Annotated in this window: 58 protein-coding genes and 1 tRNA gene (1 of these 59 only partly in view); 25 read left to right on the forward strand and 34 right to left on the reverse strand. The window is 64.7% G+C overall.

Features of this window, described 5'->3' with window-relative positions; translation table 11 throughout:
- Positions 1-173 precede the first annotated feature (173 nt).
- The 5 genes from AC5P68_RS04630 to AC5P68_RS04650 form a co-directional block, all read right to left on the reverse strand.
- Entirely contained in the window at positions 174-1,289 is a 1,116-nt protein-coding gene (locus tag AC5P68_RS04630) for an alkene reductase (protein ID WP_111172470.1), read from the reverse strand.
- Between the two features lie 142 nt (positions 1,290-1,431).
- On the reverse strand, positions 1,432-2,307 hold the full coding sequence (locus tag AC5P68_RS04635) for an EcsC family protein (protein ID WP_033833153.1): 876 nt from the start codon (positions 2,305-2,307) through the stop codon (positions 1,432-1,434).
- A 170-nt stretch (positions 2,308-2,477) separates the two neighbouring features.
- Complete coding sequence (gene orn / locus AC5P68_RS04640; protein ID WP_033833154.1) at positions 2,478-3,050, reverse strand: oligoribonuclease; 573 nt, start codon at positions 3,048-3,050, stop codon at positions 2,478-2,480.
- A 75-nt stretch (positions 3,051-3,125) separates the two neighbouring features.
- Complete coding sequence (gene tadA, locus AC5P68_RS04645) at positions 3,126-3,650, reverse strand: tRNA adenosine(34) deaminase TadA (RefSeq protein WP_005410103.1); 525 nt, start codon at positions 3,648-3,650, stop codon at positions 3,126-3,128.
- Between the two features lie 75 nt (positions 3,651-3,725).
- Positions 3,726-4,085, reverse strand: coding sequence for a winged helix-turn-helix transcriptional regulator (locus tag AC5P68_RS04650; protein ID WP_005410104.1), 360 nt, complete (start codon positions 4,083-4,085; stop codon positions 3,726-3,728).
- Between the two features lie 78 nt (positions 4,086-4,163).
- Here AC5P68_RS04650 and AC5P68_RS04655 point away from each other — a divergent pair, with 78 nt between their 5' ends.
- From AC5P68_RS04655 to AC5P68_RS04665, 3 genes are all read left to right on the forward strand, one after another.
- Positions 4,164-4,931 (forward strand): NAD(P)H-dependent oxidoreductase, encoded by a 768-nt coding sequence (locus AC5P68_RS04655; RefSeq protein WP_033833155.1) that lies wholly within the window; start codon positions 4,164-4,166, stop codon positions 4,929-4,931.
- A 68-nt stretch (positions 4,932-4,999) separates the two neighbouring features.
- On the forward strand, positions 5,000-5,437 hold the full coding sequence (locus tag AC5P68_RS04660) for an acetyltransferase (protein WP_005410106.1): 438 nt from the start codon (positions 5,000-5,002) through the stop codon (positions 5,435-5,437).
- A gap of 56 nt (positions 5,438-5,493) precedes the next feature.
- Positions 5,494-5,700 carry a hypothetical protein gene (locus tag AC5P68_RS04665; protein ID WP_005410107.1) on the forward strand — a complete coding sequence of 69 codons (207 nt, stop codon included), beginning with the start codon at positions 5,494-5,496 and terminating at the stop codon, positions 5,698-5,700.
- A gap of 22 nt (positions 5,701-5,722) precedes the next feature.
- On the opposite strand, the gene AC5P68_RS04670 is transcribed toward AC5P68_RS04665, so the two are convergent.
- Complete coding sequence (locus tag AC5P68_RS04670) at positions 5,723-6,229, reverse strand: GNAT family N-acetyltransferase (protein WP_033833156.1); 507 nt, start codon at positions 6,227-6,229, stop codon at positions 5,723-5,725.
- A 274-nt stretch (positions 6,230-6,503) separates the two neighbouring features.
- Here AC5P68_RS04670 and AC5P68_RS04675 point away from each other — a divergent pair, with 274 nt between their 5' ends.
- From AC5P68_RS04675 to AC5P68_RS04685, 3 genes are read left to right on the forward strand one after another with little or no spacing between them, the layout of a single operon-like run.
- Positions 6,504-7,160, forward strand: coding sequence for a hypothetical protein (locus tag AC5P68_RS04675; protein ID WP_033833188.1), 657 nt, complete (start codon positions 6,504-6,506; stop codon positions 7,158-7,160).
- A gap of 43 nt (positions 7,161-7,203) precedes the next feature.
- Positions 7,204-7,857 carry a hypothetical protein gene (locus tag AC5P68_RS04680; RefSeq protein ID WP_033833157.1) on the forward strand — a complete coding sequence of 218 codons (654 nt, stop codon included), beginning with the start codon at positions 7,204-7,206 and terminating at the stop codon, positions 7,855-7,857.
- Complete coding sequence (locus AC5P68_RS04685; RefSeq protein WP_005410111.1) at positions 7,854-9,182, forward strand: XVIPCD domain-containing protein; 1,329 nt, start codon at positions 7,854-7,856, stop codon at positions 9,180-9,182. Before AC5P68_RS04680 ends, AC5P68_RS04685 begins: the two co-directional genes overlap by 4 nt.
- Positions 9,183-9,231: 49 nt before the next feature.
- Here AC5P68_RS04685 and AC5P68_RS04690 read toward each other — a convergent pair whose 3' ends face one another.
- From AC5P68_RS04690 to AC5P68_RS04775, 18 genes are all read right to left on the reverse strand, one after another.
- Positions 9,232-10,332, reverse strand: coding sequence for a hypothetical protein (locus AC5P68_RS04690; protein ID WP_033833158.1), 1,101 nt, complete (start codon positions 10,330-10,332; stop codon positions 9,232-9,234).
- Positions 10,333-10,429: 97 nt separating this feature from the next.
- On the reverse strand, positions 10,430-11,434 hold the full coding sequence (locus AC5P68_RS04695; protein ID WP_231522405.1) for an XVIPCD domain-containing protein: 1,005 nt from the start codon (positions 11,432-11,434) through the stop codon (positions 10,430-10,432).
- A gap of 57 nt (positions 11,435-11,491) precedes the next feature.
- Positions 11,492-12,028: a hypothetical protein gene (locus tag AC5P68_RS04700; RefSeq protein ID WP_005410114.1), complete on the reverse strand. Its 537-nt coding sequence runs from the start codon at positions 12,026-12,028 to the stop codon at positions 11,492-11,494.
- A 317-nt stretch (positions 12,029-12,345) separates the two neighbouring features.
- Positions 12,346-12,897 (reverse strand): DUF4189 domain-containing protein, encoded by a 552-nt coding sequence (locus AC5P68_RS04705; RefSeq protein WP_229295628.1) that lies wholly within the window; start codon positions 12,895-12,897, stop codon positions 12,346-12,348.
- 387 nt (positions 12,898-13,284) lie between these two features.
- Positions 13,285-13,827: a DUF4189 domain-containing protein gene (locus tag AC5P68_RS04710; protein WP_080240965.1), complete on the reverse strand. Its 543-nt coding sequence runs from the start codon at positions 13,825-13,827 to the stop codon at positions 13,285-13,287.
- Between the two features lie 43 nt (positions 13,828-13,870).
- Positions 13,871-15,010, reverse strand: coding sequence for a TrbL/VirB6 family protein (locus tag AC5P68_RS04715; RefSeq protein ID WP_049402204.1), 1,140 nt, complete (start codon positions 15,008-15,010; stop codon positions 13,871-13,873).
- 74 nt (positions 15,011-15,084) lie between these two features.
- On the reverse strand, positions 15,085-15,912 hold the full coding sequence (locus AC5P68_RS04720) for a hypothetical protein (protein ID WP_024958425.1): 828 nt from the start codon (positions 15,910-15,912) through the stop codon (positions 15,085-15,087).
- Positions 15,913-15,936: 24 nt separating this feature from the next.
- Positions 15,937-18,384 carry a VirB4 family type IV secretion/conjugal transfer ATPase gene (locus AC5P68_RS04725; RefSeq protein ID WP_033833162.1) on the reverse strand — a complete coding sequence of 816 codons (2,448 nt, stop codon included), beginning with the start codon at positions 18,382-18,384 and terminating at the stop codon, positions 15,937-15,939.
- A gap of 84 nt (positions 18,385-18,468) precedes the next feature.
- Entirely contained in the window at positions 18,469-18,777 is a 309-nt protein-coding gene (locus AC5P68_RS04730) for a VirB3 family type IV secretion system protein (RefSeq protein ID WP_012480639.1), read from the reverse strand.
- Positions 18,770-19,192: a TrbC/VirB2 family protein gene (locus AC5P68_RS04735; RefSeq protein ID WP_033833163.1), complete on the reverse strand. Its 423-nt coding sequence runs from the start codon at positions 19,190-19,192 to the stop codon at positions 18,770-18,772. The genes AC5P68_RS04730 and AC5P68_RS04735 overlap by 8 nt, the downstream gene beginning before the upstream one ends.
- 73 nt (positions 19,193-19,265) lie before the next feature.
- On the reverse strand, positions 19,266-20,231 hold the full coding sequence (locus AC5P68_RS04740; RefSeq protein WP_288418321.1) for a lytic transglycosylase domain-containing protein: 966 nt from the start codon (positions 20,229-20,231) through the stop codon (positions 19,266-19,268).
- 3 nt (positions 20,232-20,234) lie between these two features.
- Positions 20,235-21,278 (reverse strand): P-type DNA transfer ATPase VirB11, encoded by a 1,044-nt coding sequence (virB11, locus tag AC5P68_RS04745; protein WP_033833165.1) that lies wholly within the window; start codon positions 21,276-21,278, stop codon positions 20,235-20,237.
- A gap of 14 nt (positions 21,279-21,292) precedes the next feature.
- Positions 21,293-22,546: a TrbI/VirB10 family protein gene (locus tag AC5P68_RS04750; protein ID WP_049402207.1), complete on the reverse strand. Its 1,254-nt coding sequence runs from the start codon at positions 22,544-22,546 to the stop codon at positions 21,293-21,295.
- A complete protein-coding gene (locus AC5P68_RS04755) occupies positions 22,543-23,322 on the reverse strand; it encodes a TrbG/VirB9 family P-type conjugative transfer protein (protein WP_033833167.1) in 780 nt (259 codons plus the stop codon). The genes AC5P68_RS04750 and AC5P68_RS04755 overlap by 4 nt, the downstream gene beginning before the upstream one ends.
- Positions 23,319-24,365 carry a VirB8 family type IV secretion system protein gene (locus AC5P68_RS04760; RefSeq protein ID WP_012480645.1) on the reverse strand — a complete coding sequence of 349 codons (1,047 nt, stop codon included), beginning with the start codon at positions 24,363-24,365 and terminating at the stop codon, positions 23,319-23,321. Before AC5P68_RS04760 ends, AC5P68_RS04755 begins: the two co-directional genes overlap by 4 nt.
- 89 nt (positions 24,366-24,454) lie before the next feature.
- Positions 24,455-24,901: a hypothetical protein gene (locus AC5P68_RS04765; RefSeq protein WP_012480646.1), complete on the reverse strand. Its 447-nt coding sequence runs from the start codon at positions 24,899-24,901 to the stop codon at positions 24,455-24,457.
- Positions 24,902-25,325: 424 nt separating this feature from the next.
- On the reverse strand, positions 25,326-27,005 hold the full coding sequence (locus AC5P68_RS04770; RefSeq protein ID WP_005410127.1) for a type IV secretory system conjugative DNA transfer family protein: 1,680 nt from the start codon (positions 27,003-27,005) through the stop codon (positions 25,326-25,328).
- Positions 27,006-27,041: 36 nt separating this feature from the next.
- A complete protein-coding gene (locus tag AC5P68_RS04775; protein ID WP_288418316.1) occupies positions 27,042-27,299 on the reverse strand; it encodes a hypothetical protein in 258 nt (85 codons plus the stop codon).
- 130 nt (positions 27,300-27,429) lie between these two features.
- Here AC5P68_RS04775 and AC5P68_RS04780 point away from each other — a divergent pair, with 130 nt between their 5' ends.
- Positions 27,430-27,849, forward strand: coding sequence for an HD domain-containing protein (locus tag AC5P68_RS04780; RefSeq protein WP_033833169.1), 420 nt, complete (start codon positions 27,430-27,432; stop codon positions 27,847-27,849).
- A 125-nt stretch (positions 27,850-27,974) separates the two neighbouring features.
- Complete coding sequence (locus tag AC5P68_RS04785; RefSeq protein WP_049402211.1) at positions 27,975-29,186, forward strand: MFS transporter; 1,212 nt, start codon at positions 27,975-27,977, stop codon at positions 29,184-29,186.
- Positions 29,187-29,202: 16 nt separating this feature from the next.
- Here the strand turns inward: AC5P68_RS04785 and AC5P68_RS04790 are convergent, their stop codons facing one another.
- Positions 29,203-29,682 (reverse strand): MerR family transcriptional regulator, encoded by a 480-nt coding sequence (locus tag AC5P68_RS04790; protein WP_049430645.1) that lies wholly within the window; start codon positions 29,680-29,682, stop codon positions 29,203-29,205.
- A gap of 89 nt (positions 29,683-29,771) precedes the next feature.
- Here AC5P68_RS04790 and AC5P68_RS04795 point away from each other — a divergent pair, with 89 nt between their 5' ends.
- The 6 genes from AC5P68_RS04795 (at position 29,772) to AC5P68_RS04820 (ending at position 34,550) form a co-directional block, all read left to right on the forward strand.
- Entirely contained in the window at positions 29,772-31,010 is a 1,239-nt protein-coding gene (locus AC5P68_RS04795; protein ID WP_288418313.1) for an NADH:flavin oxidoreductase/NADH oxidase family protein, read from the forward strand.
- Positions 31,011-31,104: 94 nt separating this feature from the next.
- A complete protein-coding gene (locus AC5P68_RS04800; RefSeq protein WP_005413845.1) occupies positions 31,105-31,581 on the forward strand; it encodes a hypothetical protein in 477 nt (158 codons plus the stop codon).
- Positions 31,582-31,677: 96 nt separating this feature from the next.
- Positions 31,678-31,947, forward strand: a complete 270-nt coding sequence (locus AC5P68_RS04805; RefSeq protein ID WP_033833174.1) for a hypothetical protein — start codon at positions 31,678-31,680, stop codon at positions 31,945-31,947.
- A 125-nt stretch (positions 31,948-32,072) separates the two neighbouring features.
- On the forward strand, positions 32,073-32,318 hold the full coding sequence (locus tag AC5P68_RS04810; protein ID WP_005413847.1) for a hypothetical protein: 246 nt from the start codon (positions 32,073-32,075) through the stop codon (positions 32,316-32,318).
- Positions 32,319-32,415: 97 nt separating this feature from the next.
- Positions 32,416-32,664, forward strand: coding sequence for a hypothetical protein (locus AC5P68_RS04815; RefSeq protein ID WP_005410137.1), 249 nt, complete (start codon positions 32,416-32,418; stop codon positions 32,662-32,664).
- Positions 32,665-32,846: 182 nt separating this feature from the next.
- Positions 32,847-34,550, forward strand: coding sequence for an ATP-binding protein (locus AC5P68_RS04820; protein ID WP_049430649.1), 1,704 nt, complete (start codon positions 32,847-32,849; stop codon positions 34,548-34,550).
- Here AC5P68_RS04820 and AC5P68_RS04825 read toward each other — a convergent pair.
- The gene (locus tag AC5P68_RS04825; protein WP_231522408.1) at positions 34,547-36,082 is read right to left on the reverse strand and encodes an FAD-dependent monooxygenase; all 1,536 of its coding nucleotides are present in this window, start codon (positions 36,080-36,082) and stop codon (positions 34,547-34,549) included. The two genes, AC5P68_RS04820 and AC5P68_RS04825, sit on opposite strands and share 4 nt — an antisense overlap.
- A gap of 82 nt (positions 36,083-36,164) precedes the next feature.
- Between AC5P68_RS04825 and AC5P68_RS04830 the strand changes: the two genes are divergently transcribed.
- From AC5P68_RS04830 to AC5P68_RS04840, 3 genes are all read left to right on the forward strand, one after another.
- Entirely contained in the window at positions 36,165-36,809 is a 645-nt protein-coding gene (locus tag AC5P68_RS04830) for a TetR/AcrR family transcriptional regulator (RefSeq protein WP_231522409.1), read from the forward strand.
- 73 nt (positions 36,810-36,882) lie between these two features.
- Entirely contained in the window at positions 36,883-39,024 is a 2,142-nt protein-coding gene (locus AC5P68_RS04835) for a TonB-dependent siderophore receptor (RefSeq protein WP_231522410.1), read from the forward strand.
- A 161-nt stretch (positions 39,025-39,185) separates the two neighbouring features.
- Positions 39,186-39,383 carry a hypothetical protein gene (locus AC5P68_RS04840; protein ID WP_231522411.1) on the forward strand — a complete coding sequence of 66 codons (198 nt, stop codon included), beginning with the start codon at positions 39,186-39,188 and terminating at the stop codon, positions 39,381-39,383.
- A gap of 110 nt (positions 39,384-39,493) precedes the next feature.
- Here AC5P68_RS04840 and AC5P68_RS04845 read toward each other — a convergent pair whose 3' ends face one another.
- The 3 genes from AC5P68_RS04845 to AC5P68_RS04855 all read right to left on the reverse strand — a co-directional run bounded on the left by AC5P68_RS04845 (position 39,494) and on the right by AC5P68_RS04855 (position 42,210).
- Positions 39,494-40,816, reverse strand: a complete 1,323-nt coding sequence (locus AC5P68_RS04845; RefSeq protein ID WP_049402218.1) for a Smlt3024 family type IV secretion system effector — start codon at positions 40,814-40,816, stop codon at positions 39,494-39,496.
- 31 nt (positions 40,817-40,847) lie between these two features.
- Positions 40,848-41,711, reverse strand: a complete 864-nt coding sequence (locus tag AC5P68_RS04850; protein WP_231522412.1) for a Smlt3025 familytype IV secretion system inhibitor — start codon at positions 41,709-41,711, stop codon at positions 40,848-40,850.
- Between the two features lie 151 nt (positions 41,712-41,862).
- A complete protein-coding gene (locus tag AC5P68_RS04855; protein ID WP_231522413.1) occupies positions 41,863-42,210 on the reverse strand; it encodes a winged helix-turn-helix transcriptional regulator in 348 nt (115 codons plus the stop codon).
- 101 nt (positions 42,211-42,311) lie between these two features.
- Here AC5P68_RS04855 and acuI point away from each other — a divergent pair, with 101 nt between their 5' ends.
- From acuI to AC5P68_RS04870, 3 genes are all read left to right on the forward strand, one after another.
- Positions 42,312-43,301: an acrylyl-CoA reductase (NADPH) gene (gene acuI, locus AC5P68_RS04860; protein WP_012480659.1), complete on the forward strand. Its 990-nt coding sequence runs from the start codon at positions 42,312-42,314 to the stop codon at positions 43,299-43,301.
- Between the two features lie 146 nt (positions 43,302-43,447).
- The gene (locus tag AC5P68_RS04865; protein ID WP_005410147.1) at positions 43,448-43,768 is read left to right on the forward strand and encodes a hypothetical protein; all 321 of its coding nucleotides are present in this window, start codon (positions 43,448-43,450) and stop codon (positions 43,766-43,768) included.
- Positions 43,769-43,875: 107 nt separating this feature from the next.
- Positions 43,876-46,623 carry a UvrD-helicase domain-containing protein gene (locus AC5P68_RS04870; RefSeq protein ID WP_288418331.1) on the forward strand — a complete coding sequence of 916 codons (2,748 nt, stop codon included), beginning with the start codon at positions 43,876-43,878 and terminating at the stop codon, positions 46,621-46,623.
- Positions 46,624-46,718: 95 nt separating this feature from the next.
- On the opposite strand, the gene AC5P68_RS04875 is transcribed toward AC5P68_RS04870, so the two are convergent.
- Positions 46,719-46,808 (reverse strand) — tRNA-Ser (locus AC5P68_RS04875).
- Between the two features lie 123 nt (positions 46,809-46,931).
- Here AC5P68_RS04875 and AC5P68_RS04880 point away from each other — a divergent pair.
- Positions 46,932-48,002 carry a DUF4241 domain-containing protein gene (locus AC5P68_RS04880; RefSeq protein WP_231522414.1) on the forward strand — a complete coding sequence of 357 codons (1,071 nt, stop codon included), beginning with the start codon at positions 46,932-46,934 and terminating at the stop codon, positions 48,000-48,002.
- An 81-nt stretch (positions 48,003-48,083) separates the two neighbouring features.
- On the opposite strand, the gene AC5P68_RS04885 is transcribed toward AC5P68_RS04880, so the two are convergent.
- A complete protein-coding gene (locus AC5P68_RS04885) occupies positions 48,084-49,076 on the reverse strand; it encodes a LysR family transcriptional regulator (RefSeq protein WP_005410175.1) in 993 nt (330 codons plus the stop codon).
- Between the two features lie 127 nt (positions 49,077-49,203).
- Between AC5P68_RS04885 and AC5P68_RS04890 the strand changes: the two genes are divergently transcribed.
- Positions 49,204-49,791: an FMN-dependent NADH-azoreductase gene (locus AC5P68_RS04890; RefSeq protein ID WP_495216832.1), complete on the forward strand. Its 588-nt coding sequence runs from the start codon at positions 49,204-49,206 to the stop codon at positions 49,789-49,791.
- A 187-nt stretch (positions 49,792-49,978) separates the two neighbouring features.
- On the forward strand, positions 49,979-50,329 hold the full coding sequence (locus AC5P68_RS04895) for a ligand-binding protein SH3 (RefSeq protein ID WP_231522415.1): 351 nt from the start codon (positions 49,979-49,981) through the stop codon (positions 50,327-50,329).
- 106 nt (positions 50,330-50,435) lie between these two features.
- Here AC5P68_RS04895 and serS read toward each other — a convergent pair whose 3' ends face one another.
- A complete protein-coding gene (gene serS, locus AC5P68_RS04900) occupies positions 50,436-51,716 on the reverse strand; it encodes a serine--tRNA ligase (RefSeq protein WP_049452198.1) in 1,281 nt (426 codons plus the stop codon).
- 113 nt (positions 51,717-51,829) lie between these two features.
- Between serS and AC5P68_RS04905 the strand changes: the two genes are divergently transcribed.
- Entirely contained in the window at positions 51,830-52,468 is a 639-nt protein-coding gene (locus tag AC5P68_RS04905; RefSeq protein WP_005410179.1) for an energy transducer TonB, read from the forward strand.
- A gap of 119 nt (positions 52,469-52,587) precedes the next feature.
- Positions 52,588-53,160, forward strand: a complete 573-nt coding sequence (locus tag AC5P68_RS04910; protein WP_111108327.1) for an energy transducer TonB — start codon at positions 52,588-52,590, stop codon at positions 53,158-53,160.
- A gap of 174 nt (positions 53,161-53,334) precedes the next feature.
- On the opposite strand, the gene aroA is transcribed toward AC5P68_RS04910, so the two are convergent.
- Positions 53,335-54,642: a 3-phosphoshikimate 1-carboxyvinyltransferase gene (aroA, locus tag AC5P68_RS04915; protein ID WP_099529901.1), complete on the reverse strand. Its 1,308-nt coding sequence runs from the start codon at positions 54,640-54,642 to the stop codon at positions 53,335-53,337.
- Between the two features lie 76 nt (positions 54,643-54,718).
- A protein-coding gene (gene pheA, locus AC5P68_RS04920) for a prephenate dehydratase (protein ID WP_231522416.1) crosses the window boundary here: on the reverse strand, positions 54,719-55,308 show its 3' portion. It continues 616 nt past the right edge of the window; the window shows 590 of its 1,206 coding nt (coding positions 617-1,206); the start codon falls outside the window, past its right edge — the gene reads right to left on this strand; it ends in the stop codon at positions 54,719-54,721.

Consider the following 55,308-nt stretch of genomic DNA (forward strand, 5'->3'; position numbering starts at 1 on the left):
CCTCGCCGCCTGACTGAAATGCCGGCCAGCGGCCGGCACTACCCCTCGCCGCCTGACTGAAATGCCGGCCAGCGGCCGGCACTACCCCTCGCCGCCTGACTGAAATGCCGGCCAGCGGCCGGCACTACCCCTCGCCACTGGTAGTGCCGGCCGCTGGCCGGCAGCGCCCAGGATCAGGCCGCGACACTCTCTTCCAGCGTCGGGTAATCGGTGAAGCCGACCGCGCCACCGCCAAAGAACGTCGCGCGATCCGGCGGATTCAGCGTCGCACCCGTACGCAGGCGCTCGGGCAGATCCGGGTTGGCGATGAACGGCCGGCCGAAGCCGATCAGGTCAGCCCAGCCTTCGGCCAGTGCCTGCTCGGCGCGCTCGGCGGTGTACTTGCCGGCGTAGATCAGCGTGCCCGGGTAGACCATGCGCAGCGCCTGCTTGAACGCCACCGGCATCGGCGGTGCATCGTCCCAGTCGGCCTCGGCAATGTGCAGGTAGCCCACCCCCATCTCACCGAGCAGGTGTGCGGCAGCCAGATAGGTCGCCTGCGGCGTATCGTCCACCGCCCCCTGCAGCGTAGTCAGCGGCGCCAGGCGCACGCCCACACGCTCGCCACCGGCAACCTCGACCACCGCCTGCACCACCTCGCGCAGGAAGCGCAGGCGATTCTGCAGTGAGCCGCCGTAGGCATCGGTGCGCTGGTTGGCCTGCGAATCGATGAACTGGTTGATCAGGTAGCCGTTGGCGCCGTGCAGTTCCACACCATCAAATCCCGCGGCCAGCGCATTGCGCGCAGCCTGCGCGTAATCGGCGACGATGCCCGGAATCTCGTCCTCGCGCAGCGCGCGCGGCATCGAGTGCTGGATCATCTCGCCCACACCGGCTTCGGGACCCGCCCCAGTCGGGCCGACGAACACTTTCACGCCTTCGGCGAGCAATGCCGAGGAAGACACCGGCGCCGCGCCATCGGGCTGCAGGGCCACATGCGAGACACGGCCGACGTGCCACAGCTGGGCGTAGATGCGGCCACCGGCGGCGTGCACCGCATCGGTCACCTGCCGCCAGCCCTGCACCTGCTCGACGCTGTGGATGCCCGGGGTCCAGGCATAGCCCTGGCCCTGCTGGCTGATCTGGGTACCTTCGCTGACGATCAGGCCGGCGCTGGCGCGTTGCGCATAGTAGGCGGCCATTTCCGCGGTGGCGACGTTGCCATCGGCGGCGCGCGAGCGGGTCATCGGCGGCATCACGATGCGGTTGGGCAGCGTCAACGCGCCCAGGCGGTGGGAGGTGAACATCATGGCGGCAATCTCTTGCGGGGGGAGTGCCGCAAAGGATGGGGATGCCGGCTGCCAGGCAACAGGCATGCACTGGCAAAACAATTGTTCCCTCGAGGCAAGGATCACCCGCCACGAGGGCTCATCCACGCATGGCGTGGCTCTTCTACTCCAGCCTTGGCTCGATCTTTACCGCACCATGCGCCACGCGGTCATAGCAGGCGCGCACCACGTCTTCCCCGTACTTGCGCTCCAGCCGGCGCACGATGAAGTGGCCGCGCGCCATGTCCTGGTAGTAGTCGGTGAACATGGTATTCAGCGTTGCACCGGCGGCAGCACCGACGATCGGCACCGCCTGTGCGGCGAATTTCTCGGTGACCACCACGCCGAAGCGCGCCGCCACCTTCTCCACCATCTTCGCCAGCAGCTTTCCAGCTTCTTTCGGTGCCACGCCCAGGGTCAGGTCGCGGCCGGTCACCACACGCCCAGCCAGTTCGGCCGAAAGATGCCGCATCACGTCGGTGGTGAAGCCTCGGGCCAGGTAGTAGCCGGTCTCGCTGGCGTCGTCGCGCGGCGAGTTGCCACCGAGCGCGAACACCTCCAGGCACGCCTGCCGGGTGCTGAACTCGGACAGGTCGAAGCCCTCGCTGCGGGCCACGTCGGCCACCGCGCGCATCATGATGGTGGTCGACACCGGCAGCTCGATGAACAAGGCCGCAAAGCCGAACGCGCCGCCGACCGCGCCGGAGGTGGCAGCCGCCAGTTTGTGCCAACGGGTGGAGGCGCCTTTGCCTGGGGTGTTGTCCATGCTCCACAGCGCCGCCTGTGCGGACTTGGACAGCGCCGCCTGCACCGCTCCGTGTATGCGACCGGAGACCGCCTTGGGCAGCGCTTTCACCGCGAACTCCAGCGGCGTGCCGACCAGGTTGGCCATGCGCGCGGTGAGGGTCGGCGCTTCCAGCAGGGCCACCGCCCGCTGCAGGTCGGACCAGTCGCGGGCGTCGTGGGCAATGTCGCGGGGAAGCAGGATGGGCTCGTTCATGGCGCCGATCTTAGCGCCGGGGAGTTGAACGGTTCGTCGCGAGGCACGACAGAGGGGTCGGAGCCCTTGCCGCGGGAAAGGGATCCGACCCCGACGCCTTGCCGGCCAGCGGCCGGCACTACCAGTTCGCGTGTCACCCGGTCGCGCCGGGCCATGCCCGGCGTTGTTGTTCAGGCCGTGGGCAAGCCCGACAGCGTGCCCATGAACTGGCGGTAATGGCGCAGCTCGGCGATCGAGTCGTGCACGTCGCTCAGTGCGGTGTGGTTGCTGTTCTTGCCGACGCCGGCGGCCACGCTCGGCGCCCAGCGCTTGGCCAGTTCCTTCACCGTGGACACGTCCAGGTTGCGGTAATGGAAGTACTTCTCCAGGCGCGGCATCTGGCGGTGCAGGAAGCGGCGATCCTGGCAGATCGAGTTGCCGCACATCGGCGAAAGACCGGCCGGGATCCACTGCGCCAGGAAGTTCACCGTCTGCGCCTCGGCCTGGCCGAGGGTGGTGGTGCTGTCCACCACGCGCTGCCACAGGCCCGAACGACGATGCTGGTTGCGGTTCCACTCGTCCATCGCCTCCAGCGTTTCCAGCGGATGATGGATGGCGAATTCCGGACCTTCGGCCAGTACGTTCAGCTGGGCGTCGGTGACCACGGTGGCGATCTCGATGATCGAATCGTTGTCGGTGTCCAACCCGGTCATTTCCAGGTCGATCCAGATCAGTCGTTCGTTGGCCGCGCCGGTGTCCGCCATTGTGTCGCCTCGTTGCTGGGCAGGCGCGCGGCCTACCGGTGAAGGAAAGAGGCGCCCATCATACCCGTTCGCCCCTCAGCCCTCGCCGACGTGGTCTTCCAGCAGCAGCGGCGGCTTGCCACGCTTGGCGCGGAAATAATTGGTCAGGCGCGTACTGGCTTCCTTGGCCAGCACCCCGCCGTGGATCTCGACCCGGTGGTTGTGGCGGGCATCGCCGAGCAGGTCGAACACGCTGCCGCACGCACCGGTCTTGGGGTCGCTGGCGCCGTAGACCAGGCGCGAAACGCGCGCATGCACGATCGCCATCGCGCACATCGCGCACGGCTCCAAGGTCACGTACAGCGTGCTGCCAAGCAGGCGATGGTTGGCCAGCAGCTTTCCACCGGCCCGCATGGCCACGATCTCGGCATGCGCACTGGGGTCATGCGAGGCAATGTTGAGGTTCCAGCCCTCGCCCAGCAGCTGGCCGTCGGCGCCCACCAGCACCGCCCCGACCGGAATCTCGTCGAACTCACGCTGCGCGCGCTCGGCCAGGGCCAGTGCATGGCGCATCCAGTGTTCATCGGCGTCGTGCACCGGTACACCCAGGACATCGGTCATGGCGGTTCTCGCTTTTCAACTGGGCCAGGATGGCCGCCGGGGGCGCATTGTACGCCCGGGACCGTGCAGGCGCCGCTAGCGCGCGTCGAAGCGCTCGCGGGCCGCATCGAGCGCCGGGAAGTTGTGCTCGGCCCAGCGATCCAGGGCGGACAGCGTCTCGACCAGGCCGCGCGCGACCTCGGTCAGGCGGTACTCCACATGCAGTGGTTTGCTGCCCCGGTCACACCGCTCGACCAGCCCATTGCGCTCCAGCTGGCGCAGGGTCTGGGTCAGCACCTTCTGCGAGATGCCTTCGATCTTCCGCAGCAACGCGCCGTTGCGAAGCGGGCCCTGCGCCAATGCCGGCAGCAGCAGCATCACCCACTTGCCTGAAATCAGCGCAAGCGCATCGCGTGCCGAACAGTCGGCGGCATAGACATCCCCGGGAAAGGCCATGGTTACCTCAAGGTGCGTAATTGCCGGCGCATGCCGGCACCGCGAGGATGGTCGCACACTCGTCGAACACCTCGCCCCATGCGCGCCCTGATCCTGCTTGCCCATCCCGAGCCCCGCTCCTTCAATGCACATCTGGCCGCTCAGGCCGCCGAGCAACTGCGGCATGACGCGCTGCAGGTGGACGTGGTCGACCTGTATGCGGAGGGCTTCGATCCGCTGGAAGCGGCTGAACACCATCCGCATCGCCTGCATCCCGGCCACTTCGACGCCCAACGCGAACAGCGGCACAGCGCCGAGCAGGGCCAGCTGCCCGTCGATGTGCAACGTCACCTGCAACTGCTGCGGGCCGCAGACCTGCTGATCCTGCAGTTCCCGCTGTGGTGGTTCGCGGCACCGGCCATCCTGAAGGGCTGGCTGGATCGCGTACTGGTGTACGGGCCGATGTACAACAGCCGCCTGCGTCACGAGCACGGAGCGATGCGCGGCAAGCGTGCGTTGCTGAGCGTCACCACCGGCTCATCGGCACGGGCCTGCGCAGTCGACGGCCGCGAGGGAGATACCCGGTTGCTGCTGTGGCCCTTGATGTACAGCCTGCGCTACGTCGGCTTCGACGTGATGGAACCGCACGTGGTGCACGGCGTGCGTTCCGGGCTGGCACCGGAGCGTGTGCAGGCCCACGACGAGGCACTCGCTGCAGCAACCCACCACTACCGCGAACGCCTGGCGCAATGGCCGCAGTGGCCCACAGTGCCCTTCAACGACAGCAGCGATTTCGAGGACGGCATTGCGCTGCGCGCGGAGGCCACTGCCTACAGCCCCTTCATCCGCCATCGCAACGCCGGATGAATCCACATCTGCGCGCTGGATCGGGACGCGCCATACTACGCACTCTTTGCAAGCACCTTGGCGAACCCATGACCACCCTCCGCCCCTCCCGCGCCGACGACGGCGCCGCTCTTGTCGACCTCTGGCGCCGCGCCGTCGACGCCACCCACGACTTCCTCAGTGCCGAAGACCGCCAGGCCATCGATGCCGAAGTCGCCGGTTTCCTGCCGCAGGCGCCGATGACCGTTGCTGTCGATGCGCAGGATCGGCCGCTGGGCTTCATGCTGATCGATGGCACGCACATGGAAGCGCTGTTCATCGATCCGGACGTACGTGGCACCGGCATCGGCCGGCAACTGCTGCAGCACGCACTGGCCCAGCATCCGCAGCTGAGTACCGACGTCAACGAACAGAACGCACAGGCCGTCGGCTTCTACCTGCGCATGGGCTTCGTCGAAACCGGACGTTCACCGCTGGATTCGCAAGGCCGTCCGTATCCGCTGATCCACCTTCGGCACAACGGCTGACATCCGTCGGCAGCAGCCACGTGCTAGCGTGGTTGCTTTCGACCAAGGAATGCCGCATGGATGGTGCAAAAGCCCTGTTGACCCTGTTTGCGCTGGGCATCAGCCTGGTCTGGATCCTGGTGCCGTTCGCCATCTTCGCCGTGCGCAACCTGCTGCGTGAAGTACTGGTCGAGCAGCGCCGTACCAATGAACTGCTTGAACACATCGGCGGTTACCGCATTCCGAAGCCGCAACCCGAACCGACCGTCTGGCGCGCGCCCTGAGCAGAAACGTGCCAGGCCCGGATCAGGCCGTCGCCTCGAAGGCCGGTGAGTACTGCACCTCGCCCTGTGCCAACGGGGGCTGCAGGCAAAGTGCCTGGAAGTACTCCGGCGGCACACCCGGCAGCACCAGGCCCGGCTCGGCACAGAAGCCGAAGCGACCGTAATAGGCGGGCTCGCCCAGCAATACACAGCCATGTGCGCCCTGCTGACGCAGTGCTTCAAGTGCGGCATGCATCAGGGCCGCACCGATGCCCTGCCGCTGCCAGGCGGGCAATACCGAGATCGGCCCCAGGCCAAACCAGCCCGTGCTGCCATCGCTGATCGTCACCGGCGACACCGCCACATGGCCGATCACCTTCCCGTCCATCTCGGCCACCAGAGAAACGCTCAGCTCCCCGCGCGCGCGAAGGGCGTCGACGATGAACTGCTCGGTATGGCTGCTGTGCGCAGCGTTCCGGAATGCGGCCTCGGTGAGCGCATGGAGGGTGGCGTGATCATCAATGGCTTCGGCACGGATGGTGTAGTTCATGGCGTAATGCTCGCTTGCGTGAGAGTCGCGTGAATTGGCGACCGTTGTCACAAATTGGCGGCGAAATGTCGAACGCGAAGCGCAATAGCCTGGCCAACCCCGAATCGCCTGTGCCGCAATCGATTCGGTGACGCTCCCGAACGCTGAATGCGTCAAAATTCCGTCACCCACGCCTTGCCGCAGCTGGCGCCAGGTTTCCAGAACACTCCATAATCGATAGACCTGTCACCAGGGAAGGATATATGGACACGGACGCACGATGCAGGATGCCGCCATGGATGTAGCCACGCCGACACGCGATGGACGCCATCTGGTACCGATGGGCCTCTTGCTGGCGCTGACGGCCTGCTCGCCTTACGCGGACGCAGAGCGTGACGTCGCCGCAGGTGGACGCGGCCTGGCCAAGCTCAACCCGTCACCGCAGCAGGGCTACGAGCTGGTACTGACCCTGAAGGATGCCCCCGGTCCCTTCGCGGTGGTCGAGGGCGTTGCCCAGTACGACGTCAGCAACCACAGGGACTGCGGCCGGGTCCTGAGGGCGACCGGTACCGCCAGCCGCATCACCAGCCAGGAGTTGGTGGAACTACACAAGGTCGACGAGAACGAATACCGCGGCATGTTCTACCTCGACCGCATGCAGGACGAGGATTACTACGGGCGTGGCGTCTGCCATTGGACGTTGACGGGTGTCGGTGCGATGTTGCGCGCTACGACCGGCGAGGCGGATACGCGATTCCTTACGTTCGTCGACAAGGAGCGCATGGAGAGCGACTCACCTCTTACGCTTTATTACCCAAACCTTATCTATCCGCGCGCCGACACTGTCGCCAACTTTGGCGCCAGTGGCAAGGAAGATCCGTCGGGGTACAGCGAAGAGCTGCGCGACGCGCTGTTCTCAACCACAACCACTGTGCGGCAGCTCTCGCCGTGAGCTGCCAGTGCCACATTTCCCCCTACACACCAGGAGGCCGACATTGCGCCACAAGATGATCCCGTGCCTTGCTCTGCTTCTACTGACCGCCTGCAACCCGGAGACCGCCATGAACCAGGAACGTGCCGCTGCCGAAGCCGATGTCGCCCAGGGTGGGCGCGGCCTCGCCAAGCTCAACCCCAACCCGCGCAAGGCCTATGAACTGGTATTGCGCCTGAAGGATGCACCCGGCGACTTCGCACTGGTCAAGGGCGTAGCGCAGTACGACGTCACCAACGAGGATCAGTGCGGCCACATCGAGCCGGCCACCGGCACAGCTGCACGTATCACCAGCCAGGAACCGGTGGAGCTGCGCAAGGTCGCTGAGGGCGAGTACCGCGGCACGCTATATGTGGACCGCATGCTGGATGAGGACTACTACGGTCGTGGCGTCTGCAAGTGGGAGTTCACCGGTGCCGGGGCAATGCTGAAGGCGACGGGTGCCGAAGAAGAGACCCGCTTCCTCACCTTCGTCGACGCCAAGCCGCTGACCGAAGGTGGCGCCCATACGCTCTACTATCCGGATCTGGTCTATCCGAAGGCAGATCGCGTTCCCAACTTCCCAGCCAGTGGCGAGCCCGATCGCAGCAACTACGCCGCTGATCTGCAGGACAAGCTGTTTACGATCACCCTCTCCGCAAGTGAGGTCGCGCCGTGACCATCACCTCTCAGGACTACGCCGCGTTATCCAATGACGCCTACAAGGATCGGGCCGTCGGCCGACGTGAACCCGGCCAAGAAGAAAAAGTCACGTTAAACGGCCATGAGTACAAGATACTTGAGCATGTCAACAATCGTCTCAACGGCTATCAGGGCACCGTCTATCAGCGCGTAGACACCAAAGAGATCGTCATTGCGCATCGTGGCACCGAGCAGATCGCTCGCGATGCGATTCTGACCGACGGCGGCATGGTGGTTGCGCGCACCAACGTGCAGGCGCCTGACGCGATTGCTTTGACACAGAGGACACTCGAAGGCGCTGCGCTTCAATCCCGCTTGAACGGTGTGCCCGCGCCCCAGGTCACCGTCACCGGTCATTCCCTCGGCGGCGCTCTTGCCCAGATCACCTCGCACCACTTCAACGTCAAGGGCGAGACATTCAATGCCTACGGCGCGGTCAGCCTCAGCTACCGCATTCCGGAAGGCGGCAACACCATGATCAACCACGTCATGGCCTCCGATCCGGTCAGCGCCGCGTCACCGCATTTCGGCCAGGTACGCATCTATGCCAAGCCCGACGAGATCAAGACGCTCGCGGCAAACGGCTTCAGCAATCACGCCCTGCGTGATCTGATTCCGGACCGGCCGATCATTGCGGCGACCAGCTCGTTCGGCGCGCACAAACTGGGCAACTTCCTCAACGAAGGCTCGGTGCTGAAGCACCCCGAAACGCAGAAGCTGGCGAAAGACAACGCCAAGATGATCGAGGAGTATCGCGACGACGTCGAGTCACTGCGTCGCGGCGTCACCCGCGCTGCACGCGGCATCCCGGGCGGCGCCATCGATCTGTACGACCACATCCGCGGCCCGCTGCAGCCCGGTGAACCGGCACGCCGCGAAGCGGAGAAGAATGGCCATCACACCAGCATGTTGCGCATGGACGATGCCAACCATCTGGGCAACCCGCTGTTCAACGACGCGATTCGCGGCGTGCACGCACATGACGTGCGCGTTGGCCGCGTGCCGGACGTGATGAGTACGCAGCTGGCGGGCAGCCTGGCGGCGGAGATGCACGCTGCAGGCGGCAAGCGCATCGACGAAGTGGTGATGAACGCCGATGCCTCGCGCAGCTTCGCCGTGCAGGGCCAGGGCGGTGACCCCGCCCACCTTCGCGTGTCGGTGGATACGGCAGTGGCGATGAACACGCCGCTGGAACAGAGCAGCCAGCGCATCGACCAGCAGGCTGCAGGCCAGCGCCTTGCGCTGGAGCGCGACCAACAGCTGGAACAGCAGCAGCATCAGACCCGCAGCCTGCAGGCCTGATGGACAGCGCGGGAGCCGGTCATTCCGGCTCCCGCCTCAGCACCGTGACTCAGGGGCTGGTGGCCGCGACCGGCGCAGATGCACTGGCGGTCACGAACAGATCCGGCCCGGAATCCGGGAAGCCGCCGCAGGCGCGATCGCCCGGCGCGACCGGATCACACGGCCACTGGCTGCGCGGGACCTTGTCGCGCAACTCGAAGCGATCGCCGGTCCAGACCACGAAGGCGAGATGCTCGCGGTTCCAGTCACTGAACGCACGCGCCCCACCCTTCGGCACCGTCTCCGGATACTGCACGAACCAACGCATGGCCGGCCCGAACTGCAGCTTGCTGTGATCCAGCGTGATCCTGCCCCCACGCGCCAGCTGGCGTGCGCGATCCGCCTCGGTCACCTGTGGCATGGCCGGCATCGCCTCGGCGGTAACATCCCTCGGTGGCGCATCGCCACGCACCTGGTAGACACGCTGGCCCACATACGCCTCGCGGCAGTTGCCCGCTGGCACACGTACCGGCTCCGCGCTGAACTCATCGCGGTTGGCGACCTGGTCGCTGCAGGTGAACGGCGCGGACACCAGGTAGAACGTGCTGTCGGCATCGCGCCCTTCCAGCGAGCGCACCCAGACGTCGCCCATCCGCACGATGAAGTCCGGGCGCTGGCCGTACCCAGGCACCGCCTTGAACCAGGCCTTCTGCTGTACCTCTCGCTCGCGCCAGTTGCGCGGCAGGTGGATGTCCTGCTCGGGCAGCGCGACCAGCAGAGCGGCCAGATGCGCCGGCATGGTGCCCTGGCAGGCGCCGGTCAGCAGGTCGCCCTGGGTCGCCAGTCGCCCGGCCAGATCCACCGGGCAGCGCGCACCGAGCGCCCGCTCGGTCGCCCGCTCGGGCGACAATGGCACGATGGCCAATGCGGGCGGTGCGGGTGCTACCGCCGGAACGGTTGGCTCGGCGGTAGCAGGCGGTGCCGTTCCTGCGGGCGCATCAGCGATCGCCTGTACCGCGGCGGGCGTTTCCGCGACGGGCGGCGCTGTCTCCTGAGCCTGTGCCGAGGCTGCGGCAAGTCCAAGTGACAGCAGCCAGAGCGGCGGCAGGCGGCGCGCGGATGCATTGCAGCGGGCAGCGGCCTGCAGGGCATTCAAGGGAACGATTCGCATGTGGTGTCCTTACGGGTGGGTTTCCATGTCGGCGCCACAGGGCGCCATGCGTCTTACGCAAAACAACGGCGGGCACCCTGCCCGCCGGCACCAAGTGCTACAGGGATCGAGAACGCTGCTCCTGCTCGCGGGCGAGCGCGGCCGTCGGATCCTGCTGCGCAACGCTGGCCGCCAACTGCTGGCTGCTCTGCGCCAGTGGCTGCTGGGAGGCCTGCTCCCGGTCAACAGACGCACGCAGCATGGCCGGATCACCCAGCGCGCCCTGCACTGCAAACAGCGTACGGCCGTCGTTGCCCGCCAGCAGATGATCGATGCGCGACAGGCCGGCCTTCTGCGCCCCCAGCGCCAATGCGCCAGCGGTATTGTCGAGCTCCTGTGCACTGCGCAGTCCACTTTGCGGCCCCATCTGCCGCAGGTGCTGGCGCGCATCCTCGAACAATGCGTTGCCGGGCTCACCGGCATGCGACATGTCGCGTGCAACGGTCTGCGCCGGCGCACCGACTTCGCCGCGATCCAGTCGCGCCATCACGTCCGGCGTCAACTTCTGCTGCCAGACCTCAAATCGTTGCCGGCGCGCCTCGATGCCATTGAGCGCGCCGTTGAGCGCATAAGTTGCTTCGCGCACATCATGGCGCGCCCCCTCCGGCACCCGTGTCTGCCACTGCCATACGGCAATACGGCCTGCGTACTCGGGCTGCGCGGCCAGCTCCGGGTGATTCACCAGGTCCAGATCCAGCGCCTTGCCGGCACGCTCGTAATTCTCCTTGCCGACCAGTGGCAGATAGCCGCGGCCGTGGTACTTCAGCGCGTCACCAGGCGCGTCGTTGCCCATGCGCCCGCCGTACATCAGCTCAGCCAGGTTTCCCGGGCGACCACGCAGCGCTTCCTGGCGGGCGCTCTCCAGCGCAGCGTTGCCATTGCGCCACGCAGCCTCCACCGGGATCTGCGAGATTCCCCGGGTGAAGTTGAAACTCTCGTTGAGCCGGCTCAAGCCACGCGACTCGTGCCCTGCCTGGGCCATGAAATTGGCCAGTTCAAGCGGGGAGTCGATGCCGGCTTTGGTCGCCTGCCGCAACAGCTGCGACTCTCTATCGGTCGACACAGTGCAACTCCTGAATCTTCATCAGCGCGGATTCCCTTCCGCCGGTTGGAGCTTGGCTCATGGAAGCGACACCTCGGCGACGCTGGACGGGTCGAAGTCCTCGAACCGCACCCTGCCCAGCTCCGCCGCCGAGTAATCCCGGATGTTGGTCGCTTCGGTCTCGATATCCACGACCTTGCGTCTCACCCCGTCAACCCAGCAGGCCTTGTCCGCGGGCGCATAGCGGAACCGGTAGGTGCTGCTCCAGCGCTCGCGGCTACCGCCGTTGGTGATCACGCTGAAGGTGCCCTTCTCGACCATTGCATACGCAAAAGGGTCGCCGGCCAGGCCACCTCGGGTGGAACACGGCACCAGCTTGTCGTTGCGCGCGGCCAGCTGCCAGCGCCCGCGCCCATCACCGCGCAGCAACAGCAGCACCCGGTTTGGCCCGTGCTGGCCGGGCACCAGCCCTTCCGGCGTCGGCTGGTCGATGACCAGCAGCTGATACTCGATGCCATCGCCGTTGAGTTCGCCCCTTACGGCTTCCAGCAGGTTCGCACCGGACGGAACAAATGCCAGGGCATCGTCCATGTGTGCGCCAACCCTGTCTTCCATCCCCTCCCACTCCTTCAATGTGGTCATGCCGATACCCGCCTCCCTGCCCAGCCGGAACGCGTTCCGGCTTATCCGCGCCTGCGCGGACAGGGATCATAGCCTTGCGTACGGCAAGACCGCGATGATGGCGAGCGTTACCCGATGCAGGGGCTGACAGCGTCCTCACTGGACGGAAGAACCCCTGCATTCGGCGGCACTGGTGCGTCATTTTCATGACGCGTGGGGAGCTTACCGCGAGGCCTTCTGCCGCGTCGAAGTGCGAGGAAATCGAAAAGCGGAATTCATCACAAAAAACGGGACTTAGCGTGAATGGCGCCTTACCTGATGAACAGATCCGCCGTGCAGGCCGTTCTGGCGATCCCGCATTGTCCCTGCGGCAGCTGCTTCCATGCCGCCTTCGCGTTGCATTGCTGCATCGCGACAATGACCGCCCCCTGTTCGGACATGGCGGTGGCGACGCTGGTGGTTTCAGTGCCCAGGCCCGCGTGGGCGACCGCCACGCATTGCGCCTGGAACAGGGTCGCCAACGTACATTCGCCTTTCCCGAACTCCCTGCACTCCTTCATGGATGCACGCTTGGCCTTGCCCCGTGAGCGCATCGAGTTGCTGATGAAGGTATCGCCGCGGGCATCCATCGCCACGCCGCGCACGGTCTGCGCCCAGTTGGGGCGATTGTTGTACGGGGATCCTGAGCTGCTTACCGGAATGGGCGCACAGCCCTGTACACCCTGGCCACCGATGGGATACATGCCCTGCGGGCAGTTGCCTTCGGCAAGCGCGGTGAACGGCGGCAGGCCTGCAATCAGCAGACACGGGAGAAAAGCGAGGTGGATTCGTTTCATGGGGAGACTCATTCCTTTGCTGCCCATTGTGAGAGGCGGGACGGCCTGAGCAGATGATCGTTGCCCAAACTTGCCTCCCGGGTTGGGAAGGCTTCGCAGAGCAAACACAGGCCCGGGCTGGCCGGGTACAAGATCATTGGAGAACTCGGCGATTCCAACCGGAGTGCGCTGCAAGCCCGATGGTGGCGCAGCCACGCTGAACGCTCAAGGTCAATCGCGTCAGACTGTGCATCAACGCAGGCTCGACTGAAGTAAATCACCCAGTTGAAGTAGAGCCGGGGCACAGCAAGTTACTGTCGATCACATAGACGCCGTCGCACCAATATCGCCTTCACGTCGGCATGTCGAAGCTTGCCCAAGCCGTTGCCCTGAGCAATCAACACGCTCCAAGCACTGGCTGTCAGGATCCTTTAGCTAGAACGCCTCATAGACCGGCTCAGAACACGCTGAGTAGGCGACTTTGCATTGCGTTCCAGCCGGATCCACGCAGATCTTTTGTGCCTGCGCAATGGCTTCCTTCAAGTCTTTACCGCTCGCAACGCCACCACGCGCCCCATTGCCTTGGCTCTGAGGAACGACCCAAGCCGCACACTGGTTCCGGTACGCGATGAGTACTCGGCAGTCGCGAGCAGCGCGCATGCCGCATCCCTCGAGAGCGACACGCTCCGCATCCTCTTTCGTAGCCCTCCCTGTCGCCACGCCTGCTTCGTTCGTGCTGGGCGAGGAAGCAATGGCACCCCACGTCTTATGCCACTGGCCAGCGGGTTCCGCCCCACGGGCGCCCCCCCCCGCTCCAGGGATGGGGGCACACCCCCCCACCCCTTGATCGCCGATGGGGTACTGGCCGGCCGGGCATCGGCCCTCCGCATTGGCGTTATTGGCAACGAGGAGTGCAGCAAACAGCAGCGTCAGAGTCACGAACGCCGGATTACCGCGTAAAGGTTTGAAATCGGCCATTGTCTTGAATCTCTGAAAATTCACGGCGCCTCAGTCTCACAACTCATTGACCTGTTGCATTTCCTCGCATACCTGGGCTTTGAGTCGGAGCAATCGCGTTATTGACAACAGGGGAGGTTGCTGCGACAGGCGCCCCCACCGAACCACGATCTCCCGACGGCGCCGGCGGCGGAGCCGACATGCCCGGCGGACGACCATCGGCACTCGGCGAGGCACTGGCACCACCGCCTATCTGCGAATATGCCATGAAGGTGCCCAGGGTGCCCTGGAAGAACATCGCTGCCATTGGGGGTGTAGTCAGGATCAACGCGGTGAGGATCAGGCCCATGCCTCCCTGCTGCATTGCCTGGCTGGTCATGCCGTCGGACATGCTTTCCTTGAGGATGAATTCCTGCACCAGCGCTGTGGTCCAGAAAGTGGCCGCCACACGTACCACCATGTCCAGTGCGATGGAAACCATCGCTGCAAGTACGGCCATGGAGAACATCGTGCCAATGCCGTAGAACAGCCAACGTTGGAACAACTGCTTGGTCTGGTCGAACAACAGGCAGAGGATGAACAGGGGGCCAAAGCCGATGAACAGCGCCATGGCGATTTCATACAGCATCAGCATCGCACCAGCGGTGATGGCTGGACCTGCGGTGCCCATGCCGATGAAGAACAGTGCCCGCTTCTTGTCCTCCAGCAGCTCCCCGTCATTCATGATCTGGATGGCGTCGATACTGGAAAGCGCCACCTGCATCCATGCCAGGCTCTTGTCGATCTGAGCTTCGGGTGACTCGTTCGAGCCTGTCACGACCTTCGTGATTTCTGCCTTGACGTCGTGGGTGAGGAAGCTCTGAAGGTTGGTGCCGAAAGCGCCCATCGTGGTGGCCGCGCTGACGATCAACGCCGCACGCGCCATATTGGTCACCAGCACCATCATTGAGTCCCGGCTGCGGCCGGTCACGATGCGGAAGCCCTGCACCAGCACCCACAGGGTCATGAGCGTGAGGGCGATGCCGCCGACCCACTGCATCATTTCCCCCATCATGTCGATGCCGAACTTGTTTATCTTGCTTCGCAGGAAGTCGAAGATGAACTTGAAGAACACGAAATCCCCGATCGACTGGACACGTGCAACGTGCCCCATCAAATCCTGGAATCCGCCATTGAAATCAAAATTGGCAATCGACCTGATCATTTCCGCAATCCCTTGATGTATCCCTACCGGACAACCTCGTGGAGCGGGTGCCTATGCACCTGCCCCAAGCGGCGTCAGTCGACGTGCAAAGCGCGTTCCAATGCGGCCGTCTTGACCAGCTGCGAGATGACGCCCGGCTTGCCCTTCAATGCCACGCGCGCCAGCACGCGCTGATTGGCCATCATTGACTCCTGATAGGCGTCGTAGGACCGCATGCGCGCCTCCCACTCCTGCTGCAGCTTGGAAATATCGTTTGCCGTACGCAGGGAGTCACTGTTCACGGCCGAAAGAGTTCCCGCAAGATTGCCATCGGCGCCGCCTCGCCAGCCCATGATCTCAGACAACGACGCGTTGATGCTGGGAATGGTCTTCTCGATGAAATCCACCGTCTCGTTGCGCTTCCGGTTTTCCATCATCTGGATGTTGACGCACAGCTGCTGCTGCTGCGCGTAGAGATCACCGGAGGTATCCAGCACAAACTTCTTCAGCAGGCTGCCAGCGCTGAAGCCCGCCGACGTACGGCAGAGGTCGGCGACCATATAGTCGTCTGGAACCCGCTCCAATGTGGCGCCTGGCGGCAAGCCGAAGTTGTTGATCATGCCCTGGATCTGGACAAGCGCATTTTGGTACTCCTGGAACGTCCTTCTCCACCGAGTTACCTGAGCCGCGTACTCCAGCCCGTCAGCCTTCATTTGCGCCTTCCCTTGGGCAAAGTCCTTCAGTGCCTGCATGAGATTACTGAGGTCGAAGACAGGGTAACCACCGGCCGAAACCGACGTGGTGGAGAACATGACCATGCTCCCCAGCAGGATGGCTGCCAGGCGCTTCTGACGCAGACCGCGGTGGCGCTTGTGATTTCGGGATGTCATGCTCATGTTCTTCTCCAGGGGAATGGATTTCATTCGGCGCTGTCTGATCCAGGGCTTTCAAGCCGCATCGGTTTCGGCAGAGGCCTTGGCTTTACCAGAGCCCTTTCGGTTCTTGTAGAAGTCCTCCAGCCACTGTTCCGGCGTGAGTTCGTCCACGGTGATCCGATTGCGGACTGCAGCCGTCTGCAGCACCCGATGCATGATGTCGATGTTGTCGGTCGAGGCCGAGATCACCGACAGGATGTCGTCCATGCCACGCAGGTTGAGCTGGCAGACACTGGAAGCATGGCCCTGCTTGACCAGGAAGCAGCGCGAGCGCTCGTCCAGTGCCGTGACCACCTTGAACTCCGCCTCGGTCAACTTCAGGCCATCCATGTAGTCGCTCTTGCTGGCGTTCGGGTTCGGCAGCAGGATGAGCGTGGCGGTCTGCTCGATCAGGGCAGCGGAGATATCACTCTTCAGCGCGTCTTCCGGGCTCTGCGTGGCGAAGATGCCCAGGCCGTTCTGCTTACGGATGGTCTTCTGCTTGTTCTTCGCGAACTCCTTCAGGCCACCCTCGCCGTCCAGGATCTTCCAGAATTCGTCCATCACATAGATCAGCGGTCGACCGTCGATCAGCGATTCCAGGCGGTGCAGCAGGTAATTGATGACCGGCACGCGCACTTCGGGATTGTCGATGATGTCGGTGTAGTCGAAGCCGATGATGTTGGCCTTGCTCAGATCCACCGTATCGATCGGATTGTCGAAGACCCAACCCAGCGAATTGCCCGAAGTCCAACGGCGCATGCGCGCATAGAGGCCGTCGTCGCCCATGTTGGGCAGGCTCTTCTGGAAGTTGGTCATGCTGCGCAGATGCATCGGCGTATCGAGCATGCTCTCCACCGCACGGTAGATGTCCTCTTCCTCGCGGGCGCTGTACTCGCGCTTGCCGGCCAGCACCTTGATCAGTTCGGCCAGGAACTGCACGTTCGCTTCGTTGTTCTCGCACTGGAACGGGTTGAAGCCGGTCGGCGCACCGTTCTCCAGGGCCAGATAATTGCCACCGCAGGCACGCACGAAGATCTCCGCACCACGGTCCTTGTCGAAGAAGAAGATGGTCGGTGACGGCTCATACTTCTGAACCTGGCTGAGCAGGAAGTTGATAAGCGCGGTCTTGCCGGTACCGGACTTGCCGATCACCATGGTGTTGGCGATCGCCTTCTCACCCAGCGAATTCTCGGATGGATGGGTGGCATGGAAATTGAAGTAGTACGGCTGGCCGTTGGTGGTCTGCAGCGTGGTCACGCAGTCGCCCCACGGGTTGTTGTGCTGCTTGCCGGTGGCGAAGTTGTGCAGCGGCGACAGGCCGAGGAAATTCAGCGAGCTGACGTTGGCCAGCCGCGTGCGGAAGCGCCAGTTGGCCGGCAGCTGCGAATAGAACGACGAGGTGACTGCCAGATCCTCCTTGGTCGACACGAAACCGGCGTTGGACAGCTCGGCACGGGTCGAGGCCACGTTCTGCGACAGCTTCGCCTGGCTGTCGCCATACACCGCGATGATGAAGTGGTATTCGCCCAGCACGAAGTTGCCTGACGACAGATGATCCATCGCCTGGTCGAGTTCGACGATCTGACTGACCGCCTTGTCGCCCGAGGAGATCATCATGCCCTTGGTCCGGTCCAGCACCTTCAATGCGTCCTGGCGCCCCATCGGGCTGAACGAATGGGTGATGACGTACTCATAGTCCAGATACTTCAGACCATTGAGAATGCCCGGATAGGTCCCCTCGGCATATTCCTTGATATTCAGGATCGCGCCGAAATGATTGACGCCATTGGGCGTATTGATCACGAAATCGCCGGTCTTGGCCGAGAACATATGACGGCTGACCGGAAGATAGTCTTTCACAGGCGCCGACAGCACCGGTACCGGCTCATCGATGCGGTTGATCAGGTAGCCGAACAGCTCAAGCGTCTCGGAAAACACCACACCGTTCTTGGCTTCGTACATACCGAGCCGGTAAGGCGCGTAGTCGCGGATCACAGCCTCGACGTTGCCGGCGAGCTCCATCAGCTTCTCGACGGCCTGCTCCTGCTCGGCGCGCAGCTTGTCCACGTTCGCGGACTTCTCCACGAAGCGCTTTCCCGCCACCACCGGGCGATAGATCATCGTCAGGTACAGCTCGTTCTGCATGATGCGCTGGGAGGACAGCATGCCCATGTACTGGTCGGACACATCCTGGTTGAAGCGCTGCTTGTAGTAGCTCTTTCCCTTCAGGGTGCGACGGCGCCGGATGTCATGCACCCAGAAGGCAACGTTGACGAAATCCGGCGCGCGCAGCGTCTGCAGCAACCGGTTGAAGGTGTTGTGCCGATGCTCAAGCTCCCATTCTTCGCGCCCCACGAACGGCAGCCCTTCCAGGTGCCACGTCAACAGGTAGTCGCCGCCCGTGGTCTTCACCACATTCGGAGCCACGTGCGACGACAAGGGGATGAATTCGCTGATGGAGGTATCTGGGTTGAACATACGACTGCTTCCAAAAGGTACTGCCGACAAAGATGCGGAGTTGGCCAGGCGGGCGTTCAACGCCCGCCTGGCCGGATCCAGCCCTCAATCCCTGGGGGCTGGCTTGTTGCGGTAGTGATTCGGGTTGAACACCCACATGCCATCATGCTCCTGCACGTTGCGCACCTTGAGCTTGAACATCAGGCGCAGGCCCAGCAGGCGGAAGATCATCTCGTCACGCTTGGCCATCTGCCGCATGATGAAAATGGCCACCGGGATGGTCAGCAGAAACCAGAAGTTCGTGTACATGCTCAGCAGCAACAACCCACCCGCCACCATGAAAAATGGCAGGTAGGGAACGCCCAGGAACATCGCTGGGCGCGTGCAGCCCCGGAACAGGACGTTCTTATGCACTGTAGTACTGGACGGCGTGCTTGATCATTTCAAACGCCATGCCAGCGCCGTCGCCACCACCGACCTTGTCGCAGCTGCCAGCCTCCTTGCCGAGCAGCATGCGCGCGATCTGGCCTGCCGCGCCGATCAGCACACCGCCGATGAGGATCGGGGCCACGTCACCGATGCGCTTGTGGGCAAATGCGATCTGGTAACCGGCGAAGATCACGGCGATCGTGACCACGGCGATCGAGGCCATGTTCAGCAGACCGTTGATGTTGGAGAAGAAGCCGCAGACCTTGCCATCGGTGCCGCCGAAGTCGGTACCGCCTGCCAGGGCCTGGGGAGCGAACACGGCACCTGCGAATGCGACGGCCATCAGCATGGTCTTCAGCGTGCGCTGGGCCTGGACGAGGTCGAGATTGAATCGCTTCATGGATTGATTTCCTTGTTGATGGACTAACACAACTGAATCGACCAGCCGGGGGACCGGTCGCACCACGACTTCGTCAGAACACGAAGGCCGCATCCCCTGCGGGAATCTGCTGCACCGGCGCACGGGGCGCCGGTGCGTTGTAGAAATTCTGGGTGTCCGCTGCCGGCGCGTTACGCTCATTCCAGGGGCGCAGCATCACCGGCGCGTTCGCGCCAGCAGCCATCCCGGGCAGCTGTTGCGGCATGGCTGCCCCACCCTGCGCCGCACCAGGCTGCTGATACGGCTGCGGAGCCTGCTGCGGCATGTCGTTTCCGCCCTGCGCCTGTGGCTGCATCATTCGATCGACCGAACCCAGCACCACGCGCGATACCGCCTGGTCGGCGATGTTCAGCAGGCTGCCGCGGGCCATCGCACCGGTCGATGGGTAGACGGTGTAGGCCCGTGCCGGGTCATTGGACGGTACGTACACCGGCGCACTGGCCTGGGCGACGATGCGCGCCTGGGCCGGCGAGGCCGTCTGCGGATGATGTTCGACCCTGACCACCCGACGCTCGCCGCGGCTGACCACGTCAATCGGCGCGACGGCGTTGCTTGCGACCTGCTGACCGCGGCGGATCGAGTCGTAGATCTTCTGCACGTACCCGTGACGGAAGCCGGTCTCGAAGTTGCCCGAGTAGTAGCAGCTGAACGACTTGCCCCAGTCACCACCGGAGCGCTTGTAGCAATCGGCGAGGATGCGCGAACCCGCCTGCAGGTTCGGGCACTGCTGGAAGGCCTTCTCGTAGGAATCCAGCCCGTACTTGCCCAGGTTGTAACGGTTGACCTGGGCCAGGCCAATGGAGAAGTTGTAGCCCTTCTCCTCCAGCATGCGAACGGTGGCCAGCGCCTCGTCGAGGGCCTTGGGCTGGCGCACCAGGGCGCCGCCGACCACGCCGATGGCATAGGGGTTGCGCGACGATTCCACGTTAATGACGTGCTGCATCACGTCCATCGAGACGGCCATTTCCGGGCACGCCATCATTTCCAGTCCTGGCAGCATTGGTCAGCCCTCCTGCCCCTGGGCACGCCCAGGATTGAAGTCGATGCCGGTGATGTAGCGCGAGCCGGCATGTGCCTTGATATGCACGACGATGTCGATGGTCATCATCAACAGTCGCTTGATCACGTTGAACTCCAGGCCCGAACCCTCGGCCGAGGCCTTCACCATCAGCGCCAGCTGATCCCAGGTCTGCTCCGGGCTACCGGCATGGCAACTGGTGATCGAGCCCGGGTGGCCCGATGCGCAGTTGCGGATGAAGTAGAACGCCTCGTCACCGCGCAGCTCGGCCAGGATGATGCGTTCTGGCTTCATGCGCAGGCAGGCTTCCATGCAACTCTTTGCGCTGACATTGCTGGTGCTCTGCCCTCCCTTGGAGTACAGCAGGTGCACCACATTGGGTTGGGTCAGAAACAGCTCGCGTGCGTCCTCGATCGTGACCAGGCGCTCGTTGTCCGGGATATGATTGACCAGCGCTTTCATGAAGGTGGTCTTGCCGCTACCGGTCGCACCGGAGACCACGATGTTCTTGCGGTACATCACCGCACGACGGAAGAACTCTGCGTACTCGCGCTGCTGGCGCAGTTCCAGCAGCTCGCGGTCCTGCTCGCTCAGACTGCCATCCTGTTCCAGGATCTGGTTGAAGAAACCATCCTCGTGGTACTGGGTGAGCGACTTGGTGTGCTTGGACGGCAGGCGGATCGTGATCGAAACCTTGCCGGCATCACAGGCAGGTGGAATCACGAACTGCGCACGCTGGCCGGTGGGGAACGTGAGCGACACCACCGGATCGGCATCGGTGATGCGCTGGCCGGTGTTGCTTTCGTTCACCACGGCGGTGCAGAACTGCCGTGCCCGCTCGAACGTCAGGCCCGGCACCTCCACCCGCTGCCACCCGGCCCGGGTTTCCAGGTACAGCTCACCGGGACGGTTGATGCAGATTTCCGTCACTTCCGGGGATGTCATGTACTCGGCGATGCCCAGCACTTCGTACTGATAGCGCAGGAAATCGCTGGAAACGAGGGCGAGGGGTGACACTTCGGCGTCCATGGTTGTTCTTCGGGTTACCGGCGCGGGTTGAGCACGTTGGTGAAGTCGACGTCCTTTGCGACGTAGACGTTCACGACGGTGCCCTGGTTGATGGTGACAGTCGGCGGGCGATTCGAACTGGTCAGGGCTTCGTTGGCGAGACGCTCCATCGTGCGCGCGGTGGCGCTTTCATAGGGCGAACGAACGGCAAAACCATTACTGGAAACCGTCGTCGACTCCGGGCCATGCTCGGCTGCGGCGTACTTGAAGGCGTCGGCGATCAGGCTGATCATCAGCGCCGATGCAATGCGACTGCCCCAGTGCGCGCTGTACTGGCCAGGATGACCGGCACCACCCAGCTGATCCACGCCCGGGCTGGACATGGCCACGTCGATGCCATTGGGCGTGGTGATGCGATCCCAGATCACTTCCACGCGCTTGCCCTTGGGACCACCACCGTACGCACCGTAGATCTTGGACCCCTTGGGCAGCAGCAGGCTGCGGCCGTTGATCGAGTACACCGGTTCGGTCAACAGGCACGACGTATAACCTGCAAGATCGGTGATGATGCGGGTCTCGAGAACACAACGCAGATAAGTGCCACGCACCAGCAGTGCATCGGGACTGCGGATGTAGGAAGCATTGGACACATCCTCCACGTCAGGCCCGCGGCGCACCTTGGCCGGCGGAGCATTGCCGTTCTGCGCCTGCAGCGCAGCCAACGTGGCCTGCATGTAGGGATCGTCGTTGTCCCCTGCTGCGGCCTGGCCGCCAGCATCGCCCGTGCCCACGCCTGCGCCACCACTACCGGCAATGCGGCGATCCAGCAGACTCGGGCCACGCTCGACCTCGCGCTCGGGTTCGGCACGAGGAATGAACGTCGGGCCCATCGTTTCCTGCGGCGGTGGCGGCAGCATCGGAATGGGTTCGGCGGCTTCCCGGGCGGCCTCGCGAATCGCGGAGGGTGCAATGATCGGCAGGTCGGGGGTGCTCGAACGTGCAACCTGCGGCGGCGCCTTGACTTCTTCAGCGTCTTCCTTGCCCTTGCTCAGCAGCAGGAAGCCCATGGCCAGCAACAACACCAGGATGCCGCCGAGGAACAACAGCGCCTTGCGGTTCAAGCGCTGCTCTTCCGCAGAGCGAAGCTGCGGGGCACTGGCATCCAGGTCCGGGGTTGCCTCGGCCTGCGCATGCCCATAATACGGGTTCGTCGGTGGCTCCTGAGCCGCAGGGCCCTGCCCGTACGGAGACGGATTCGGATCGTTTTCGGGAGTGTTCTGCTGGCTCATTTCTTCACGTTCCTTCGCAGGCCGACGACGAAGTCGCCGTGGCGGATGACCAGGTACGGGTACGTCCCGTGCACGATCAGCGTATTGCCCTCAACCGTGGTGTTGACCACGAAATCCTCGCCGTACTCCTTCTCGCGACCGAACACGGCCGGGAAGATGCCGGTCTTGTATTCGGGCGAGTTGGGCAGTTTCAGATAGGTGAAACGGCCATCGTCGTAGGCGTTGACCGGGATCAGCCACCCCATCTTCTTCGCCTTGCTGGTCGAATAGGAGTAGTTGAAGTTGTATTGGCGGTCCTTGGCCAACTCGGTGCTCAGCAGCGGCTGCGCCTCTTCCTCGACCGCTGCCTGGGCAGGCCCGAACACAGTGTCATTCGGATAGACGAAGGCGATCTTGTACTGCACGCCGGCGCGACGGGCCTGCTCAAGCTGGCGCCAGTCGGTGGCAACGACTTTCAGCTCGAAAATGTACGAATGGGTCTCGGTACGCACCATCATGTTGGTGTCGACGTCGACGTTCTTCGGCTTGAGATAGAACACGTTCTCGCGACGGGTGAGTTCCCAGCCGCTGCTGAAGCCGGTGCTGTAGTCGAGGATCTTCTCGTTCGGGCTCAGCTCGATCTGGGTGGTGAGGCCCAGGCCGGTGCGAACCGGGTAGATGCGGTCCTTCTCATACTCGTAGTGGTCAACTGCCTGTGCCATCGCCGCGCTGGAAAACACCAGCGACAGCAACGACAGCAGCGCCCACGCGCTTCCCCTGATTTTTCGACTACTCATCGGTTGCTTGCTCCATCAGCATTTCCGGTGGAATGGTTCGGTGCCGGCATCATTGCCGGCTGTCCCGGCGCGCCCTGCCCCGGCATCGGCTGCCCCTGGACCGGCTGCCCCTGCATGGGCGCACCCTGCATCGGCTGCATCTGCCCATTGGCCGGCACTGCGACAGGCTGACCGGTGGCGGGATCGATCATGGTGGCAGCGGCCGGATTGTTCGGAACGTACATGCCCTGCGCCTGCTGCGCGGCGAGCTGTGCCTGTTGCGCGGCATCCTGGGCCTGCTGCTGCATGGCACCGTCATCCGGCACGGGCACGCCGCGCGCATAGTCGTTGTCGACACGGTACTCCGTGACCTGGAACGCCAATGGGTTGAGCACGCGGTCCTGTTCGGAGAGCGCCAGATTCTGGTTGTACTGGAAGCGCATGGTGACCAGCTGGTTGTCCAGATAGGTCGACACACCGCTGCGCTTGTCGAGCAGGCTGCGCTGGATGCGCACGGACGCGCCACGGAAGCTGCCGTTCGCCTGCACGCCCAGCGGGGTGATGCTGAGGATCTTGACCCTGATCGCCTTGCCCCGGCCGTACATCACGAACGGATTCTGCGGATTGTTGCTGGCATAGCGCTGCTTCATGCTTGCGGCCACGGCATCACTGGACATAACGAACACCAGCTCCCAGTCGCGCAACCCCATCACCGCGGAGTCGTACGACTCGCGCGCCAGCACGTACTGGGCGACATTGCTGCGGTTGACCGCTTCATTGGTGGTGATCGTCTCGCCCTGGAACGTGCCCCTCAGGCGCGCCACCGTAGCGGTACCCGTGTAGGCATCGGCCATCACCAGGAACGGCACCTTCTCCTTCAGCGGCAGCATGTAGTAGTAGCCGCCCGCCAGTGCCAGCGACATCAGCAATGAGCCGGTGGCGACCCACCAGGCACGGCGCTCACTGCGACGCGCCATGTCGGCCACGGTGATCTCGTAGCTGACCGCCTTGGCGACCGACTGCTCGACCTTGGGACTATTGCCGGGATCCTTCTTGCGGAACATGGATTCTTCCGTACTGCTGAAACATCAATGGGCGTGGCACCCCTGCGACAGGCGCGGGGAGCGGCACGTTCGATGATTTCGAGGTGGACTCAGGTGCCGCTGTTGGAATCAGCGCCCTGTGCCGACGCGGTCGGCGTCGAACCAGCGCTCTGCACAACGATCTGGTTGCCAACGATGGAGACGGAGATGCCCTGCGCTGCATAGGCCGCCGTCAGATCGATCACGGCCTGCTGAGCGTTGGTGGTGTCGATGTTGGAAACCGCGCCGTACAGGGTGAAGTCCGAGCTCAGGCGGTAATCCAGCGTGCGTCCGGAATCCTTGGCCCAGCGCTCGAGCATGGCTTTGAGCGTGCCATCCATCGGCGAGGCCTGGTAGACGTAGCTGGAGTACAGCGGGATCTCGGTGGTTGCCGCAGCAAAGCGGTTCACCGGCTTCCAGCGGCCTCCGAAATCGGGAGCGGACTTGGTGGCGCAACCGGCCACCATCAACGCCGCCACTGCGGCAATGGACATTTTCGCGATAAACGCCTGATTCATACGGGCTTCACTTTGACGTACGAAAAAGCAGTCCCGAGCATTGGTCCCCTGGTCGTCCGGCGCTGCGTCGCGCACGCCGGAATCGGAGCGACGCACTGACTGGCAGCACACCCACTCCGGCTCCCCTGCAGCCAACGGCTGCCAACCAAGTCGCGGGGCCGCCAGACACTCCCGGCGACACACCCGCATACCTCACCAACGTCGAAACCATCCATGTTTCATGGCACAAACTCCTGGCCACCCTGCTCTACAACATCTGCCATCCATCACACATTTCTGAACGGCATGCACAGGGTCGCACAACCACGCGTCAATTCCATGTCAGACAAGTCTGAAAATCCATGAACAAATGCCGAATTCTTGACTCAACTCACGTTTTCACGTCAGTGAATATGAATCTACGTCACAAATTTAACGACGTGAATTAGACGTTAAGCATTGGAACGTCGACTTTCGGCAGCAGCCGCGAGGTGAAGTAGCGATCCTTGTAGTAGCGGATCTTGTCGCACTTCACCGGATGCGGTATGCCCTCGTACAGGAACACTTCCTTGTCCGGCCCCATCGCCTTCAGCTCCTGCGGCAGCATCAGTGCCCGCCGCTCCTCGGTGAAGCTGTGGGTCTTCTCGCGGGCGTGCGTGACGTTCTTCTTGCGGATGGTGGTGTAGCCCAGCATGTCCGAATAGTCGTTGGCGTCCTGCTGCTCGCGCGGCGCGTACAGGATCTGCAGCGCGTGGTTGGTGATGATCGTGCGCGAGACTTCCCGGCCGTAGGTGGCATCGAGCTGGGACATGCTCTGGATGATCGGCAGCAGGCGGATGTTGTAACCGGCCATGTAGGACACCGCCGAGGCGATGATCTCGACCTTGCCGATCGAGGTGAATTCGTCCATCAGCAGCAGGCACTGGTACTTCAGGTCCGGGTTGGACTTGGGCAGTTCCTTGGTGTTGAGGTTGATCAGCTGGCTGAAGAACAGGTTGATGATCAGCCGGCTCTCGGCCAGCTTGTTCGGCTGGATGCCGATGTAGATGGTCATCTTCTTCTTGCGCACGTCGGTCAGCAGGAAGTCGTTGCTGCTGGTGGCCTTGTCCAGCACCGGGTTGATCCAGGGATTGAGCGGTTCCTTGAAGGTGCCCAGGATCGAGGCGAAGGTCTCGTCGGCCTGGGACAGCATGTTGGCGAACGCCGATCGCGCGTTGCCACTGAGGAACGAACGCTCCGACAAGGCCTTGAGGTACTTCTTCAGATCGGTGCCATCGCCGGATGACAACCGGTAGACAGAACCCAGCGTCGGCGTGCCCGAGCCGCCCGGGAAGCCGCTGCTGCGCTCGTCGTCCCAGTTTTCGAACAGATACAGGGTGAAGGCCATGAACGCGTTGCGCGCCTGGCTGACCCAGAACTTCTGGTCCTCGGCGCCGTCCGGATACAGCATCGCGGCGATGCTCATCAGGTCCGACACCCGGAATGCCGGATCATCGGAGACATAGCTGAGCGGGTTCCAGCGGTGCGTGCGCCGATCCTCGGCGAAGGGATTGAACAGGTAGATCTCCTGGCCCTGGCTGGCGCGCCAGCCGCTGGTCAGGTCGAAGTTCTCCTGCTTGATGTCCAGCACCACCAGCGATTCGCCGTATTCCAGCAGGTTCGGGATGACCACGCCCACGCCCTTGCCTGAACGGGTGGGTGCCGCAAGAATCACGAACTGCTGGCCATCCAGCCGCACCAGTTTGCCGCCATGGCTGCCGACCACGATGCTCTGGCCGGTCTTCTTGAACATGCCATGCCTGGACAGGTCGGCGCCGGTGGCGAAGCGCGCGTCGCCATGCAGCGAGCGCTTGTCCTTCTTCAGCAGCAGCACCAGACCGGTCACCAGCAGGACCAGCAGCGGCAGGCCGAAGCCCACGTAGCCGGCCCACTTGATCTTGCCCACGAACGGCGCAACCTGCGGCTGGCCGATGGCGTGGTAGTACTGGTAGTACGTGTTCCAGGTGAACAGCTTGGTGTCCAACCCCAGGAACAACAGGGTCAGGTAGCCGGAAAACACGAAACCAAGCAGCAGGGTCGCCAGCGTGACGATGGCGATGAGCAGATACTTCTTACTGGGCAACACCCGAATCCTCCATGATGCGCACGAGGGCGCGACGGCCTAGCGGCGGCGCCAGCGCGACGCCTTCTTCCGCAGGTTGTTTTCGTTCTCCAGCCCGGGCTCTTCGCCCTCTTCACGCAGCCGCTGCAACAGCAGTTGGCGCGCTTCGGCCAGTGATACCAGGTCGGTCAGACGATCCCCATCGACGGCGACGACCGCATGGCCGACCACATCGCCCGGAGCGTACACCGGCTCGTAGGACACTGCTACCAGCTGATAGCGGCCACGGGTTTCCAGCACATGCCTGAATTCCTGCATCGCATTCCTCCTTGTCGGGGCAACACTGCGTCCCCTGCCCCGCCATGATGCCCATCGCAGTGTCATCGGCGTATGCACAAGCGCTACGGTTTCTGCGCGAAACTGTCTGCGGATATCCAAGGAGACTGCAATGGACTGGGTAGCACTTGCACGCACGCTGGCCACCGAGGCCCACACGGGCCAGACGGACAAGGCCGGCCAGCCTTACATCTGCCATGTGGCGCGGGTGGCGGCCGCGGTGCGCGGCGACGATGACGCCGAAGTGGTGGCCTGGCTGCATGACGTAGCCGAAGACTGCCCGGCGTTTGCCGCACGGATCGAGGTCTTTCCCGCCCCGCTGCGCGAGGCGGTGCAACTGCTCAACCGCGACGCGGCCCCCGACGCGGACAGCTACTACGCGCGCATTGCCGCCCACCCGCTGGCACTGAAGGTGAAGCAGGCCGATCTGGATGACAACGCCGATCCGAAGCGCCTGGCGATGCTCGACGCGGCGACGGCCAGGCGCCTGCGCAGCAAGTATGCGCACGCCCGGACAGCGCTGGGCATCTGATTGCGCCGCGCGGTGGCGGGTGGGCGAACGTGTCACCGATCAAACGCTGATTTACCCTGAGTGCTGCTGCCCTTGTTGCGGTGCAGCAGTACAATGACCGGCTCCCCGCCCCCATCGCGCCCCGCATGAGCCCCAACTCTTCCCTGGCTGCGCGGCTGACGCCCCGTCAGCGCACCCTGATCATCCTTGCCCTGTCGCTGGGCGGCTTCGCCATCGGCACCAGTGAATTCGCCAGCATGGGCCTGATGCTGGAGATCAGCCGCGGCCTGTCGATTTCCGAAACCCAGGTCGGCCACCTGATCAGCGCCTACGCCATCGGCGTGGTCGTCGGCGCCCCGATCCTCGCCTTCGTCGGCGCCAGCTTCCCTCGCCGCAAGCTGCTGCTGGCACTGATGGGCTTCTATGCCGTCGGCAACCTGGCCAGCGCACTGGCGCCGAACTACGGCACGATGCTCATTGCGCGTTTCGTCGCCGGCCTGCCGCATGGCGCCTACTTCGGCGTCGCGATGCTGGTTGCCGCCGCGATCAGCCCGGCCGGCCAGCGCGGCCAGGCGATGTCGCGCGTGTTGCTGGGCCTGTCGATCGCGATCCTGGTCGGCAATCCGCTGACCACCTGGCTGGGCCAGCAGCTGAGCTGGCGCACCGCCTTTGCCCTGGTCAGCGTGCTGGCCATCGCCACCGTGGCGATGATCGCGCGCTTCCTGCTGCCGGACCCGGACGAGGTTCGTACCTCGCCGATGCGCGAACTGCGCGCCTTCAACACCACCCAGGTGTGGCTGGCGCTGGCGATCGGCGCCGTTGGCTTCGCCGGCATGTTCTGCGTGTTCACTTACCTGGCACCGACCCTGGTGCAGGTCACCGGCGTGGCCGAATCGTGGATGCCGCTGGCGGTGGGCGCGTTCGGCATCGGCGCGATCATCGGCAACATCGCCGGTGGCTGGCTGGTGGACAAGTTCCATTTCAAGGCCGCCGCCGTGGTGCTGCTGTGGTCGATCGTGATGCTGCTGCTGTATCCGCTGGCCGCGCAGTCGGTGTGGACCATCGGTCCGATGATCATCACCGTCGGCACCATGGGCGCGCTGGCGGCGGTGCTGCAGACGCGCCTGATGGACGTGGCCGGCGAAGCACAGACCCTGGCCGCCGCCTCCAACCATGCCGCCTTCAATACCGCCAATGCGCTCGGGCCGTGGCTGGGCGGCATGGCGATCAGTGCCGGCTTCAGCCCGGCCAGCACCGGCTATGTCGGTGCCGCCACCGCCATCGGCGGCCTGCTGCTGTGGTGCGTGGCGGTGATGCTGGACAGGAAGCGCAAGACAGCCGGCGTGGGCAGCCACTGACCTTCGCGGCGGATCGTCAGCTGCTGCCCGCGCGGCGGCGGCGATCCGGCCGCAGCAACGCCGTATCGCCGGCCGCAAGTGTCGGGCGCGCCAGCTCACCGCGCTTGACGCGCTCCAGCACCCGCCGCGAGTTGGCCGCGCAGTCGATGCCCTCCGGCCGCGCCTGGATGTCCTCGATCAGGGCCAGCAGGTGCGCCCGGCTCTCTGCCAGCCGCAACTGCAGCGCCTCGATGTCGGCCACCTTCTGCTGCAGCATCGAGATCAATGCGTCGTGCTGCCACTGGCCCATGTCCGGTGGCAGCAAGGCGCGTATCTCCTCCAGGCTGAAGCCGGCGCGCTGCGCACCGGTAATCAGCTCCAGCAGCAGCACCGCCTGCTCCGGGTAGTCGCGGTAGCCGTTGGCCTGCCGCTGGACGACCAGCAACCCTGCCTCCTCATAGAAGCGGATACGTGACGCCGCCAGGCCCGTGCGGCGGGCCAGCTCACCGATCATCATCTGCCTGAATCCTCGACATCGAAACCCATTGACCTTCAATAAAACTTGAAGGTTAGCGTAGCGCCATTCCCCTGTCCTGGAGCTGTCCCATGTCGCTGTTCTCGTCCCTGGCGCTGCCTTCCGGCGCCCTCATCCGCAACCGCATCGCCAAGGCGGCGATGGAGGAGAACATGGCCGACGCCGACCACGCCCCCTCCGAAGCGCTGCTGCAGTTGTACCAGCGCTGGGCCGACGGCGGCGCCGGACTGATCATCACCGGCAACGTGATGGTTGATGGCCGCGCCATGACCGGCCCCGGCGGCGTGGTGCTGGAGGACGATCGCCACCTGGAGCGTTTCATCGCCTGGGCCGACGCCGCGCGCTCGCGCGGGGTGCAGATGTGGATGCAGATCAACCACCCCGGGCGGCAGATGCCGGCCGCGCTCGGCCAGCCGGCATTGGCGCCTTCGGCGGTCCCCTTGGACATGGGCGCACTGTCCAAACAGTTCGCGCCGCCGCGGGCGATGACCGAGGCGGATATTGAAGACGTGATCGCTCGCTTCATCCGCAGTGCCGAGCTGGCCGAGCGCGCCGGTTTCAGCGGCGTGGAGATCCATGCCGCGCACGGCTACCTGCTCAGCCAGTTCCTGTCGCCGCTGTCGAACCGCCGCGATGACCGCTGGGGTGGCAGCCTGCAGAACCGTGCGCGCCTGCTGCTGGAGATCGTGCAGGGTGTGCGCGCGGCGGTGGCGCCCACGTTCGTGGTGGCGGTGAAGCTCAACTCCGCCGACTTCCAGCGGGGTGGCTTCTCGCCCGAGGACGCGCGCGACGTGGTCGAGATGCTGGCGCCCCTCGGCGTGGATCTGGTCGAACTGTCTGGCGGCAGCTATGAAGCACCGGCCATGACCGGCGCCGCACGCGACCAGCGCAGCGTGGCCCGCGAAGCGTACTTCCTCGAATTCGCGCGCGAGATCGCCACGGTGGCAACGATGCCGCTGATGGTCACCGGCGGCATCCGCCGCCGCGAAGTGGCAGAGCAGGTGCTGGCCAGCGGCGTGGCCATGGTCGGCATCGCCACGGCGCTGGCGATCGAGCCGGATCTGCCGCAGCACTGGCAGCAGGGCCGCGATCCGGTGCCGACACTGCGCAACATCAACTGGCGCAGCAAGCCGCTGGCGGCCAGTGCGCACATGGCCGCAGTGAAGTATCAGCTGGGCCGGTTGAGCCGGCGCCGCCCCACCGCACCCACGGTTTCACCGGTATGGGCCCTGCTGCTGGCACAGGCGGCCGCAAAGTGTCGGACCCGCCGCTACCGGCGCTGGATCGGCGCCCGCGCCATCGCACACTGAGCCGCGCGGTCTTCTCATCGCCGCAGCGATGCTCCACCATCTGCAGGATCGGCGGCAGTTCCGCCGCCGGTCGCAGCATGGAGACGGAACCCACGTGGCAGCAGGATCGACCAGGAACCGGGAGAAGCTGCTCGATGACCTGCTCTCGCTGGGCCGTAACTGGGCGCTGGCGATCGCCATCGCAGGTGCCGGGGCAGCAGTTCACTACAGCGAGTCGGTGTACGAAGCAGGACTCTGGCGAGGCCTGCTGCCTACCATCTGCTTCCTGGTCGCGATCATCTGGATCGTGCTCAGCATCATCCGCTTCGACCTGACCCTCCAGCAGCACTTCGAGCGCAAGCGCACGCGCTGGCTCAGCCGCCTGCTCTATGTCGTGCTGCTGGGTACCGGCATCACCGCCGTGTTCTTCGTGACCGAACTGGCGTCCAACAACCACATCGCAAGGATGTGCGACGCCGTGGCCAACGAACCGGCCAGCCGGATCCACCGGTCCGCCGAGTGCCAGCGCCTGTACCAGCATCGGGCGGCGTACCGGCAGCGGCTGGAATCGGCCGAGGGCGAGTTCGACTGAGCCGGCTGCGCATCGCGTGCGCGAAAAACACATGGCGTGGATATGCGGTCGGGCACAGTGGCTGCGCCTCCCTCGCAGCGAACGAACGCCGCCGACATGCACCACCCGCCTGCCCCTGCCCGCCACGATGCCATCGCCCTGCAGGCAGGCGTACTCGGCAGTTTGCTGGGCGTGACGCTGTTCAAGGCGATCGCACTCTCCGCACCGGCCAGTGGATCCCTGATCGTGATCGGGCTGTGGCTGCTGGCCTGCGCGCTGCTGGCTGCCTGGGCACTGGCCGCCTGCCTGGCCTGCCTTGCGCTGAGCCGGCGCGTATTCGTGCTGATGCTGGCGCTGAGCATGATCCTGATGATCTGCGTCGCCTGACAGCAGCAGACGCCGGACTATCGCGCATCTGTTACAGAATAACAAGTGCGGTTGGACGGATTGCTCGTGCCCGGGGTCACGGATTTGAATTCCATGGCCAGCCCGGCACCACCCGAGACCTCCCCATGATCCTGCAGCCCCTGCTTCGCGCTTCCCTCACCGCCATTGCCCTGGCCACGCTCAGCGCCTGTGCCACGTATGACGACAGCAACATGCACCAGGCCTGCCAGGAGTCGCCGCATCTGAAGGACCTGCCACCCGAAGTGGCTGCCCGCGAGAGCCGCTGCAACAAGAGCATGGAAGTGTGGTCGAGCGAGCGCAAGGGCAGTGACAGGCCGATCGACCTGAGCGGCAAGAAGAAGGATCTCTGAGCCGCCGGGCATCTTGATCGTTCCAATGCATGCGGATGACCAGCCCGTCACGATCGGGGGGGCAGGATAAGGCCTCCCCATCACGACGACTTTCCCGATGCCGGCCACTGGTCACCCTGTCATCCATGCCTTTGAAGCTGTGTTCGACCTGTCTGGCGGGGTGGAGCGCATTACGGCGCTCACTGTCATCTGCCGGCATTGCTCTGAAACCCGCTCGGCCAGCGAAGACAATCTGGTCCAGCTACCGGGCGGCGCCTTGTTCCGCTGCGACGGATGCGGCAGTCATCAGGCGGTGAGCCATGCGCGGGTTGCCGATTGGCAGGTGAATTCGCTTCTGGGTGTCTGAGGCTGCAGTACGACGGTGCCACGACGCAGGCTGTTGGCACAGGGATGATGGTGCAGTCAGAGGGCGCCCCGTGAGCCACCTCGTCCGCCGCGCAGGGCCGATGACAGCCAGGGCAAAGGAACTGTGCAGGGCGCAATGACATCACCTCGGCTAAGCTGCGGCACCTTTCTTCGCGCACGGCCATGCATCCCTTCCCCCTTCCTGTCTCGGCACCCGATCAACTCGCCTACCGACTGCTGCAGGACAGCGACTGGGCCCGTTCCGCCGACGCGACCAACGCTCCTCCCGAACTTCGCGCTCTGCTGGCGATGATCCTCGATTCTCCGGAGCCTCTGTGGATCGCATGGGGCCGCGACAACAAGGCGTTCTTCTTCAACGATGCCTACCTGCCGCTGCTGGGCGGCAAGCTGCACGGCGCCATGGGCAGCCGATTGGAGGACGTCTGGGCGGACGTCTGGGCCGACGTCGTCGATGCTGTCAACGACGCCTTCGGCGGTACAAGCCGCAGTTTCAAGAACATGCCGTTGATGATGGACCGTGATGGCACGTTGCGCGAGACATTCTGGACGTTCTCCTACTCGCCGCTGCGTGCCGGTTGCGGAGGCGTGGCCGGCATCATCTGCATGGTCAGCGAGCAGACCGAACGGGTGATCGAACGCGACCGGCACACCCGCCAGGTAGCGGCCATCACCGAGCAGGCACGCGAGGCCCATCTTGAACTGGTACGCGCCCGCGAACAGCTGCGGCAGTCGCAGAAGCTGGAGGCCATCGGCCAGCTGACCGGCGGCGTTGCCCACGACTTCAACAATCTGCTGCAGGTCATCACCGGTTCCGTGGACATGCTGCTGCATACCTGGCCGGCCGAAGATGCGCGCCTGCGCTATGTACAGGCGATCGAAACCGCCGCTGACCGCGCCACTCGCCTGACCGCCCAGCTTCTGGCGTTCTCGCGCAGGCAGAGCCTGTCGCCGCAGGTATTCGACCTCTGCGAGAGCGTACGCGCGCTTTCAGACATCATCACCACAGTGCTGGGTGCACGCATCTCCGTGTCGGTGAACCTGCCCGACGCCCCGTTGCCGGTGCTGCTGGACCGGACCCAGCTCGACACCGCACTGATCAACATCGCGGTGAACGCGCGCGACGCCATCGACGGCCACGGCAAGGTGACGATCGATGTGGAACAGCTGGCATCGGTGCCTTCCGTACGGTTCGCGGCGCCGATGAAAGGCAACTTCGCTGCGATCAGCGTCAGCGACACCGGTGCCGGTATCGATCCGTCCGTGGTGGACCGGATCTTCGAGCCATTCTTCACCACCAAGGGAGTGGGCGCGGGCACCGGGCTTGGCCTCAGCCAGGTTTTCGGCTTCGTCAAGCAGTCCGAGGGCGAAGTGGACGTACAGAGCCAGGCCGGTGTCGGTACGCGCTTCACGCTGTATCTGCCGCTGGCGCAGGCAAACGCCTCCATCGAGCTGCCGACCGCGCAACCGGGATTGCTGCATGGTCACGGATTGTGCGTGCTGGTGGTGGAAGACAATGTGGATGTGGCCGAATTTGCAGTCGGTGCGCTGCGCGAGCTTGAGTACAACGTCGTACTCGCGCGCAATGCCGACGAAGCACTGGCGGAGCTCGAGCGCGACGCTGCCCGTTTCCACGTGGTGTTCAGCGACGTGGTCATGCCCGGGACCAATGGGCTGGATCTGGCCCGCACCATCCGCAGCCGCCTGCCCGATCTTCCGATCATCCTCACCAGTGGCTACAGCGAACTGCTGGCCCGCGATCCAGGCCACGGTTTCACGCTGCTGCGCAAGCCCTACTCACTGAAGCAGCTGGCCTCGGTGATGACCGAGGCCAGCTGTCGCTCGCAGACGATGGTGACTGCGCATTAGCCGGCAGAACACCGGGTCGGACCGGTCCAGGAAGCAAGCGCTGAATCGAGGCCGGACATATCCCCTTGCGTGCCACAGGCCCAGGCAACGATGCCATCCGGGCGCACCAGCACCGCCTCCAGGCCCGACGCCACATCCCCGGTATCTGCAGCGCAGGCGATGGAAGGCTGCCAGCGTCGGCCATGCTGCGGCGGCGAAGAGGCCGGGTCGAAAACAAGCAGCGCCCCCTGCCCCGCTCTCAACAGTTCGCCCAGACGGCGGCCATCGACCAACCGGAATTCCGGGGCGCTCCTGCCGACCAGCGGGTGGTCTCCGTCAAGATCCAGCTGCTGCGAAACACCCCAGATCCGCTCGGCCAGATACGTGGCCCCATCGCGGGTGCCGGCCAGGTCGGCCATGATCGCTGCCAGCGCGCGCGAACCGGGCCCGGGTCGCATCAGCGCAACCTGCGCGCGCGACCAGTCCAGCACCTTGGCACCCACCGGATGGCGCTCCGCCTGATAGCTGTCCAGCAGCGCCTCATCGGCCTTGCCCCGCGCTACGGCGGCCAGCTTCCAACCGAGGTTCATCGCATCGCCGATGCCGAGGTTCAGTCCCTGGCCGCCCAACGGCGAATGCATGTGCGCGGCATCACCTGCCAACAGCACACGTCCGCTGCGATAGGCCGTCGCCTGGCGCGCAGCATCGGTCCATGTCGTGGCCAGGTGCAATGCAGTGATCGTTGCCTCGCGGCCAGACACCCGCCGCAGCAACGCTTGCGCGGTGAGCCGGTCCAGTGGCGTGCGATGGCCGGCGCCACCATCGAAATCGGCCAGCGCCAGCATGCCTGGCGGGTTGAAATTGCACATCCCGTGATCGGTGAACTGTCGGCCTGGTGTGAGTACACACCCATCTGCCAGTTCGACCAGCAGCGTGTAACCGGTGAACTCCGGCCCGGTTCCAGCGAAGAGGAAGCCCGATTGTTTGCGTACCGTGCTGCGGGCCCCATCACAACCGACCAGCCAGCGGCCGTGGACCCTGCCGGAGCCGGTGTGCACGGCAACCTGCGCCTCGTGCGCATCCACCGCCTGCACCGCACGCCCGCGTTCGATGCGCACGCCCAGCGCAGTCGCACGTTCGGCGAACACCGCTTCCAGGGCCTGCAACTCCACCGCCATCTGGGTGCCCGCCGGTGTCGGCAGGCGCCAGCTCCAGCGCGCCTGGTCCACATCGTCCAGTGCAAATGGAATGCCCGCGAAGTGCCCACCCAGCGCACGCGGCTGCGCCAGCCAATGGGCGGTGCCGGGCGGCGGCGCGCCCTTGTCGGGCTTGAGCACCTGCGTCGCGGCGACCGCGTCCAACAGGCCGCGCCGATCCAGCGCCTCCAGCGTGGGGGCGTTAAGGCCGCGCAGCCCGAATGGCAGGCGCTTCAACGGCGAACCGGCGGACCCGGCCTGCTCCAGCACCAGCACCGAACACCCGGCCAGGGCCAGTTCGCAGGACAGGAACAGGCCAACCGGGCCAGCACCGGCAATGACGACGTCGTACAGCATCGAGATTCCTTGTGAGCGCCGGGTCGGCGCTCTGGCGGGCCAAATGTTACACTCGGTGTACGTTTTCACAAGTGAACCGCCCATGGCCCCGCCTCCTGGCCGCCGCGAACAACGCAAGGCCGTGACCCGACAAACGATTTCGGACGTCGCCACCGAGCTGATCATCCGGCGCGGCTTCGAGGCCGTCTCCATGTCCGAGATCGCCGAAGCCGCGGGCGTCTCACGCAAGACGGTCTTCAACTACTTCGCCAGCAAGGAAGACCTGGTGTTCGACCGGGATGAGGAGGCGCGCACGCTGCTGCGCGAGGGCATGATGGCGCGCAGCGGCCTGACCCCGCTCGCGGCCTTCCAGTCGCTCGTTCGTGAGCTGCTGGAGGCCGGCCATCCGCTGCTGCGCATCAATGCCGGCGCTGTCGCCTTCTGGGGCACCGTGGCGGAGAGCCCGGTACTGGTCGCGCACGCGCGACGGCTGCAGGCGCAGTTGACTGACGATCTGGCGCGATTGATGGCCCACGCTGTCGGCCGGCCCGAACATGACGCCGAAGCGCGACTGGGCGCGGCCATGCTGCTGGCGTCGATGGTGGCGGCCTATGAGAAAGGACTGGCAAGCCAGCTGCAGGGCAAGGACCCGCGTGAGGCCATGCGGCAGCTGATCGTGCGCGGTGCCGCCGGGGTACTGGTGGCCTTGGCGGGCACCCCGTATACGGACCCCGGCGCGCGTCCATAGCGCATCCGGGGAATAGGCGTCGAAGTATCGCAAATGCTAATCTTTCTCATTTGCAGACACGTGACCCTCCCCAATGCCCCTGCCCATGCCCCTGCAACGCACCCTGTGCCTGGCACTGACCCTGCACGTGGCGCCCCTTGCGCATGCAGCTGAGTCCTCCGCTGCCGCACCCAAGGATCTGGACAAGGTCGAAGTCCGCGGACGCGCACAGACACTGTATCGGGTAGACGATGCCGCGGTCGGCACCCGCACCGATACGCCCCTGGAGCTGGTCCCACAGTCGATCCAGGTCATCCCGCGTGAACTGATCGACGACCAGGCCGCGCGCCAGGTGACCGACCTCTATCGCAGCATCAGCGGCATCAGCTATTTCAGCTATGCCGGGGTGACCCTGCGCGGCTTCCGCCAGGAGAACGTGCTGTATGACGGCCTGCGCGGCGACCCGTACGCAGGATTTTCGGTGCCGCAACTGTTCAACATCGAGCGCGTGGAAGTGCTGAAGGGGCCGGCAGGCGCGCTGTATGGCGGGGGTGATGCGGGCGGTGTCATCAACTACGTGACCCGCAAGCCGAAAGCCAGCGCCGAACGCCGCATCGAGGTCCAGCTCGGCGACAAGGACTTCCGTGCCGGATCGATCGAGGGTACCGGGCCATTGAATGCCATCGGCAGCGTACGCTATCGCGCCGGGCTCTATGCCGACAGTGAACAGGGCGTGCGCTGGAACACCGACAGCGAGAGCGTGATCGGCGACGCCTCGCTGGCCTTCGACGTTGGCCAGACCGGCGAGCTGGTGCTGCAGTTCACCGACATCACCCAGAACCTTGGCGGCAACCGCCTGCGTGGCGTGCCGGTCAACGATGCAGGCACGTTCCTGACCGACCGCCGCTGGAACCACAACGAGGCCAGCGACTTCCTCGACATGCGCGCCAAAGTGGCGCTGGCGCACTACCGTTTCGCGCCGAGCGACACTCTGGACCTGGACTTCGCCGCCCGCTGGTTCAGCAACAACGAACACCAGATGTACCACGAGCCGATGGGCCTGATCGATCGTGACCGCGATGGCGTGGCCGAGTGGATGACCCGCCAGCTGCGCAACCAGATACGCGACAACGAAGCATTCACTGCCAACGGCAATGCCGTCTGGCGGGTGGCCACCGGCACGGTTGAGCACAAGGTGCTGTTCGGCGCCGATGTGTACCAGCTGGATGCGGATTTCACCGCACAGACCGCGAACAGCGCTGACCTTGCGCGTGGCGCCGGGCCGGTGCGCGGCATCGACCTGTTCAATCCCGTGTACGGCGCCAGTACCTGGCACGACTACAACCTGGCGGCCCTGCCCTGGCGCAGCACATCCACCCGCAGCAAGCGCCATGGCGGCTACCTGCAGGACGAACTGGCACTGGGCCCGCGCTGGCATGTGCTGGCCGGGGTGCGCTGGGATGGCTTCAAGGATGAGGATCGCATCACTGGCAACAGTGTGGATGGCAACGATCTCAGCTGGCGGCTGGGCAGCACGTTCACCGTGCGCGAGGGCCTGAACGTCTACGCCAACGTCGCCAGTGGTTTCGTGCCGCAGAGTGCCTCCAACCAGAACCCGGCCGCTGGCGGACCGTTCGATGCCGAGCGCAGCAAGCAGTGGGAAGTAGGCATGAAGTCGCTGCTGGCCGACCGTGTGGCCTTGAACATGGCGGCCTACCGGATCGACCGCAGCAACATCGTGCAGGCCACCGGCGAGGTGATCGGTGGCGTGAACCAGTTGGCCGCGCTGGGCCTGGTACGCAGCACCGGCATGGAGCTTGACCTGCTGGCCGACCTCAGCGAGCGCTGGGTGCTGAATCTGACGTACGCCTACAACGATGCGCGGGTGAAGGACGCCGGCCCGAATGGCATCACCAACGCCTCAGGCGACCGATTCGCCAATGCGCCGCGCAACAAGCTGGGGTTGTGGACGCGTTATGACCTGCCGGCGATCAACTCCGCCATCGGCTTTGGCGCGGATCACGTCGGCGAACGCGTCAGCCTGGATGGGCAGACGGTCAAGGCCTACACCGTGTTCGACGTGAGCTGGAAGACCACGTGGAGGCAGTGGCAGTTCCAGGCCAACGTCAAGAACCTGTTCGACAAGGTGTTCGCGGCCAGTGGCTTCATTGAACGCAACGGGCATTTCCCCGGAGATCCACGGCGGGTGTATGTGCAGGCGGCCTACAGCTTCTGACCGGAAGCACGTGTAGCGTTGATCCACTGCCGGCAAGCAGATCGTTGCCTGGCACTGGTCCACGCCTGTCCGAAACCGTCGGCACTTCCAGTCACTTGTGCACGATCTCCTCCGCCTGTAGCGTTGCCGTTGCCCAAGGAGGGCTATCAACGGAGTGAAGCATGAAGATTGGATTCAAGCTGTCTGTTGCTGTTGCGGCTGCTGCACTGACCCTGGGAATCGGCAGTGCCTCCGCGCAGTCCCGCTGTACCCCTTGCTACACCGCGTATGACGCGTGCCTGGCGGCGGGTAATGGCGAGAAGGTCTGTTACCCGGCGTTTGCTCGTTGCCTGCGGAACAGCGGCTGCACCATCCCGTAAGTCACGCACTGCCGTGATGCGTGCCGGCCCCCATTTCGGGGGCTGGCATTGGCTGGCAGGCGCTGCGCCTTACTACTGAAAAGGTTCCATACGCGACTGGCGGTGTGATTTCATCCCATCCGCATCGCATGGTTCTCGCGCGCCTGCACATCAATTTCCTGCTGGCGTTGCCCGGCAGTCTGCTGGCGCTCCAGGTCGACCGCTTTCATCTGCTGCAACGACTGCGCAACCGGCGTCTGTACTGCTATATCCGTGGGCATTGAAACGCGCAGGTGGGCGGGGTCGGTCATCTCGCCCTGCACCACGAACACGTTCCGCCCTGCGGGAGCGTCGGCCGTCTGGGCGCTCAGCAGCACGTGATCGGCACGTTCAAACTGGTTGCGGCGGGCCAAGGCCATCACGCTCGCCACAAGACGCTCGCTGTTCTCATCGTGGGTACGTCCCGCGCTGGCATCGATCGCGGCCACGCCTTCCCGCACCTGCTGCAGCAATGTGTACTCACGGTGGCCAGGACCAATGTCGGCCAGACGGGTCGGCGCCTGTGAGGGATCCGCCACGTCGTCCACGGCTGCGGTAAGCGGGCTGCGGGTAATGGTCCGATACGGGTCGTCCGGGTGGAACTGGGTTCGCTTCTCCAGGCGCTCCAGACGAACCTCGCGCGCGTCGTTGAGTTCGGCGATACGTGAGGGATCGGTGATCTCGCGCAGCGACATGTGACCGCCGCCCGCACTGATGCTGGCCCATTTCCTGTCCGCCTCGAAGTACATCGCGTAGTAGCTGTTGCCACCGATGACGTTCGGATCGACCGTCGAGCGCCCTTCCAGGGCCTGGGTGGCTTCCAGCACGCTCAACCGGGTAAGGTACTGGCCGCCTTTCGTCCATCCCATCTGGCTGATGGCATCGACGCTGGTGTTGCCTACACGCGGGCCTCCGGCGTAGTCATTGTTGAGCATGTTGGTCCAGATCTGTTCCAGCTTCGCGGGGCCGCTCTTCTGCTCAGCCGCCTGCAGCAACACGCGCGGCGTCCAGCAGTTGGGATCAAGTTCATGCCGTTCAAATGCCCGGTCGTGAGCCAGCATTACATCCTTGCCGGGAAGATTCAGTGCCAGGTCTGGACGGCGCTCGTTCATCCACTGCTGCCGCAACTCAAGATCTCTTTCCAGCAGGGTCTGCCCAAAGGACTCCCATTGCCGTTCGGTCAATTGTGCATTTGGAAACCGGGATCCCTCTTCCTGCTGGCTCTTCGCGTAGTCCTGTGCATAGGTGTTCGCGACGCGTCCCGGCAGGCTGTCATTGCGTACAACACCCAGTGCCAGTGTCCCGTATCCATCGGCTCCCGGCAGTTGCGACAGGTAGTTCCAGTAAAGCTCGCGGTTACCGTCTCTGGCATAGCTGCCAAGGACGCTCAGATCTCGCTCGGTCAATCCACTCATACCCTACCCCTTCTCTTCCTTGAATCACCGATCACTTGGACCGGGTGCGCGCGATGACGTCCCTGACGGCCTCTTCCATGCGCTTCCAGTCCTTCAGAAACACTCTCTTGTAGTCCAGGCTGACGGACAGCTTGTTGTCGATGTCGACGAAGTAATGAACGCAGCCCGCTGCCACTTCCCCAGGCTCACTGATCACCTCGCGCCCCTCCAGCCGCACGCCGTCGCGTCGGAATTCCTCGCCGTCACATTTGATGAACGAGCTGATCCGACCATCGCCCTGGCGTGCGATGTACCAGTCTCTCTCGTAGGCGGGATTGCGGACAGGCGGCTTCCCGTACCGCGCCTCATACTTCTTCGCGTACACCACCATCTTCGCTTCATCGATTGCATAGGGCGTCAGGCCCAAGGTCTGCGGCTTTGCAACGCGTTGATCGAGACGGTCCCTGGGATCCTCCCTTTCCACAGAGCCCTCCTCCGTGATGGCTTCATTTGACGACAGCCTTGAAAGCAGTGTTTCGACGGGAATGCGATCGACGTAGTTGATCCGAATGGCAATCTCCTTCCGGAAATCATTCGTACGTGGATTCGCCCGCGCACCCGGCGCCGTCGGCTTCATGTCTGGCCACTCGATGACCAGCGTCACACCCTCGCCCGGCCACGGTGCGATCTGGCTGTCCAGGTAGTTGGCTGGAATGCGGAAGGTATTCGGCCCGAGCTTCACGTCCACGGGCGCATCGGTATAGGTGTGGCCGTTGATCGTGCGGCCGGTCTGGGTCGCGCCGGACATGGCGGGATTCCTTTCGTGTTCGTTGGACGGTGGCCGCGCACAGGCACCGGCACTCACTGCAACGGCAAGTGCAAGCGTCAGACACCGGCTGGGGGACATCACGTGCATGGGCATTCCATTGCAGGGTTCCAGCGCCACTATAGGCAACCGGGCGTCCACGGAACAGGAACCGCATCGCAGCCCTTCATGAAACCAGGCAGCGCGCCACATGCGCTGCCTGCAGTACTGCGGATACTGCTTCGGCACTCCACTCCAGGTCTCAGCCGTTGCTGTCCGCGCCTTTATGGCCGCGATAGGTTTCACCCCACTCGCGCATGGCAAGCAGCACCGGCACCAGCGTGCGACCGAATTCGGAAAGCTCGTACTCCACCTTCGGCGGCACTTCCGGGTACACGTGGCGGATCACCACCCCGTCAGCCTCCAGTTCCCGCAGCTGGCTGGTCAGCATGGACTGGGTGGCGTTGGGCACACGCCGGGTCAGCTCCATGAAACGTCGCTTGCCTGTCATCAGGTGAAACAGAATGATCGGCTTCCACACGCCGCCCATGACCGACAGCGTGACTTCCACCGCGCAACCGCTCTTGCCATCCCAACGCCTGCTACGCATGCATACTCCTGAAAACCATAGTACCTACGGAAATTCATCGTTCTTGTTGCGATGACGGCGCGAGCCTAGCATGGCCCCATTCCTTGAATGTGAGGCCCAGCATGACGTTCAAAGCACTGCTCACCCGCAAGACGAACAACCAGGTTTCGACCGAGCTGGTCGATTTTGATGAAGCCGATCTGATGGACGGCGACGTCCTGGTGGACGTCGAGTACTCCACGCTGAACTACAAGGATGCGCTCGCCCTGACCGGCAAGAGTCCGGTCATCCGGACGTTCCCGCTCATTCCCGGCATCGATCTGGCAGGTGTGGTGCTGGAATCCAGCAGAGCCGACTTCCAGCCAGGCGACCGCGTTGTGCTCAATGGCTGGGACCTGAGCATGGGACATCACGGCGGGCTGGCCCAGCGCGCGCGCGTGCGGGGCGAATGGCTCAACCGGATTCCCGGCAACTTCAGCACCCGCGACGCCATGGCCATCGGTACCGCAGGCTATACCGCCATGCTGTGCGTACTGGCCCTCGAACATGCGGGGCTGACGCCCGAAAAGGGCGATGTGCTGGTGACCGGCGCCAACGGTGGCGTCGGTTCGATCGCGGTGGCGATCCTCTCAAAGCTGGGCTATCGCGTGGTGGCCGCCACCGGGCGCCCGGAACACGCCGAGTATCTGCACAGCCTGGGTGCCGCCGAGATCATCGACCGCGCGCAGCTTTCAGAACCGCGCGAGCGGCCGGTGAGTGCCGAGCGCTGGGCCGGGGTGGTGGATGTGGCCGGTGGCCCTACCCTCGTCAACGCCATTGCCGAGACGAAATACCGAGGCGCCGTGGCCGCCTGCGGGCTGGCGCAGAGTGATGAGCTGCATGGCTCGGTGCTGCCCTTCATTCTCCGCAACGTGACGCTTGCCGGTGTGGATTCGGTGAATGCGCCGCAGGAGGTTCGCCAGCGCGCCTGGGATCGGCTTGCCACCGACCTGGATCCACAGAAGCTTGAAAGCACAGTGCAGCTGATTGGGCTTGCCGAGGTGCTGGATGTCTATGAGCAGATCATCCCGGGCAAGGTGCGTGGGCGGATTGTGGTGGATGTGAATGCGTGAGCAGGTCGTCTGGATCAACTGCATCTGATGCAGTTTCCATGCTGCGGCGAATGGTGAACACGTAGTGAAACAACGCGGGCAGCGATGACCTCAAGCCACTGCCGCTCGCATACGCTCGGGTTCCCATCGCTGCCTGGACACCCGACATGCCAATGACCGCGTTCGCACTTGCCGCTGCGCTTTCGGGCCTGCCCGACATCACCTGGGAGCGCGAGCGCGCCGAGGATGCGCACCAGCTCATGCTGTGCCAGATCCATCGCGATGCGCTGAAGCAGAACGAGGGCAAGGACGATGCCTATCCGCGTGCCAAAGCGGTCTGCGACCTGCTGGCACGCGAGTACAAGGACAAGTGGGATTTCGATGCGCAGGATGCCCTGGCCGCTTCGGCGGTGGATCTGGATGAGCTGATCCGACGCGGCGATGTGGTGGAAGTACCGCCGACGAAGCAGGATCGCGCCTACGAGTGATGGCGTGCCCGCGGGCAAGGCCGCACGCATCGACAAGGCCGCTTATCATGTGGACCTGGGGGCGCGATACGCCCTGTTGACGCTTGCAGGGCAGTATCTGGATGTCTTTGGAATGGCGCCCTTCGGGCTGGGGCCGACGCGTGACCCGTTCGCCCCATTGGTCGCTGCGGCTTGATGGCGAGTACGTTGAACTCAGTGTCTCCGGCCAGCAGTACCGGCTGCGCGTGGATGATGATCAGCAGGTGCAGGTCCATCGAGGGGTCTTCTGGTCGCGGGTCGAACTGCAGACCGGCGATGCTGCCGGGCTGTGCGTGGACGGGCTCCCCAACGGACCAGCGTCCCGGCTTGCGGGGGCCCTGCAGCACCTGCTCTTTGCGCGAACCACGCGTGGACGCAAGGCCCTGTTCGACACGATTCTGGAGCAGATCCAGTCCTGGTTGAGCGACGCGGATGCCCTCATCGATCGTGGCAGTGCCGGACGCCGCTGGATCACCCATGAGCAGCAGCAGGCGCTGCTGGCGAAGCGCTCAGACCTGCCCCTGCAGCCGCCTGAGCTGGAGCAGCTGTTCCGCGATGAAGACGTGCATGAAGATCTGCATGCGGACAGCCATCGCGCAGCGCTGGACGCCCTGCGCGACTGGAACCTGGATTGGCCCGCTGCCTGGGCCGAAGCCAATGAGGCCATTACCCTGCGCGAGCTGGTGTTGGCCAGGGGCTTCCTGGGCCGGGTCGAGAGCAAACCGCTGACCGAGGAACAGGCCCGCGCCGTCATCTGCTTCGACAATCGGGTGCAGGTCGTGGCCGCGGCCGGCTCCGGCAAGACCTCCACGATGGTCGCCAAGGCCGCTTATGCCATTGACCGCGGCTTTGTCGAACCCGAACGCATCGTGATGCTCGCCTTCAACAAGGATGCCGCCAAGGAACTGGAGGAGCGTGCGCAGCGAACCTTCGATCGACTCGGCATGGGCAACACCGTGGTTGAGGCCCGGACCTTCCACGCACTGGGCTTGGCCATCATCGCCAAGGCCACCGGCCGCAAGCCCGACATCCCCGAATGGGCCATTGACGCCACGCTGGGCTTCAACAAGCTGGCCGAACTGGTGGACGACCTGAAGGATCGCTCGACCCACTTCCGCACCCAGTGGGACATGTTCCGCCTGGTGTTCGGGCGCGACCTGCCGGCATTCGGCGCGGAAATGGAGGCCGATGGCTACGACCGCGATGGCACGCCCTACATCCGCACCCTGCAGGGTGAGCGGGTGAAGAGCCTGGAAGAATGCGTGATCGCCGACTGGCTGTTCTACAACGGCGTGACGTACGACTACGAGCGACGCTACGAATTCGATACGGCAACCGACACCCATCGCCAGTATCGCCCCGACTTCTATTACCCGGACGCCGGCCTGTATCACGAGCACTTTGCGCTGGATACCGATGGCCAACCGCCGCCGCACTTCGCCCATTACGCCGATGGCATGCACTGGAAGCGCCAGCAGCATGCGGCACGCGGCACCGCCCTTGTCGAAACCACTTCGTTTGGTCTGCGCAGTGGACATGCCCTGCAGGATCTTGCGGAGAGGCTTGGCGAGTCCGGTGTCGAACTCGACCCCAACCCCGACCGCGAGCTGCCCGAGCAGGGCGCAAAGCCCATGCCGGACGCGGATCTGATCGGGCTGATGCGCACCTTCATTGCCCATGCCAAGAGCAACTGCCTGACGCTGGACGATATGGCGGAGCGCCTGCGACAGATGCCCGAAGACCAGTTCAAGGAACGGCATCGGCGCTTCCTGGAAATCGCCAGCCCTGTTTTCCAGGCCTGGGACAACGCACTGGCTGACGAGCACGGCATCGATTTCGAAGACATGCTCAACATGGCGGCCGGATTGCTCGAACAGGGCCGCTATGAATCGCCCTACGAACTGGTGATGGCCGACGAATTCCAGGATGCCTCGCGCGCCCGCGCCCGGCTCTGCCGAGCATTGGTAAGTAAACCAGGACGCTACCTGTTTGCAGTAGGCGATGACTGGCAGTCGATCAATCGCTTCGCCGGCGCCGACGTTTCGGTGATGACCGGATTCCGCGAATGGATGGGGCATGGCCAGGTGCTGAAACTGGAGCAGACATTCCGCTGCCCGCAGGCGCTCTGCGATGCGTCCAGCCGCTTCATCAGCCGGAATCCAGCGCAGATTGCCAAGGCGGTTCGTTCTGCCTCACCGGCAATGGGGCCAGTGCTGCAAGCGTTCCAGATGAATCGTCGCGAGGAGCTGCAGGATGGCGTTCGCCAGTACCTCGCCAGGCTGCATCAGCAGCTGTTGTCAGGCGCGGTGCCGCAGGGCCGCAATGGGCGCGTGACTGTATTCATCCTGGGGCGGTATCGCGCCGATCGCAGCGCGGTACCACCGAATTGGAAGACTGCCTTCGGCAGCACGATGGACGTGGAGTTCCTCACGGTCCATCGGTCGAAGGGACGCGAGGCGGACTATGTGATCCTGCCAGGCATGGTCAACCGCAGCTTCCCGAGCCTGCGCTCGGATGACCCGGTGCTTTCCCTGGCAATGCCGGAGGGTGATACCTACCCGCTGAGCGAAGAGCGGCGGTTGTTCTATGTCGCGCTGACGCGTGCGCGACGCTCGGTGGCCATGTTCACCCTACAGGGGAAGCGTTCGCCGTTCCTGGACGAGCTGGTGAAGGACGGAGCAGTGGAAGTGACCGCGATTTCAGGCGCGGCCATCCACGAAGAGCGCTGCCCGGTGTGCAAGGTCGGCGTATTCGTGGACCGCAATGGGCCGCATGGGGCTTTCCGGTCGTGCTCCAGTTATCCGTTGTGCCATAACAAGCCGAAGGGTGGGCGTTAGGAATGGGCCCGTGGAGTCTCTTGCAACCCGCTGTGCGGGCGTTCAAGTGGACATTGGCCGAAATGCAAAACGCCCCTTCCGGGGCGTTCGCGTTGTGGCGGAGAGAGTGGGATTCGAACCCACGGAAGGTTTGACCCTTCGCCGGTTTTCAAGACCGGTGCCTTAAACCGCTCGGCCATCTCTCCAATCGGGTCCCGGTCGCCCGGGCAGCGGCGTATTCTCGCACGTGAAGGGCATTTGCCCAAGACCACCTTGCCCCCGCCCCTCGCATCCGGCACGGTGGGGGCTGGACTGCATCTGGAGCCCCCATGGCCCACCTCGATCTGGCCAACCTGCGCACCACCCTGCTGGACGATACCCAGCTCGCCGCAGTGGCCCTGCATCGCACCTTCGCCGGACACCTGCCGGTCAACAGCGGGCATTTGGTGGTCTGCGATCCGCTGGTGCAGGCCGAGGCGCCGGCGCTGGCCGACTACACCGCGCCGTTGGGCCGGCATCCGGTCGAAATCATCGTGCACAGCGGCCGCCCGGCGTTGGCCGTGGTCTGGTTCAAACCCCGCGAAGCCCTCACTGCGTCTGCCCTGCACTGGCAGATGGCGCGCTGGACCACGCAGGACCTGACCGGCCTGGATGAGCACAGCTTCATCGGCTACCCGGTCGACGCCGGCATCGGCTGCTTTATGGACACCGACACCCAGCAGGCACTGCTGGCCCTGATCGAACGGGCCGATGGCGACGAAGGCAGCGAGTGGTCGGATGCGCTGATCGACCATGATGGCCTGGACGAAGGCGCAGAATACCGCCCCTGGGGCGAGGACTCACCGCATGGCCTGGTCGTGTTCACCAGCGGCTGGGGCGACGGCGTCTATCCGAGCTACTGGGCGCTGGATACGTCCGGCATTCCGGTCGCTCTGGTCACAGATTTCCTGTGCATCCAGGGCGGTGATGGGCGCGACCAGCGCGAGATCGCCGACCAGGCCTATCGCGACAACCTGCCAGCTGCAGAAGCCGAGGCGCTGGCGCGGCTGGTGGCCGCCGTCGAACGAGACGACACGGAGGCATTGCAGGACCTGCTGAAGGATGGGCCGCAGCGCGCCAATCAGATCGAACCGGGCTGCGGCGGCACCGGCGTGTTCGAGGCGATCCGCCTGGACCGTCCGCAGGCATTGCGGGTGCTGCTGCAGGGCGGCGCATTGCCGGCGATGCCGGAGCGCCTGCACATGAGCAAGGTGACCAGTTACCTGGACTACGCGCGCTTCCTGAAGAAGCCACGCAGCGCGGAACTGATGGCGGTGCTGGAAGCACCGGTCATTGCCGAGCCCAGGCCGGTCGCACCGCCGCGGCGCAGCTTCTGGGAACGGCTGTTCGGCCGGAACTGACCGGGGCCGGAAGGCAGCAACGCCGGGCATGGCCCGGCGCTACCGTTTCACAGATTGGCGGTGCAGTCGCGGGTAGGTGCCTCAGCCCGCGTCCACCGCCAACGCGCCCAGCGCACTGGCCTTGATCCGCTCCTTGGCCTTTTCACAGGCGCCACCGCAATCCAGGCGCGAGGCCTCCAGCTGCGGCGGCAGATGTTCGGCCAGGAAGTCGATGAACACGCGCACCGCCGGCAGCAGGCCGCGGCGCGAGGCGAACACGGCATGGCACACGCCCTGCGGCAGCGACCAGTCCGGCAGCACCACTTCCAGCTCGCCGTTGCGCACGGCATCGGCGCACACGGTTTCCGGCAGCATGGTGATGCCGAAACCGTCCTTCACCATGCTCTGCAGCAACGGGAAGTCGAAGCCGGCCACGCGCGGCTGCAGGTCGACCCGGCGCACTTCGCCTTCCGGCCCGTGCAGCTCCCAGCGTTGGCGGGCTTCGTCTTCGCTGATGCTGAGGGTGACGTGCTGGGTCAATTCTTCCGGATCCTTCGGCCGGCCGGCGCGGTCCAGGTACTTCGGGCTGGCCACCAGCAATTCCTGCACCTGGCCGAAGCTGCGCATCACCAGGCTGCCGTCATCGTCCAGGCGCGAACGCACGCGCAGGGCCACGTCGTAGCCTTCGTTGATGATGTCCACGCGGCGGTTGCTGATGTTCAGCTGCAGGCGCACCTTCGGGTACTGCTCAAGGAACTTGGGCAGCAGCTTGGGCAGCTGCATCTGCGCCAGCGACACCGGCACGCTGGCGCGCACCACGCCGCGCGGCTCCGCGCTGAGCCGGTCCACCACTTCGCGCGCGGCCTGGGCCTCGGCCAGCATCGTCTGCGCATGGCGGTGCACGCTGGTGCCGACATCGGTGACCGCGAAACGGCGCGTGGAGCGCTGCAGCAGGCGCACGCCCAGGTCGGTTTCCAGCTGGCTGATGCGGCGGCTCAGTCGCGACTTGGGGATACCCAAGGCGCGCTCGGCAGCGGCGAAGCCGCCGTGGTCGACCACCATCGCGAAGTAGTACAGATCATTCAGGTCATGCATGCCCGAGTTCCATATCTAGAACAATACGTGGCATTCAATCACCTTTATTCCGCCTTTGCAACAACCTATCGTTCTCTCCGTCGGCGGGGCCACCCCGCCCCTTCCCTCCAGAACATAGGTGACTGCCATGAAGCTTCTGCATCTCGACGCCAGCGTGCTTGGCGACAATTCCGTCTCGCGCCAGCTGTCGGCGGCCGTGGTCGCCCGCTTCACGGGCCAGATCGATGGCCTGCAGGTCGATTATCGCGATCTTGACGCCAATCCGGTACCGCATCTGCGCAGCAGCTCGCTGGCCAAGACCGGTGCCGCCGAGGCGACCGATGCTGAACAGGTGATGCAGCAGTTCCTGGAGGCCGACATCGTGGTGATCGGCGCGCCGATGTACAACTTCAGCATTCCTTCCACGCTGAAGGCCTGGATCGACCGCGTGGCCGTGGCCGGCCGCACCTTCAAGTACACCGAGAACGGCCCGGTGGGACTGGCCGGTGGCAAGCGGGTGATCATCGCCAGCAGCCGCGGCGGCATCTACACCGACTCGCCGGCCGACTTCCAGGAGCCGTTCCTGCGCCAGGTGTTCGCCTTCATGGGCATCAACGAGGTCGAGTTCGTGCGCGCCGAGGGCATCGCCTACTCGCCGCAGCACCGTGAAGACGCCATTGCCGGTGCACTGGCAGCCCTGCCGTCGCACGAAGTGGTCGAAGCCGTCGCTGCATAAGCGTTCCAGCGTTCGGCGCCACTCTCTCCTCGTCGAGGCGCTGAACGCGGGCCGTGGATCCCCTCCCCCATCCCGGCCCACCCTGGCGGCCCCGCTTTGCGGGGCCGTTTTTTTTGCGTCAGTAGATCCACGCCATGCGTGGATTCGGTGCCATGCGCGGCGCTCACCAGCACGTTAGGCTGGGGTCATGAACTACATCGTGACCACTGCGCACCGCAGCGGATTTCCGCAACCGATCACCCTGCGCCGCGGCCAGGCGCTGGTAGTGGGCGAACGCTATGAAGGCCCGGAGGGCTGGGATGACTGGTTCCTGTGCGAGGCCGAGGGGCAGCACCCCGGTTTCGTGCCGGCGCCGGTGATCGGTCGCGACGCGCAGGGTGGCGCGTTTGCCACGGAGGACTACTGCGCGCGGGAACTGGATGTGGATCCCGGACAGCTGCTGCGTGGGCAGCGCACGCTCAATGGCTGGGCGTGGTGCGTGCCGGAGGCCGGCGACCCGGGATGGGTGCCGTTGGAGAAGGTGCGGGTTGTGGAGTGATCGTGGGGTTCATCCACGCATGGCGTGGATACGGTGCCATGCAAGCATGGCACCCACCCGAGCCGCAGCAGTGCCATGCAAGCATGGCACTCACCCAAGCCGGCGGTCAGGCGATGGTTTCCAGGCCGCCCATGTACGGGCGCAGGGCTTCCGGCACGGTGATGCTGCCGTCGGCGTTCTGGTAGTTCTCCATCACCGCGATCATCGCGCGGCCGACGGCCACGCCCGAGCCGTTCAGGGTATGCACCAGTTCCGGCTTGCCGGTGGCCGGGTTGCGCCAGCGCGCCTGCATGCGGCGGGCCTGGAAGTCACCACAGTTCGAGCACGAGGAGATCTCGCGGTAGGTCTCCTGCGACGGCAGCCAGACTTCCAGGTCGTAGGTCTTCACCGCCGAGAAGCCCATGTCGCCGGTGCACAGCAGCACCTTGCGGTACGGCAGGCCCAGCTTTTCCAGCACCACTTCGGCGCAGCGGGTCATGCGCTGGTGTTCGGCATCGCTGTCTTCCGGGCGGCTGATCGAGACCAGCTCGACCTTCTCGAACTGGTGCTGGCGGATCATGCCGCGCACGTCGCGACCACCGCTGCCGGCCTCGGCACGGAAGCACATCGAGTGGGCGGTCATGCGCAACGGCAGACGTTCGGCATCGACGATCTCGTCGCGCACGATGTTGGTCAGCGGCACTTCCGAGGTCGGGATCAGGTAGCGCGTGGAATCGCCCACGGCCGTCTTGAACAGGTCGTCCTCGAACTTCGGCAGCTGGCTGGTGCCGCGCAGCGAATCGGCGTTGACCAGCAGCGGCACGTTGGTTTCCTCATAGCCGTGCTCGCCGGTGTGCAGGTCGACCATGAACTGGGCCAGCGCACGGTGCAGGCGCGCGATCGGGCCGCGCAGCACGGTGAAGCGCGAGCCGGACAGCTTGGCCGCGGTCTCGCCGTCCAGCCAGCCGTTGCGGGCGCCCAGTTCGACGTGGTCGAGCACCTTGAAATCGAACTGGCGCGGGGTTCCCCAGCGCGACTGCTCGACGTTGTCGTTCTCGTCGGCACCGGCCGGCACGTCATCGGCCGGCAGGTTCGGGATGCCCATCGAGATCGCTTCGATCTTCTCGCGCAGCTCATCCAGCGCCACTTCCGAGGCCTTCAGCTCGTCGGCGAAGGCTGCGACCTCGGCCATGATGGCCGAGACGTCCTCGCCCTTGGCCTTGGCCTGGCCGATGGCTTTGGAACGGCTGTTGCGCAGGCTCTGCAGCTCCTGGGTCCGCACCTGGATGCGCTTGCGATCAGCCTCCAGGGACTCCAGGGCAGACACGTCGAGCTCGAAGCCGCGGCTGGTGCGCAGGCGTTCGGCGAGGTCGGCGGGCTGGTGGCGGAGCAGGGCTGGATCAAGCATGGCAGGTGTCGTGGTGGGTATCAGGGATGGGATTATCGCTTGTTATACGGATTTCTGCCGCCCGGTTCATTCCCGCCGTGGCAGAATCAAGCCATTCCGTACTGGTCCGGTCCATGTCTGCACCCCGCTCGTCGTCCGCCAAGTCGTTCACTGTGCATATCCCGCGCAACGCCCTGAAGATCGCCGGCATCGCCTTCGGCGTGGGCGTACTGCTGTTCGTGCTGGTCTGGCTGACCGGCCGCGACAAGGAGTTCTTCCGCGCCGATCCGGCTGCCCAGACCCCGCAGGAAACCGCCCAGATCGAGCCCCTGCCGGAACCGCTGGCCGCTGCCGCCGGTTCCAGCGACATGCCCGATGCCAAGCCGGCACCGGTGGAGGAAGAAGCGCCGAAGCTGGTGGAAACGGCCCCGCCGCCGCCCGCGCCCGTGGCTGAAGCGGCCCCGGCTGCACCGGGCCCTGCGCCGGCGGCCACCGGCAACAGCCAGCCGATGCCGATTGCCGGACAGTCGCCGCCACCGTCCTATCCCGCCGCCGCCCTGCGCGCCGGTGAAACCGGTACGGTGGTGGTACGCGTGGACGTGGACGCCACCGGCTATCCGAACAACGCCACGGTGATCCAGCGCAGCGGTTCACGCGAGCTCGACCGTGCCGCCACCGACGCTGTGCGCCGCTGGCGCTTCACTCCGGCGCAGAGCAACGGCCAGGCCGTACCCGGCAGCATTGAAGTGCCGTTCGACTTCAAGACGCAGTAACTGAACGCTTCCCGGCAGGCAAACTGAACCCTGCCGGTGGCGTTGACGCAACGCTGACACTTCCCGTCCGTGGCTCGGGCAACACTGCCCACGTCGTCCATTGACGGAAGGAGTTTGCGATGACCGCCACCACCCACGAAGACCTTCATTCGCCGCAGCTGCCGCAGGATTCAAGCGCGCAGCACAAGCCCACGTCGCCCTGGATGTGGATCGCGCTGATCATGGCGATGTTTGCCGGCGCCTTGCTCTGGCTGCGTCATTCGAACCAGGAAGACGTGGCACCGGCGCCGGTCGGTGAGCGCATGCTGCCGGCCCCTGAGCAGCCCGCGGTGACAGATGCAGCGGCCCCTGCCGCGCGCCAGGCAACCCCGGCTACTGCTTCGCGGAAGGCCGCGCCGGCAGTGCGCAATCGTGAAGCCCGCCCGCTGGCCAGCAACCGCATGCCCACCTACCCCGCCGCCGCGCTACGTAGTGGCGTGCAGGGCAGCGTGATCGCCAGCCTGAATGTCGATACCCGCGGCAACGTCGCCAGCGCTGCGATCGTCTCGCGCAGCGGCGAGCGGAGTCGCGATCTGGATCGTGCGGTGCTCAATACCGTGCAGAACTGGAAGTTCCAGCCGGCGGTGCATGACGGCCGCGCAGTAGCAAGCGTAGTGCGGGTCCCGGTGGACTTCCGTACCGAGCAGCGTTGATCGCGGACGAGGGGTTCGTGATGTTTAGACGGAGGCTTCGGCCTCCGTCCTTTTATGCGGGAAAGCGTGCCAACCAAGGTTGGCACCTACCAGGAGATGTGAGCATGCCAACCAAGGTTGGCACCTACCGGGCAATGCGATCGGCCGGGCATGACCCGGCGGATGCAGTAACGATCAGGCCAGGTTGAATCCGGCGCTGCGGGCCAGGCCGTCGAAGTCCGGGAAGGACGTGGCGACGTTGGCGATGTCGTTGATGCGCACCTCGCCGTCACTGATCTGGCCGGCAATGGCGAACGCCATGGCGATGCGGTGGTCGCCGTGGCTTTCGATGGTGCCGCTGCCCAGGCGCACGCCACCATGCAGGGTGGCACCGTCTTCAGTTTCGTCCACCTGCATGCCCAGCGCGCGCAGGCCAGTGGCCATCGCTGCGAGACGATCGGATTCCTTCACCCGCAGCTCGGCGGCGCCGGTCACCACGGTCTGGCCTTCTGCAGCAGCTGCCGCCACGAACAGCGCCGGGAACTCGTCGATCATGTCCGGCACCAGTGCTTCCGGAATGCGTGCACCCTTCAGCGGGGCGTAGCGCACCACCAGGTCCGCCACCGGTTCACCGCCCTGCTCGGCCGGGTTCTCTTCGGTGATATCCGCGCCCATCAGGCGCAGCGCGTGCAGCAGGCCGGTGCGGCGCGGGTTCAGGCCAACCTGCTTCAGGCGCAGCTCGGAGCCCGGGATGATGCTGGCAGCCACCAGATAGAACGCCGCAGACGAGAAGTCGGCCGGCACCACGATATCCGTGGCACGAAGGCGTTGGCCGCCGCGCAGGCGCGCCTTGCCCGGCGAGAATTCGATGTCCACGCCGAACGCGGACAGCATGCGTTCGGTGTAGTCGCGGGTCGGGTGCGGCTCGACAACGCTGGTTTCGCCCTGTGCGTACAGGCCTGCCAGCAACACCGCCGACTTGATCTGCGCGCTGGCCACCGGCGAGGCGAAGTCGATGCCATGCAGCGTCTGGCCGCCATGCACGTGCAGCGGCGGCGTGCCGTCATCCTGGGTGTCGATCTTCGCGCCCATCTGCGACAGCGGGCCGGTGACGCGGCGCATCGGTCGGCCGGACAGCGACTCGTCGCCGATCAGCGTGCAGTCGAACGCCTGGCCCGCCAGCAACCCGGCCAGCAGGCGCATGCCGGTACCGGCGTTGCCGCAGTCCAGCGGCGCATCCGGCGCCTTCAGGCCGTCGATACCGACGCCGTGCACGATGCGCTGCGACGGGCTGGGGGTTTCGATGCGCACGCCCAGCTGGCTGAAGATGCGCGCGGTAGCGCGGGTGTCTTCGCCTTCCAGGAAGCCTTCGATATGCGAGGTGCCATCGGCCAGCGCAGCGAACATCACCGAGCGGTGCGAGACCGACTTGTCGCCGGGAATGGTCAGGCTGCCCTGCAGCGGCTGGCCCTTGCGGGCGATCCAGTGTTGCGCGTTGCTCATCGTTCGATCATTCCGTAAACGCCGGCAGCGCCGGCGATGCATCAGGGAGCGGCGGCCAGGGCCGCCGCAGCAGCACTCAGGGCACGGCCACCGGGTAGGAGCCCAGCACCTTGATCTGTGCCGAGTGCGCTTCCAGTTCGGCCAGTGCGGCCTGCATCGGCGCGTCGTCGATGTGGCCGGCCAGGTCGATGAAGAAGCCGTACTCCCACTTGCCGTGGTGCGACGGCCGCGACTCGATGCGGTTCATGCTGATGCCGTGGCGGGCGAACGGGCTGAGCACGTCGAACAGCGCACCGGGCTTGTCATGGATGAACACCAGCACCGAGGTGCGGTCGTGGCCGGAGGTCGGGAAGATGTTGCGGCCCACCACCAGGAAGCGGGTGGTGTTGTCGGCATCGTTCTGGATCGGCTTGGTGACGACCTTCTTCAGGCCGTACACGTGGCCGGCACTCTCGCCGCCGATGGCAGCCGAGTCGTCGGCGTTGCGCGCACGGCGCGCACCTTCGGCGTTGCTGGATACCGGAATCTTCTCGGCCTTCGGCAGGTTGGCGCGCAGCCACGCCGAGGTCTGCATGAACGACTGCGGGTGTGCGTAGATGCGCTCGATGTCCTCGATGCGGCCGCTGCGCGACATCAGGTACTGCTGCACGCGCAGTTCCACTTCGC

The sequence above is a fragment of the Stenotrophomonas sp. YJH_SMC_58 genome (assembly GCF_059369635.1).

Excerpts from the sequence above, each read along its gene's own strand:
- AC5P68_RS04805 (WP_033833174.1), top strand. The coding sequence starts at position 31,678 with ATGCACCACCCGCCTGCCCCTGCCCGCCACGATGCCATCGCCCTGCAG.
- AC5P68_RS04825 (WP_231522408.1), bottom strand. The coding sequence starts at position 36,082 with ATGCTGTACGACGTCGTCATTGCCGGTGCTGGCCCGGTTGGCCTGTTC.
- serS (WP_049452198.1), bottom strand. The coding sequence starts at position 51,716 with ATGCTTGATCCAGCCCTGCTCCGCCACCAGCCCGCCGACCTCGCCGAA.
- AC5P68_RS04840 (WP_231522411.1), top strand. The coding sequence starts at position 39,186 with ATGAAGATTGGATTCAAGCTGTCTGTTGCTGTTGCGGCTGCTGCACTG.
- AC5P68_RS04650 (WP_005410104.1), bottom strand. The coding sequence starts at position 4,085 with ATGGCCTTTCCCGGGGATGTCTATGCCGCCGACTGTTCGGCACGCGAT.
- AC5P68_RS04725 (WP_033833162.1), bottom strand. The coding sequence starts at position 18,384 with ATGTTCAACCCAGATACCTCCATCAGCGAATTCATCCCCTTGTCGTCG.
- AC5P68_RS04740 (WP_288418321.1), bottom strand. The coding sequence starts at position 20,231 with ATGCTGCCAGGACTGGAAATGATGGCGTGCCCGGAAATGGCCGTCTCG.
- AC5P68_RS04895 (WP_231522415.1), top strand. The coding sequence starts at position 49,979 with ATGAACTACATCGTGACCACTGCGCACCGCAGCGGATTTCCGCAACCG.
- AC5P68_RS04655 (WP_033833155.1), top strand. The coding sequence starts at position 4,164 with ATGCGCGCCCTGATCCTGCTTGCCCATCCCGAGCCCCGCTCCTTCAAT.
- AC5P68_RS04830 (WP_231522409.1), top strand. The coding sequence starts at position 36,165 with ATGGCCCCGCCTCCTGGCCGCCGCGAACAACGCAAGGCCGTGACCCGA.
- AC5P68_RS04820 (WP_049430649.1), top strand. The coding sequence starts at position 32,847 with ATGCATCCCTTCCCCCTTCCTGTCTCGGCACCCGATCAACTCGCCTAC.
- AC5P68_RS04755 (WP_033833167.1), bottom strand. The coding sequence starts at position 23,322 with ATGAGTAGTCGAAAAATCAGGGGAAGCGCGTGGGCGCTGCTGTCGTTG.
- AC5P68_RS04660 (WP_005410106.1), top strand. The coding sequence starts at position 5,000 with ATGACCACCCTCCGCCCCTCCCGCGCCGACGACGGCGCCGCTCTTGTC.
- AC5P68_RS04720 (WP_024958425.1), bottom strand. The coding sequence starts at position 15,912 with ATGAAATCCATTCCCCTGGAGAAGAACATGAGCATGACATCCCGAAAT.
- AC5P68_RS04855 (WP_231522413.1), bottom strand. The coding sequence starts at position 42,210 with ATGCGTAGCAGGCGTTGGGATGGCAAGAGCGGTTGCGCGGTGGAAGTC.
- AC5P68_RS04760 (WP_012480645.1), bottom strand. The coding sequence starts at position 24,365 with ATGTTCCGCAAGAAGGATCCCGGCAATAGTCCCAAGGTCGAGCAGTCG.
- AC5P68_RS04785 (WP_049402211.1), top strand. The coding sequence starts at position 27,975 with ATGAGCCCCAACTCTTCCCTGGCTGCGCGGCTGACGCCCCGTCAGCGC.
- AC5P68_RS04765 (WP_012480646.1), bottom strand. The coding sequence starts at position 24,901 with ATGAATCAGGCGTTTATCGCGAAAATGTCCATTGCCGCAGTGGCGGCG.
- AC5P68_RS04790 (WP_049430645.1), bottom strand. The coding sequence starts at position 29,682 with ATGATGATCGGTGAGCTGGCCCGCCGCACGGGCCTGGCGGCGTCACGT.
- AC5P68_RS04845 (WP_049402218.1), bottom strand. The coding sequence starts at position 40,816 with ATGAGTGGATTGACCGAGCGAGATCTGAGCGTCCTTGGCAGCTATGCC.
- AC5P68_RS04715 (WP_049402204.1), bottom strand. The coding sequence starts at position 15,010 with ATGATCAGGTCGATTGCCAATTTTGATTTCAATGGCGGATTCCAGGAT.
- AC5P68_RS04735 (WP_033833163.1), bottom strand. The coding sequence starts at position 19,192 with ATGAAGCGATTCAATCTCGACCTCGTCCAGGCCCAGCGCACGCTGAAG.
- AC5P68_RS04890 (WP_495216832.1), top strand. The coding sequence starts at position 49,204 with ATGAAGCTTCTGCATCTCGACGCCAGCGTGCTTGGCGACAATTCCGTC.
- AC5P68_RS04675 (WP_033833188.1), top strand. The coding sequence starts at position 6,504 with ATGGATGTAGCCACGCCGACACGCGATGGACGCCATCTGGTACCGATG.
- AC5P68_RS04780 (WP_033833169.1), top strand. The coding sequence starts at position 27,430 with ATGGACTGGGTAGCACTTGCACGCACGCTGGCCACCGAGGCCCACACG.
- AC5P68_RS04795 (WP_288418313.1), top strand. The coding sequence starts at position 29,772 with ATGTCGCTGTTCTCGTCCCTGGCGCTGCCTTCCGGCGCCCTCATCCGC.
- AC5P68_RS04905 (WP_005410179.1), top strand. The coding sequence starts at position 51,830 with ATGTCTGCACCCCGCTCGTCGTCCGCCAAGTCGTTCACTGTGCATATC.
- AC5P68_RS04815 (WP_005410137.1), top strand. The coding sequence starts at position 32,416 with ATGCCGGCCACTGGTCACCCTGTCATCCATGCCTTTGAAGCTGTGTTC.
- AC5P68_RS04835 (WP_231522410.1), top strand. The coding sequence starts at position 36,883 with ATGCCCCTGCCCATGCCCCTGCAACGCACCCTGTGCCTGGCACTGACC.
- aroA (WP_099529901.1), bottom strand. The coding sequence starts at position 54,642 with ATGAGCAACGCGCAACACTGGATCGCCCGCAAGGGCCAGCCGCTGCAG.
- tadA (WP_005410103.1), bottom strand. The coding sequence starts at position 3,650 with ATGACCGATGTCCTGGGTGTACCGGTGCACGACGCCGATGAACACTGG.
- orn (WP_033833154.1), bottom strand. The coding sequence starts at position 3,050 with ATGGCGGACACCGGCGCGGCCAACGAACGACTGATCTGGATCGACCTG.
- AC5P68_RS04635 (WP_033833153.1), bottom strand. The coding sequence starts at position 2,307 with ATGAACGAGCCCATCCTGCTTCCCCGCGACATTGCCCACGACGCCCGC.
- AC5P68_RS04865 (WP_005410147.1), top strand. The coding sequence starts at position 43,448 with ATGCCAATGACCGCGTTCGCACTTGCCGCTGCGCTTTCGGGCCTGCCC.
- AC5P68_RS04750 (WP_049402207.1), bottom strand. The coding sequence starts at position 22,546 with ATGAGCCAGCAGAACACTCCCGAAAACGATCCGAATCCGTCTCCGTAC.
- AC5P68_RS04910 (WP_111108327.1), top strand. The coding sequence starts at position 52,588 with ATGACCGCCACCACCCACGAAGACCTTCATTCGCCGCAGCTGCCGCAG.
- AC5P68_RS04775 (WP_288418316.1), bottom strand. The coding sequence starts at position 27,299 with ATGCAGGAATTCAGGCATGTGCTGGAAACCCGTGGCCGCTATCAGCTG.
- AC5P68_RS04885 (WP_005410175.1), bottom strand. The coding sequence starts at position 49,076 with ATGCATGACCTGAATGATCTGTACTACTTCGCGATGGTGGTCGACCAC.
- virB11 (WP_033833165.1), bottom strand. The coding sequence starts at position 21,278 with ATGGACGCCGAAGTGTCACCCCTCGCCCTCGTTTCCAGCGATTTCCTG.
- acuI (WP_012480659.1), top strand. The coding sequence starts at position 42,312 with ATGACGTTCAAAGCACTGCTCACCCGCAAGACGAACAACCAGGTTTCG.
- AC5P68_RS04705 (WP_229295628.1), bottom strand. The coding sequence starts at position 12,897 with ATGGGCAGCAAAGGAATGAGTCTCCCCATGAAACGAATCCACCTCGCT.
- AC5P68_RS04810 (WP_005413847.1), top strand. The coding sequence starts at position 32,073 with ATGATCCTGCAGCCCCTGCTTCGCGCTTCCCTCACCGCCATTGCCCTG.
- AC5P68_RS04880 (WP_231522414.1), top strand. The coding sequence starts at position 46,932 with ATGGCCCACCTCGATCTGGCCAACCTGCGCACCACCCTGCTGGACGAT.
- AC5P68_RS04690 (WP_033833158.1), bottom strand. The coding sequence starts at position 10,332 with ATGCGAATCGTTCCCTTGAATGCCCTGCAGGCCGCTGCCCGCTGCAAT.
- AC5P68_RS04665 (WP_005410107.1), top strand. The coding sequence starts at position 5,494 with ATGGATGGTGCAAAAGCCCTGTTGACCCTGTTTGCGCTGGGCATCAGC.
- AC5P68_RS04710 (WP_080240965.1), bottom strand. The coding sequence starts at position 13,827 with ATGGCCGATTTCAAACCTTTACGCGGTAATCCGGCGTTCGTGACTCTG.
- AC5P68_RS04670 (WP_033833156.1), bottom strand. The coding sequence starts at position 6,229 with ATGAACTACACCATCCGTGCCGAAGCCATTGATGATCACGCCACCCTC.
- AC5P68_RS04850 (WP_231522412.1), bottom strand. The coding sequence starts at position 41,711 with ATGCACGTGATGTCCCCCAGCCGGTGTCTGACGCTTGCACTTGCCGTT.
- AC5P68_RS04630 (WP_111172470.1), bottom strand. The coding sequence starts at position 1,289 with ATGATGTTCACCTCCCACCGCCTGGGCGCGTTGACGCTGCCCAACCGC.
- AC5P68_RS04700 (WP_005410114.1), bottom strand. The coding sequence starts at position 12,028 with ATGGAAGACAGGGTTGGCGCACACATGGACGATGCCCTGGCATTTGTT.